The organism is Flavobacterium fontis (assembly GCF_900129405.1).
Lineage (GTDB): Bacteria > Bacteroidota > Bacteroidia > Flavobacteriales > Flavobacteriaceae > Flavobacterium > Flavobacterium fontis.
Window position 1 is genome coordinate 403,701 of record NZ_FQVQ01000001.1, and the last position, 57,671, is coordinate 461,371.

Here is a 57,671-nt window from a genome sequence, read left to right on the forward strand (position 1 = left end):
TTTACCCAATGAGCAAATTTTTAATGTGGCCAATATGGGGGTAATATCTCCAGGTGTAAATGGATTTACTATCGCTGATTTTACAAAGTTTACCGATGCTTATACGGCGGGTTCTGATTTAAAGGCGGCTTATGTTATGTTTGATAATCGCTATAAGTTCATACGATTTGTGTGGGGGGTTCGATTTGAAGAGTATACACAGCGAGTTAATGCTCGTCTAACAGAGCTTGATTTTTTAGCCTTAGAAGATGTTCAAGATAATCTATTACCGTCAGCCAATTTGATTTTATCGTTAAGTTCTAAACAAAATTTGCGTTTTAGTTATTCTAAAACGTTGAACAGACCAGAGTTTAGGGAGTTGGCGCCGTTTGGTTTTTACGATTTTACCAATCAATTTTTTACCCAAGGAAATCCTTTATTAAAGACGGGAGAAATCACCAATTTTGATATACGATATGAGTTTTATCCAGGGAAGAACCAACTGTTATCGGTTTCTTACTTTAGAAAAAACTTCACCAATCCCATTGAAATTCAGCAGCAGGTAAATAACAAAACGATTACTTATGTTAATGCTAATGCTGCCGTGAATAGTGGAATTGAGTTGGAGTTTAGAGCGATGTTGAGCAGTTTATTGAATTTTCCCGGTCTGCCCTTTTTGGAAGATATTACAGTATTCTCCAATTTAGCGGTCATTAATTCAGAGGTGGATATTTCAAACTTAAATACCGCCAATATTGCTACCAAACGACCTTTGCAAGGGCAATCCCCTTATGTGGTCAATGCGGGTATTCAATATTTAAATAATGATAACGGATGGTCGGTTTCTGCCAATTTAAACAGAACTGGTAATCGTATTGCATTTACTGAAAGTGAAATTCGCCCTGCTATCTGGGAAAAAGGCCGAACCTTTATTGATATGCAGATTTCAAAAACCATCAAAAAGAAGATGGAAATTAAACTCAATATTCAAAATCTATTGGCCCAAGATTTGATTTTTTACCAAAATAATTATAAGAACTCTGTTCGTTATGGAACACTTGAAACCTTAGCCAATCAAATTTTTACAGGGGATTACCATTATCAAGACGGATTTAATGCCAAAGAGGATGATGTGATTTGGAGGACTCGATTTGGGCAAAGCTTCTCATTGACGTTTACCTACAACTTTTAGATAAAATACCACTTACTATAGTTAAGACGGCACTCTGTTAAGAATGCCGTTTTTTTTAACATTTATTTTAAGTTACATTAACTAATTAATGACAATATCGTAATGCTAAATTTTCAAGGGCTAACCCCTTTAAAATTAGTTTTGTATATCAAATAAACCTAAAATATAAATTATGAAAAAAAATTATTTTTTGCCTTTACTGTTGCTTTTTGTAAGCTTCATTAATGCGCAAATTGACCAAACCTCGTATCGAGGTGCATTTGCTCCGGCTCCAACACCAATGTGGACCGATTCTTGGACAAATTTTGATCCAAAAAATGAACCGTATCCTGACGGAACAGTTGTTAATGTAACAACCGACATTACTACCAACACAACTTGGTTAACAGGAAGAACGTATTATCTTACGGGATTGATTTATGTGCGTAACAATGCTACGCTTACTATTCAACCCGGTGTAGTAGTTAAAGGTAACTTCACTAACTCAGGGACGGCCTTAATTGTGACGCGTGGAGCGAAACTTAATGCTATTGGTACTCCTTCTCAGCCGATTGTTTTCACCTCTGCAAAAACTGTAGCGCAAGGGAGACAGCCTGGTGATTGGGGTGGAATTGTGTTGTTAGGACGTGCAAAATTTAACATCAACAATGGTGTAAACAACATTGAGGGAATTACAGCTTCAGTAAATACTGAATACGGTGGAGGAACAACTCCAATTGACAATGATAACTCGGGTACATTAAAATATGTACGAATCGAATTTGGAGGATACGTGTTTTCACCAAATAACGAAATCAACGGATTAACCATGGGAGCCGTTGGTAGTGGAACAACTATTGACTATGTTCAAGTTTCTTATGCCAATGACGATGCTTTTGAATGGTTTGGTGGATCGGTTAATTGTAAGCATTTGGTTGCATACAGAAATTTGGACGACGATATGGATGCTGATAACGGTTTCAAAGGTGCTGTTCAGTATGTGTTGTGTGTTAAAGATCCTTCATTAGCGGATAACCCAGCAGTTTCTACCTCTGAAGGTTTTGAGGTGGATAACAATGCTGCGGGTACCACTGTTACTGCGCCCAATGATAATACTTCGGCAATTTTCACCAACGTGACTATGATCGGACCTGCTGTACGTGCTACTTTATCACCTGTTACAGCTTTAGCCTCAGGTCATGAGCGCGCGCTTCGTTTGAGAAGAGCTTGTCAAATCAAAATTTACAATTCCATTTTTATGGATTTCAAAAACAATTTTGTATTTATCGATGGTTCAGCTACGGTTGCTAACGCTAACTCTGGGTTGTTGAAATTCAAAAATAACATTATCGCGGGTACTCCTAACCCTTCTTTTGCTGCAGGGGTTAACCCAACTTCGTTAAACTCTTGGTTTACTTCAAATGCGAATACATTCTTATCTTCAAGTAATGGTTTACTAGCTTTACCTTATAGCACAACCAATACGTATTTAGGATTGGATTACCGTCCAATAGGGGTTGCTGCTTCGGGTGCAGATTTTACAGATAGTTCTTTAGCTCCATTCGTTACCATCGTTACGGGTTCTACTCCAGTTGTAAATAACGTGTCTTATTGTAGAGGAGCTGTTGCAACTCCATTAACAGCTACTTTAACTACTACAGGTGTTTCGTTACGTTGGTATACCTTGGCTACTGGTGGTACAGCTTCTACTACTGCTCCTACTCCTTTAACTTCTGTGGTGGGTACACGAACTTTTTATGTATCGCAAGTAGATACAAACGGTGTTGAAAGTGCACGAGTTCCTTTGGTGGTGACTACTTTGGCCTTACCGACAGAAGTTGTTGGCACTATTTCAGGAGTTGCACCTGCTGGAGCTACTTCAGCTACAGCCGTTGGCCCTTATGTTGCTACAACAGCTGAGTTTACTTATTCTATCCCTCCTTTTGTTGATTCTTCTTTATCTTATTTATGGACTGTTCCCAACGGTGTTAATATTGTTTCTGGTCAAGGAACAAATTCAATTGTTGTAAATTATAACAATGTTCCTCCAGGACCAGGTAATATTGGTTCTATTCAAGTTCAAGCTGTAAATTCAAATGGCTGTAGAACTTTAGCTAAATCACTTTTAATTTCAAAAGCTTTACCTGCTGCACCAACACTAATAAATTTCTATGATAGAGCAAGTTCAACCCCAACTACAGCATTAACCTCTTATGCTCGTTATATGGGTTCAAATACACCAATCACAATTGTTGCTAGTTCAGTTCCTGCTGCTACAGGTTACGAATGGGAATTGCCTGCTGGTGTTAACTTATCATTGCCTGCAGGAACTCCTGCGCCTGTGGTTACTACAGTTACTTACACTGCAGAACCCTTCTTTGCTCCTTCATCAACTCCAACACAATCAGGAAATAAATATTGGGTAGTTACATTCAATACTTATACTGTCGATGTGAATGGAGAAACTACTCAAATTGTGGTGTCAACCTGTCAACAACGTATTTTCGGTACTACGGCTTATGGTGGAATTACATCACAAAATTATCCAAGATATGGAACTAAAATTGTTTCCAACAAGCCTTCAATTTTAGTAAACTTTGCAGGTGTAACCAATCCAGCTACAACAGCCTTATATTTTGGTGTGAAATCCGTGAATGGTGTTGGAAGTTCTTCTACTTCAAATACGCGTAATGCTGACGTTATTGCTGGTAATGACATTCCTGGGTTATATTACACAACCTATGATGAAGTATATACTCCGATTGTTCCTCCAAGTACAAATGCTACTTCTGTATTTAGTGTAGCAAGTACCCTTGTAATTAAAAATTCTAAATTAAAGAAATTAGTTGCTGCTATTCCTGCGGCTCCTACAACGGTTAAATTATTCAATGATGCCGTGAGTACAACAACTGCTGTTACTGTGGTGAGTCGTTTTATTGGGACTACTACTCCTTTGCGTTTGGTTGCTGCTCTTTCACCAACTGCTTCATCATACGATTGGGAATTGCCTGCTGGTGTTAACCAAATCAGCGGTGGTAACACTAACGAAATTGTAATTAATTTTGCAGGTGTTGCTCCTGGCACAACTTCACTTTACCTAGGTGTAAAAGCGGTAAATGGTATCGGTTCTTCAATAACGAATAATGCAGCTTTAGTTCCAGCTACTTCTTCAACAGCTAAATTATTGCGTGTAACTGCTACTGTGCCTGCTGCAGTGACTGCTATTACAGGTCAAATTGCTGGTATCTGTGCTGATCAAACGTATTCGTATACTTTCCCTGCTTCTCCATTGGCAAATTCGTATGTAATTACAGGTCCTGCAGGTTCTGTAGTAACCTCTCCAAGTAACCTGTCAAATTCGAGCAATGTATTATCAACTAGTGACTTGTCATTCTCCGTATTAATGCCTTCTAATTTTGCATCAGTTACTCCAAAAACTATTGTTATCAGTTCCGTAAATGGTGTAGGTTCAAGTACCACTACGCGTTCAGTAACGTTGTCAACGGCTGTTGCTGCTATTGGAACTCCAACAAGTCCAACTGGCGTAACATCATTCAACCGTTGTGATACTAAGACAATCACTGTTCCTGCTGTTGTAGGAGCTACTTCATACACTTGGACTACTGTAGCTGGTGCTGAAATTTTAAGTGGTCAAGGAACTAACACAGCGGTTATCAGTTTTGCTAATGTGGCTAGCACAGTAACCTCAAACTTAGTCACTGTTGTAGCTACAAATGCATGTGGTGTATCAAGTGCAGCTCGTAGAATTACATTAACAAGTACAGCTTGTGCTCGTGAAACAGAGTTTGTTGAAGAAACTCCTGTTCAAGAAGTAGCTATCGTTCGTTCTGAAATTTATCCTAATCCAACTTCTGGAGTAATTACAATTGCTGTTGAAAATGAATTGAAAGGTTCGGTTGAATTAGCGATTTACTCCATGGATGGATATTTAGTTGCTGCTTCAAAAACTATCCAATTAGAAGAAGGACTTAACTCTATCACTGAAGACTTAAGTCGTTTAGAAAAAGGAATTTACATTGTGAAATTAATTTCTACTTCCAACAAAGAAGTGGTGGTTAAAAAAGTAATCAAGCAATAAGTTCCCTATAGGTTAAATTAAGTTTAGGTCACCTGAAAAGGTGACCTTTCTTATTTATAGAGAGTGTTTAATCAATAAAAGTCTTACTTTTATACAAAGAAATAGGGATGAGTAAAAAGATTTTAGCATTAGGATTAGGACAAAATAATTTTTTATCCTATCTCTACGCTGTCTTAAAATTAAAGTATCCTGATTATCAGGTTGTTGCCCCTTTAATCAAAGATTTGAATGACGAAAAGAAGGATGAATCTTGGATGTATGATAATCAACAGGTACGTGTAGAGCCACTTTTTATTCATTATTTGTTTGCAAGCGGGGCTATTCTTTTTAATCGCTACTTATATCTTTTTTTTCATTACATCTTATTGGTAGAGCGAAAACCTTTTAAAGCGATTCATTTTGGGTTCTCATTTTTTAAAGAGTGTGCTTTTTTGATAGCCAATAAAAATTTCAAAATGGTTGATGTTTTTCATTTTCATTTTATGCAATACAGCTACCTAAGGTCACTTTTTTTGTTGCCCAAAGGAGCAAAAGTCATCTGTTCTTTTTGGGGTTCTGATTTGTTACGAACTGCCGATTCTTTTAATCATTTTGTTGTTTATAAAGCCTTACGAAAAGCTTCTATTGTTACCTGTCAGACACCTGAAATGAAAGAGATTATTTTGGCCAAATTTGGGAGAGACTTGGAGCCTAAAATTAGAATTTGTTTGTTCCCTCTTGACCGTATAACGTATGAACATATTGACCACTTTAGAAATGATGTAGATGAAATAAAACGGTTTAAGGAAAATTTTGGCTTTCATTCGACAAAAAAAAATGTATTGATAGGACATAATGGAAACGCTGCCAATCAGCAAATAAAAACACTTCAATGCCTGGCAACATTTGAACAATATGAAGAATATCATTTTGTTATCAATTTGAATTACGGTTGTCCTCCGAATGAATTGGTGGCATTTAAGCAGGAATTAATTCAACATTTAGATCGCTTAAAGGCTAGTTACTTTATAAACGAAATTTATTATTCCAAAAAAGAATTAGCGCTATCGCGTTTAGCAACCGATATTTTTATTCATGTCCCCATCTCAGATGCGTTAAGCGGAAGTGTATTAGAAATGCTTTATGCAGAGACAACGGTAATTACAGGGTCATGGTTGAATTATAAAACATTTAAAAAAGCGGGCCTACAGTATTTTGAAGTAGAAACCCTTGATGATATCCCCATTCTTTTGAAGGATTTAGATCAGAATAGTTCAAAGACCCAAAACCAACAGGAAAATCGATTGCTAATCAATGACCATTTTAGTAACGATAAAATTATTGCTAATTGGCATGAAGCGTATCAAGCATTATGAGCCTAAAAAAGAAAGTTAAAAAAAGTTTATTTTGGACTTTTTCGGATCAAGTCGTCGTTCAATTTGCCAATTTATTTTTTGGTTTATTTATTGCGCGTTTATTAGGTCCTGAATCTTTTGGTATAATTGGTGTTGTGCTGATGTTTACCAATTTTGCCCAGTTATTTGTAGATATGGGTTTTGGAGCCGCAATTGTTCAAAATCAACAGCTTACATCACGACAGTATGCTTCTGTTTTTTGGTTAAATTGTGTTATAGCCAGTTTTATTTATTTACTATTGTATTTTTTGTCCGACTTTGTGGCTCTTTTTTTTAATCAACCTATACTTTCCTCAGTCATCAAGGTGAGTAGTCTTTCTATCATTCTTAATGCCACCTCCATAGTACAATTTAATGTATTGATTAAATCATTGAATTTTAAAAAGAAAGTAATTATCAATTGGGTATCTTTATTTTTTGGGTATGCTACTGCTATTGTAATGGCGTTGAATAATTATGGTGTGTGGGCTATTGTAGCCATGTATTTAGTAAACAGTATTGTGCAAATGTTTATGGTATGGGTAGGTTCAAAATGGTATCCAACCTTACATTTTGAAATGGCTGTTATTCGTTCTATTTGGCAATTTGGATTGCCTGCTTTTGGAGACAATGTGTTAAATTATTGGTCAAGAAATTTTGATAATTTTATTATTGGTAAATGTCTTGGCACATCGCAATTAGGAATTTATAGCCGCGCCTATTCTTTGATGTTGTTGCCTGTAAAGAATTTGTCATCGGTAGTTTCAAAAGTTTTTTTTCCCGCTTTTTCCCAACGACAAGAGGATGTAACATTGCTTGCCGATAATTATTTAAAGTTGATCAAATATATTGCTGTACTCACTTTTCCATTGCTTATAGGTTTGTCATTGGTATCCAATGAATTTGTCCTTTTGTTTTTAGGTGAACAATGGAAGGCGATGATTCCCGTATTATCGCTATTGTCCATTGTAGGTGCGCTACAGTCCATAGTCACTTTGAATGGTGTAATTTATTATTCTTTGGGGAAAACAAAAATTGCCTTTCGAATATCCCTACTCGTTAATGTTGTTCTCATAGTTAGTTTTTTTGTGGGTGTTCAGTTTGGAATCAAAGGCGTAGCTTGGAGTTATTTATTAGCCAATATTTTACTTTTTTATCCAGTTTACACTACCGCCATTGGTTTGTTAAATTTGAAAATTTCAAGGATATTCACCACCTTAAAGTCGGTTGTTGTAGCTACTCTTGCTATGGTTTTTGGGGTTTGTGTTTTGGGACTTTTCTTAGAAGTAAAGCTTTTTTATGCTTTCATTTTAAAAGTTAGTATTGGATTGTTAATTTACATGTGGGTGTTTTATCAATTAGAAACTCAGTTTGTTCAAATTATTCTGGGGCAAATTCGAAAGCAAATAAAAAGGGTTAGAAATGAAAATCATTAGATTGACAACACTTTTAGATTTTGGGGGGCAAGAACGCAAGTATTTGTCCTTTACGCTGCATAAGGAATGGTTACAGCACGACTATATTTTTGCTGCCATTGGCACGGGTGGTTATACTTCCAATGAGTTAATCCGTCGAGGATTTTCGGTGAAAGTTTTTGATTTAAATTTTCATTTAATTCATTTAAAGACCTTATGGGAGCTATATAAATGGATAAAGAAAGAAAAACCCGATGTAGTTCATACCGCTGCTGTTGAGGCTAACGTTTATGGAGTATTGGCAGCCAAGCTCGCAGGAGTTCCAATAATTATAGCCGAAGAAATAGGTATTCCCAAACATTCTCGAAAGACACAGTGGTTGATGCGCGTTATTTACCGGTTTACAAAAACAGTAATTTGTGTATCAAAAGCCGTTCACGAATATTTGGTACAAATACAAGAAATTCCTTATGCTAAAGGTACAGTACTGTATAATCCAGTTGATGAAAAACCACTGCTAAAATCTTCAAATGCTAGAAAAACATTGGTGTGTGTAGGTCGGTTGGAATCGGTAAAAAATCAAAAGCTTTTAATTGAAGTATTACCCCAGTTGAAAGACCCTACTATTCATTTAGTTTTAGTGGGTGAGGGTAGAGAACGTCATAATTTAGAGCAGTTAATCGCTTTGTTAAAAATTGAAAATCGTGTGACTATTACGGGCTTTGTCTCAAATCCTGAACACTATTTAGCCGAAGCTAGTTTATTTGTTCTTCCTTCTTTGTCGGAGGGCTTTGGTATTGCTGTACTTGAGGCCATGCAGCAAGGAGTTCCGTGTTTGTGTACACGGGTAGGAGGAATCCCCGAGTTTATTTTTGAAAATGAGAATGGATGGTTATTCGATCCAACGAATCCATCGGAGTTAATACAAAAGATCAACTCATTTTTCGATTTACCATTAGAAGAGCAAGAACGTATGGGTGAACGCGGGAGAACATCCGTTTTGAACCGTTTTTCAGTAGAGGAGTACGTGACGCAATTACAAAATCTTTACACCCAATGGCAATGATTCGAATCCTTCATATAGTTGAAACCATTGGTTCTGGTGGGGTTGAACGAAGACGTTTGTTGCTTTGTAAAAATTTGGACCCTCAAAAGTATTCACAGTTGGTGGTTTGCACACAGGCCTATGGTACATTTAAAGAGGAGTTTTTGAAATATGGTGTTGAAGTCATTGAAGTCGGCGTACTAAAGTCACCGTTGGATTTTAAAATTCACAAAAAAGTACAACGAATCATTAGGGAGTTTCAACCCGATATTATTCATGGAGCTGTTTTTGAAGGAGTAACGTTGGCAGCCATTAATGGATTTATGTGTAGGGTACCGTATCGAATTATTGAGGAGACTTCCGCGCCATCAAATCGCAGTAAAAAAGCCAATCTGTTAATGCAGTTATTTGCTTTTCTCTCGCATCGAATTGTAGCCGTATCACCAGCCACATATATGTATCTTACAAAGCAACTTCACTTGCCACAACGCAAGTGTGTGTTAATTAATAATGGTGTAGCGATGCCAACTTTTTTATCAAATGAGGAAAAGTTACGAGTAAGGCATCAGTTAAATCTGACATCAGAAGATTTTGTCATCGGAAGCGTGGGGCGAATGCACGATGATGCTGTCAAACGATTTTCTGATTGTATACGTGTCACTGCTCTTTTAAAAGCACAGGGTATTCCCGTAAAGTTATTGTTAGTGGGCGGTGGTCGAGAGAAAAAAGGGTATGAAGCTTTAGTGCACGATTTAAATTTAGTCCATGAGGTGATTTTTACCGATTATCAAAATGATGTGCAGCCTTATTATGAGATTATGGATTTATTTCTATTGCTGTCTTCGACGGAGTCATTTGGTTTGGTATTAGCGGAAGCCATGCTTCATAAATTGCCTGTAGTTGCCACCAATGTTGGTGGAATTCCTTACTTGGTAGATGATAATCACACGGGAATATTAATTAAACACTATTCCCTTGAAGCGATAGCTGAGCAAATTATTACCTTACAAAGCAATTTGCTTATAAGGAAAGAAATGGGTGAAAATGGGTTTCAAAAAGCGATGTCAAATTTTACCGAAACTGCTTATTGTCAGTCTGTTGAGTTATTGTATTTAAGCTTAATGGAAACTTTGAGTTAATAAATTATTATTATTTAAATACCGAGAATTTACCTATTAATTTCATTTTATTTTTGAGAAAAAAATGAATTTTCTCATCTATAAAGCACTAGGTAAATTTTTTAATTTCAGAAATGAAGAAATACCTTCTTTTCTGTTGCATGAATTGGTGCATCAAGGAGAAAATTATCTGCCTTTTACAACATCTAGCCTAAAATTTCGTGCACTGGCTTGTATTTGTAACGATTTAGTAGTTAATCAACGAAAAAAATACCTAGAGTTTGGCGCTGGATTGTCTACGGTAATCGTGGCTCGTTTAATTCAAAAGAACGGCCTAAAAGCACATATATATTCGGTTGAAGAAGATAAAGGTTGGATTGATTACATACAACACATTATCGATAAAGAGGGACTAACGCCTTATGTTACTCTTTTTCATCTTCCCACAAAACCATCTACATCACTTTCTCAAGCCTACACCTATGATTTTGAAACGCTTCGATCGCAACTTGATCCATCGCTACAATTTGATATTATCCTTGTTGATGGTCCAGCGGCATGGGAAAAGCACAAATTAAATAGTCGGTTAGGGAATGCACCCTTTATTGAAGCTTCGATTGCTTCTGAGGCTACCGTTTTTATTGATAATGCCAATCGCGCGGGAGAGAAAAAATTGGTTACAAGACTATCCCAAGATTTTCAGGTAAAACCAATTTACATCGACCCTACTTTTGCCGTCTTGGTCAAAGGAAAACAGTACAATTTTATTCTTTAATCCATGGATAAGGCAATTTATTTTTCTGGATTAAATGGAATACGAACTATTGCTGCTTTAGCGGTTGTATTTAGTCATATCAATAATCGACTGCATTATTATGGCGTCCCTAATTTACCCTTACTGGACATCGCCAATTTTGGGGTTACCATTTTTTTTACCTTAAGCGGATTTTTAATCACCTATTTATTATTAGAAGAAAAAGAGAAAACTGGCACCATTGCACTGAAAAAATTTTACTGGCGAAGAGTATTACGTATTTGGCCGCTTTACTTTTTTTATCTCATTGTGGTTATCCTTTTCAATGACCCCAGCACCTTACAATGGGCGATTCTTTTTTTTGTTTTTATGGTTCCAAACTTTAGAAACTCATTCAAAGAAACAATAAATACTGTTCCCGGAAGTCATCATTTGACCTATATGATTGGTCATTATTGGTCCTTGGGTGTCGAAGAACAGTTTTATCTCTTTTGGCCATTGCTAGTTAAAAAGCTTAAAAGTATTTTGATTTTTGCCTGCGTTTTTCCTCTTATTTTTATTGTTTTTAAACTCATTTTAAAAGTAGCACAAGCTCCCGAAGGATGGCTTACCTTTTTCCATTACACTCGATTTGGATGTCTAGTCATTGGAGCGTTGGGAGCTTATTGGGTAAAGTATCAATACCAATCAATACTCACATTTTTTACGAAGCCTATAGTCGACTTGTGTTGCTGGTTTTTTTTATTGATTTTATCGTTCAATCAATTTCATATCGCCTCGATTATAGATCATGAAATTGTTGCTCTCGTAACTCTTGGAATCATTTTTAATCAAGTGGTCAACCCACGTCCGTTGATAAATTTGGAACAGCCTTGGTTGGATTTTTTAGGTAAGATTTCCTTCGGCTTATATGTATATAATCCTTTGGTGATTTATCTCGTCGCTTTAGGACTTAAAGATTTTGATTTTGGGTCAATCTACCTTCGTTATGTATTGATTTATGGAACTACCATTGCAGTGCTAATTGTCGTGTCTTTTCTTTCGTATCAATTTCTTGAAAAAAGGTTTTTAAAACTCAAATCAAAATTTACAGTTGTTCCTAGTTTCTCTAGCAAATTACAATAATTAGAATGAAAAAAATATTATTTATAAGTTGGGATGGTGCGGAAACCAATTACATGGAAGGCTTGTTTTTGCCTATTTTTAATGCTATTCAAGCTAAAAGTGATTATCAATTTCACGTTATTCAATTTTCATGGAGCGATCCTTATAAAATAAGTAAGATTAAGGAAACAGCTTCAGCATATCAGATTTCCTACCAACATTTACCTGTTTATAAAAAACCAACCAACTTAATAGGAAGCATTTATTCATTGTTTAAGGGGCGAAAATTTGTCGAATCCTATATCATTAATAACGCTATAGATATAGTTATGCCAAGAAGTGTAATGCCTGCTTTTTTGGTTAATAAGCTACGAATTAGTGGATTTAAATTGGTTTTTGATGCGGATGGTTTGCCTTTAGAGGAACGAATTGATTTTGGGGGGTTAAAAATGAACAGCCGCCATTATCGTTTTTTAAAGAAACAAGAAGATAAAATTTTAAGCCATTCCGATTTGGTAATTACACGATCAAAAAAGTCAATCAATATACATGCGGAGACCATCGGCGGAAAATCGCTGGAGAAGTTTTCTAGAGTAATCAATGGTAGAGATGTTGATTTTTTTAAACCCAATAAAGAGGCCAGAAAAAAGATACGCGAAGAGTTGGGTGTTTCCGCAAAAGATAAATTGTTTGTTTATTGTGGATCGCTTGGACCCCAATATTGCGTGGAGGAAATGATCGAAATTTTTCGCCAATATTATGATAAAACAAAGTCAGGTTATTTTTTGGTATTAACTCCTAACGTTAATTTTATGCAAGAACGGATTCCTCAGGAATTAAAAAAAGTAATTCTTGTAAAGCGAATTAACTACCAAGATGTACCCGCCTTTCTTTCGGCTGCAGATATTGCTTTTTCCTTACGTATTCCACGGTATAGCATGCGAGGAGTGTTTCCAATAAAGTTAGCAGAGTATTTGTTAATGGGATTGCCTACCATCACTTCCAAAGGCATTGGCGATACCGAAGACTTGCTGAAAGACGCCCCAGGCTGTTTTATATTCAATCATTTTTCACGGAAGTCGATGATTTTAGTGGCAGATTTTGTAGAGAAATCGGAAACATTTGATAAAAAGAAGATTAGAGATTTTGCAGAGAAAAATTTTTCAATTGAAAAAAGTGCAAAACAGTATATAAAAACCTTAGATAAACTGGTATGAACATCATTTATTTGACTAAATATTCCCGTTTGGGAGCGAGTAGTAGATTGCGAAGTTATCAGTTTGAAGATTTGTTTACGGATTGCAATATCGAGGCAAGCTATGCCCCTTTTTTTGATGATGCCTATTTAAATTCGCTTTATTTTAAAAAACGAGTTGGCTTTCCTAAATTGTTGTTTTATTACCTACGACGTTTTTTGTTGTTATTCAAACTCTTTCAGTACGATAAAGTAGTTGTTGAAAAAGAGTTGTTTCCCTATTTTCCTCCGGTTTTTGAAAGGCTAATCCGGTTTTTGGGTATAAATTATGTTGTCGATTATGACGATGCCATTTTTCATAATTACGATTTACATCCCAACAAATTAGTGCGATTTTTGCTTAAAAATAAAATAGCAACGGTGATGCGAAATAGTAGTTTGGTTATGGTAGGAAATGACTATCTCAAACAATATGCACTGCAAAGTGGTGCCAAAAACGTGATCACATTGCCAACAGTAATAGATCTGGATCGCTATACAAAGCCGAATTTAAAGGATGAACAGTCTAAAGTTGTAATCGGTTGGATGGGAAGTCCCACAACCTTCAAGTATTTCAAATCGCTGGAAAATATCATTATCAAGCTCAATCAGAAATATACGCATCTTGAGTGGCATGTTGTTGGTGCCCAATGGGATGATATGCCTAGTAATTTGAAGTCTATTTATTGCTATGATTGGTCTGAAGAGCTGGAAGTAGCACAATTGAATCAAATGGATATTGGCGTGATGCCATTATTTGAAACGCCATGGGAAAAAGGAAAATGTGCTTATAAATTGATTCAATATATGGGCGCAGGTTTGCCTGTAATTGCTTCCCCTGTAGGTAAAAATAACGAAGTGGTGTATGAAGGCGTTAATGGATTTTTGGCCGAAACGGAAACGGATTGGTTAAACTACTTGGAAGTTTTAATTCTCAACCAAAAGCTAAGAAAGGAACTTGGGACAAAAGGAAGAGGTCTCGTTGAACAAAAATATTCCAAGGAAATAAACTTCAGGACACTTTTTGAAATTGTTACCTTACACAAAAATGTTCCCATACATTGTGTTAAATTTCAATAAGTCATGGCCAGTGATAAACTTCATGTTTTACAAAGCTTTAGGGGAATAGCTGCTTCAATGGTTGTGGTTCACCATGCTTTAAATACCCTGTTGTATTATCATCCAATTCGTTCTAGTTTTTTACTTTTTTTATGTCATTTGGGGAAATATGGCGTTGACTTTTTCTTCGTTTTATCAGGATTTATTTTAACCTATGCCTTTGCCCAAAAAAAGCAAAATCCAGTGCCATGGCATCGTTTTCTCTTGGCTCGATTTATTCGTGTATATGTTCCTTTTTTACCCATTAGTATAGCACTTTACTTCTTCTACACCTATTATCCCCACTTCTCCAACGGTTCCAGGGATCTGAGTTTGTGGACCTCTTTAACTTTATCTCCTTCCGGAAAGCCAGCATTATCAGTGGCATGGACCTTAAGTCATGAAATACTTTTTTACCTTTTGTTTAGTGTTATGTACATTGGCGAAAAGTATTGGAAAATTCTATGTACTCTATGGATCATCGGAATAGGGATGGTGTATGTGGTATTTCATCACAGTACCAAAAACACGTTCTTTGGTTTTGTTTTTTCGCCCTATAATGTTGAATTTCTGGTTGGTTATGGTACCGCCAAATTTTATCTTCAAGGGAAATCAATTGCCAAAGAAATTTATTTGGCACTACTCGTATTGATTTTTTCTTTGATTGTTTTTTTGCTATGGAATCAATGGTATCCGGTTCGGTTTTTTACCAATTTTCTGGTTGCAATAATGAGTGCACTGTTAATTTTAAAGTTTATAAATAGTACGTGGACTCCGCCTCGGATATTGCTGTTTTCGGGTATGATTTCTTATTCTATTTATTTGATTCATAACCCTGTGCAGATATTTATTGTCCGTTTATTACCTGAGATTCATTCCTTGATTTTGGTTTTTATAGTGTTGTTGCTAATTCTATTCGTCGTACATTTGATGGCTTGGATTTACTATCAAATTTTTGAGAATAGCGTCACAAACCAGATTAAAAAGCGGGTGTAAATGGATATACTTTTTTTAGTACTACTTGCAGTAGCGAGTTATATTTATCTCTATAAAGTACAAAAAAGTTTGAGTAAGACTAATTTTACCAACTTAGTCTACCTCTATTTCTATCATTTACTTTTTGGTCTGTATTACTATTTTTTTGTTTTTGGCGACTCCATCGGTTTTTGGAATCAATCCTCAATCTTAAGTTTTGAAACCTTTCTGTATTGTCTCACCGAACAAAAAGGAACTTTATTCATATATGCCTTAAATTACATTCCCGCCAATGTCTTGGGCTTAAGTTACTTTACGGGAACCATGATATACACCTTTATTGGATTTTTAGGCGTTAGTTATTTCTATAGATTGAGTATTCTATTGATACCCGAAAACCCCAAAATCAATACGTTTTCTTTATTTCCGTTTCTTTTTTTCTTACCCAATCTTCATTTCTGGAGTTGTGCTGTAGGCAAGGATACATTGTTGTTTTTTGCTATTGGAATTGCATCTTTAGCTTTAACAGATTTGAAAAAAAAGTGGATTTTTTTCCTTTTTGCTTTGTTTCTTTCCTATTTAGTTCGGCCTCATATTACGTTATTCATACTCGTGGCTTTGGCGATGAGTATATTATTTGGTCAAAGTACGGCTTTGTATAAAAAAGTTTTTCTTTCTGGGATTATGGTGGGACTTTTACTCTATATACTTCCCAATGTAATGGAATTTGCACGTTTGGAAGAAGCTACTCTTGACAGTTTCAATAGTTTTGCAGAAACAAAGGCATCAAAGTTAGGTAGTGTAAACAATTCTACCGCCATTGATATAAGTAGTTACCCTTTTGTATTTAAGGTGTTTACGTTTTTATTTCGGCCATTGCCTTTTGATATCAATAGTATACCCACACTTTTAGCCGCCCTTGAAAATCTTCTATTAGTTTTCTTATTTGTCATTGGTTTTAAATTTGCCTATTTCAAAAGCATTAAATCGGCTCCTTTTGTGATTCGATTTATGGTATACTTTTTAATCATTGGCACGGTAGCATTTTCACAAACACTTGGTAATTTGGGGATCATGTTGCGAATGCGGAATATGTTTTTACCCGCAATACTCTTTATTTTTTATTGGCACTTTTATTATAGTACAATTCCTTACAGAAGTTTAAACAAGGGTAGTCACAAAAATATCTAAGGAAAAATTTGTATGATCAGCGCTTAGAGCTATAATAAAAATACAAAAAGGTTAAATAGGAAATGTTTTCTGTATTATTTTCTCCTAAACCAACGCGCTACACGGTATTTCAATGTTAATTTACGGGAGTAGTTTTTTTCATAACCATATCCATAGCCGTAATTATACCCATAACTGTAATTACTTCCATAAATTCTATTTTGGCCCACGTTATTGATGATAAGACCAAAACTAATTTTAGGATTAATTTTTTGAAAATCAAGGATGTGTTTAAACAATTTCTTTTCGGTAAAATTAGCCCGAGTGACAAAAAGTATTGCATCTGCTAAACCTGAAATGACGGTTGTATCCGTCACCAAAAGGGTAGGAGCTGTATCTATGACAATGTAGTCATACGTTTCCTTTAGAATATTTAATAAGGCACTAAAACGATCATTGGCCAGTAGTTCTGCCGGATTAGGGGGTATTGTTCCCGAAAAAATAACATCAAACTCGTGTTTGGATAGCATTTCTTTACCATGTACAAGAATATCCTCAAGGGTAAGTTTTTCATCAAAAATAAAATTTGAAATTCCTTTCAATCCTTTTCTTTCATAGTTTAACATACTATGCAGTTGTGGATTTCTGAGGTCAGCTCCTAATAACACTACTTTTTTGTTAGTAGACGATAATGTTATTGCAAGGTTCATCGAAACAAAGGTTTTCCCTTCTCCTTTGATAGATGACGTAACAAATACAACTTGGTTACGCTTCTTTTGTGAGGAAAGTAAAAAGGATAGATTCGTTCGAAGAATACGAAACGATTCAGAAAGTATGGAACGGTCAAGTAAGCGAATTAATTTATTTTCATTCGTATCAACAAAAGGTATTTCGGCTATAACGGGCAATTTAAGATGTTGTTCCAAATCAGATTTGGTTTGAATTTTATCATTGGAAACAAAGTAGATATAAATGATTAGCAGCGGGATTAATAAGCCAATTACAAAGGCAATCCCATAAATTAATGCCCGATCAGGATATATGGGGCTACCGGTAAAGTTAGGGTATTCAATGAGTTTAATGGTAGGGTTAGTTATCGCAAGATTAACGGCAGCTTCTTCTCTTTTTTGGAGTAATAAAATATACAACGTTTCTTTAATATTTTGTTGTCTTTCAATGGAACGCAGAGATTTTTCATTGTCAGGAATACGGTTATAATTTTTGGCACTCAAGCCTTGTATTTTTGACAATTCTTTCTTCTGGTAGGCTAATGTATTTTTATAACTAATGATGGTCGATCTAAGATTCCCTTTGACTGCATTTACTTGTTGCGTAAGTGAAGCTACAATGGGGTTCGTTTTTCCACCACCGTCACTAATATACTTGTTGCGATTCAGAATGACTTCATTAAGTTTATTGCTCAAACCATTTATTTCATCATTGGTAATGCCAATATTGACAGGTACTAAGTCCAACTCTTTACTCGTATTAATGGTGTTTAGCATAATGTCGGCTAATACGAGTTGAGTATCGATTCTTTCAATATTATTTTCTGAGTCGTAACTTTTTTGCATAATTACCCCAGCATCGGCTTCAATAAAAGATATTTTTTGAGACTTTTTGTAAGCAGCTTTTTGTTTTTCAATAGAGTCGAGTTCGGTAAAAAGATATTGGAAACGATCATCCACAAATTCAATTGTTTTTTCAAAAACGAGTTGCCGATCTTTAACCCCATCGTTGTCAAAAATTGTAATGAGTGCCCCCAATACGGCATTTATTTTTCCTGTATTTCCTCCTTTTAAAACAAGCTTAAGAATGTTACTTTGTGTTCCTTGTTTTGTGATGGTTAAATTATTGGATAATTCTTGCAACAGGGTGTTTTTAGGTTTTAACCGTATTTGATATTCGCCCAATTTTTGTTTTTTACGTTCATTTTTTGGCAAAACAACAAAGGGAATTTCTTGTGTTAAATTCGTTTTGTTGTAAGGATAAAGCGTGGGCTTATCATCAAGTAAGTAACCATTCTCTTTGAGTGTAATGGTAAAAAGAGCACTTTTATTGTAGAGTTCTTGCGTAGGAATTCCCCATATAATCTTAAAAGGAGCGGTATCCCATAATTCTATCGATTTTATCTTTCCTTTCGTATAAACTTCCGTATGCAATTCAAGGCTGTCGATAACGCGATTTAGAATACGTGTTGATTTAATTAGTTCAATTTCATTTTCTAAATCTTTATCATTATCACCAAAAATATTGAAGGAATTGGTGGGTAACTTAAACGTATTATTTGTTTGATCTAGAATTTGAATTTTTGCTTGAGTTGCATAGATATCACTTACATAGCGAAGGTATAGATAAGCAATTAAAACTGAAACAACACTAGAAAGGACTATCCATTTCCAAAAGATTAGATATTTGAATGCTTCCTCTTTGAACTTAAACTGAATTTCGTTTCCTTCCATTTTACTTCGTTAATAGGATGATGGCAAGAATTGTTGAAATACTTACAGAAGTTATCGTCAATAAATTTCCTAAACTCTTCACGTAACCTCCTGATTTTACTTTGGCATCATTCGGTAATACATAAATTACATCATTCGGTTTTAAATAATAATAGGGACTTGAAAACCAATCTTTTGAGGTTAAATCAATTTTAGTATAATTCAAAACGTTGCCTTCTTCACGTATTAAATATATATTATTTCGCACACCATTTATCGTTAAATCACCCGCATATCCCAAGGCTTGAAGTAAGGAAATATTTTCCTCCTGATAATTGTATGTTCCCGGTTTGTTGACTTCGCCTAAAACAGTAAATTTTGAATTGATAACCCTAACATTAACAACAGGATTAGACAAATGTCCTCCAGATATCAGTAAATTAGCTATGATTTGTTCCAATTCCATACAACTTATACCGTTGGCATTTATTTTTCCTAATACAGGAAGTGTAATAAAACCTTCACTGCTCACTAAATAACCATTGCTGCTTTGGGTGACTTCCATGTTGTAGGCTTTAACAATTTCAGCTGAAGATGAGGTAATCACAATACTTAAGATGTCATTTTTTGTGATAGTAGATTTTATGAGCTGCGTTTTATCAGTAGTCTCTGTATTTAAATTATTGAAATAAATAATATCTTTTTTTGAGGTGCAAGCAGAGTTGATAATGAGAAATAGTAAAAAGAAAATAGTGTTTTTCATAAATTGTAATTTACAACTCCAGAAATTAGAGATTCAATTAATGTATAATTTACAATACAAATTCGCATTAATTTGTTTGCTACAAAACTACATAAATAAGGAGTTAATTTGTTCTATACGTTTGAAACAGAAGTAATTTAACAATTAGATAATATAGAGGAAGCAATGTTAAATTACCATTAAATTACACCCCCGAATATCCGAATGGTCAAAACGGCCTAATACTTCAAACGCATTGTTAGAATGTTTTTTGCCCAAATCTTGGGTGGCTAAGAAGGAACAAGCATTGTAATTGGCCAAGTCGATGACATTGATGCCGCCATTTTTTCCATCGGCAACATACCGTAAGGGGTCTTCAGGGTCTCGCATAAGTACATGCATCCAAGGGGGACATTCAAAGATGCCTTCCCCAAACGAATAGGCCTGTGATAAAAGTTCGGTCATCCCATATTCAGAATGGATCGTCGGCACTCCAAAACCAGCGCATAATAATTGGTGAAGTTCTTCACGAATCATTTCCTTTCGGCGCCCTTTCATGCCGCCAGTTTCCATAATGATGGTGTTTTTGAGTTGGAATGTTTCTTTTTCAATAAGGTCAAGCAAGGCGTAGGTCACACCAATTAATAGCGTATTTTGTCCTGAGGCATCCAACGCTTTAAGTTTTTGAGTGAGTTCGTCGTAATTATGCAAATAGAAGCCACTTTGTTCGTTTTGCGATCCTTCAATCAAATCGGCCACCATATAAATAAGTGATGATCCTTCGCGTTCTAAATAGGAGGGAAGTAGGGCAAGTATTGCATAGTCTTCTATATTTCCGTAAAAAGTGGCAAAGGCCGATCGAAAACTTTGTATATACAATTGGAGGTCGGTTACTACATGTTTACTGGTTTGCATTCCAGTCGTACCGCTGCTTGTAAAGGTTATTTCGGGGGGTTGGGAATTGGAAACGATGGTGCGACTTTTGAAAAACTGAATCGGTAAAAATGGGATGGCTTCCAACGATTTGACGGCTGTTTTATCGACGCCTAATAAGTCACAAAATTCACGGTATACGATTGTATTTTCGTATTGGTGCCGAAAAACTTTCAGCGCCATTTTTTCAAATTGCTTAGCGTTGGCAATACTAAAAATATCGTACGGATCCATGGGACAAAAGTAGCGAAATAAAAAAGCCCCGACAACTGCCGGGGCTTGGTTTATGGTGTGTCGAACGCTTATTCGATGATTAATTTCTTCACTGCAGTTGCGCCATTTTCTGTAATTTGTACAAAGTATACTCCTTTGTTCAATCCACTTACGTTCACTGCATCTTGTGTTGTTGTAGTGATTACTTCTTTTCCAACAAGGTCAAATATACGAACAGATTTGCTGTCGTTTGCCGCAGTGTTGATATAGAACATACCGTTTTTCACAGGGTTTGGATAAACCGCTAAACCTTCAATTGCATTGTTGTTTACACTTAACAAGTTTGGTGTAACAGAAACGCGTAATTCATCCACAGTGATTACTGGAGTCAATGCATCCGAGTCTTGACGGAATAAGAATCCTCCTAATGTGGTATTCGCAGTAGCAGGGGTATCTGTTAAGGCAGGAGCCTGTGTGCCGTCAAATCCAGCAACCGTTGGGTTAACCCATAATTTCCATGAATTCCCTACAAAGTCATACGCTACCACTACAAACAATACATCGTTAAGGTTGTAGGTAGCTGTAGTATAGTTGGTGGTTGACGTTCCTGAAGTAAGGCCTAATTGGTAAGTAGTTCCCGTTCTTTTGATAAAAATACGACCTCTAAAGTTTGTGGCACTGCCGTCAGTGATGATAGCAAAAGCGGTTTCAGAAGGATCTGTAGTCGCTGCAAAATCCGTTACTTTCATGATAAAAGAAGCATACAACGCCCCTTCAGTAACTGTAGTGGCAGTAAATCTTTTGTGCAATTCTTTACCAGCGCCGTTTAAACCAGCAGCATTACCATTGGAAGTAAGTCCAGCGTATGTTAAGTTATCAGCGATAGCCAATACATCGTCTCCGGTGTTGGCGTTTGCCCAAAATTGTGTTGCACCTAATGAACTTCCTACTGGATAATCCATGCTGTCATATAAAGGCAATCCACTTACGGGTTTACAATCAGGTGCCGTTATAGTTACCGTGTACGAACAGTTGTTACGAACCAATGTGACGATAGCTCCAGTTCCTTCAGGAATGCCTGTAACGGTAATATTTCCATCAGCAATACTTCCTGGGTTGTCTCCTCCAACAGTTCCTACCGTTGAAGTAACGGTATAAGCGCCACCACCACCGCCAGAGAACGGGATGGTTGCTGTATACGTGTCGATGGCAAATGTAGTGGCGTCACAAGCCGTAGTGGGTGTGCCGGGTACAACCGTACATGAAGGGTCAAAACTAAATACACGCACATCATCCAAACGGAATTGAGCCGTTGTAGTAGTTTGCGTGAAACGGATACGAAGGTTAGTTGCACTTGGGATACCCGTAGTAATCGTCACCAAAGCCCAGTTTGACGTTCCAGCTCCTGTAGGACGTGTATAGGTTAACGGTGTAAACGTAGTCCCATCCGTACTTACTTCAACGGTTAACTCGTTATTGGCTCCCGTAGTACTTTTGTATTGACCGAAACTTAATTGTAATGTTGAGGTATTGAAAGCAGAGGTATTAATTCCTTCAATTAAGAAGTCTCTACCCACTACATTAGTGAAAAATACATTTCCACTTCCCGAGGCTCCAGTATAACCTGAAGATACTGTAGTTGCACGCACATCAGCGGTACCCGAGTACACGATTGGGGCAGCATTTTGAAATACGTTAGAAGCAATTGGGGTTGTCGCTGAAGGAGTTCCCATGTTTTCACTGTAGATGGTTTGCGCCATCATAGTTACTCCTGTCAGCATGTAGAGCATGAAGTAAATTTTTTTCATATTGAAATTATTAAATTAAGCACACAAAGATAGGGACTATTTTCAGAACTTAATAAAGCCTAAGTTAAAAAATGGTAAAGTCGAAAAGTTTAACTATCTGACAATAAGTTTTCTAGTTGCAGAGGCCTCGCCTTCTTCAATTTTGATGAAGTACACGCCGGGTTGCAGTGTCGATAAGTTTAATTCGCGAGAAGATAAAACGGTTTGAAAGACTTTTTTACCCAAAACATCATAAATAGTGATGTTCTTTTCTTCATTAGCGCGTGTGGTAATGTAGAGTTTACCCCCAGTGACTGGGTTAGGATAAAAGCTAAGCCCCTCGATAGAATTGCTTTCTTTCAAGGTGCTTCTAGTATCTTGAGCCGCTACGAAAGCTGTGCCCAACACTAGAAAAAAGAGTATACTATACAAGTAATTTTTGCTCATGCGTAATTATCCTAGACACAAATATAGGATTTTAATTTCAAAATCAATGCCAAACTTCGTTAAAAAAGATTACGAAACCTATTTTGTCTCCCATTTACGGGTTTGGATATTGTAAAAAGTGTGGTCATCGGGAAATTCTATATAAAAATCTTCTCCAGCATTTTTGGTGTAATACGGCGACAAATCTTCCCCTTGAATAAAGTCCATAAAAAGCACTTCTGTTTTTTTGTGAAGTTCGGGCTCGACCATTTTCCATGTTCGAGCGGCTTCCTCATAATAGGTGATCTTGCCTTTGTTGTCTTTTTTTAACTTGCCCAACGTGGCAACTCTTTTGATGGTAAGACTAGGAGCCAGTTTGGTAATCGCAAAATATTCGGTAGAATCGGGAGCTTTGTAATAAAATAACAGACGGGCCTCCTTCGCTTTTTGTTGATAATACGCATTGTAAAGCGTGTCAAATTTGTTTTCATGACGCACTTTTTCAGAGGGTAATTTTTCAAAATAGCGCACGATTTCATATTTGAATTGTGCTTGCTCTTCTTTAGAAAGTTGGCCATTAGGGTCAATGGTATAGGAGGTGTCTGAGCAACTCCCCAAGAAAAGGATACCAAAAAGTCCGGCTAGAATTTTTTTCATAACATTTGGGAATAAGAAAGAGCTTAACATCACTGCTAAGCTCTTTACAAAAATAAACTATATCTCTTAGTATGTTTTGCTGTTTGGTAAAAACTCAGCCCAACCGTCTGTCCAATCGGTAGCACCGAAAGCACCACGATAGGTAGTAGCCGTAAACCAAGTGTTTAGCGTAGCATCGGTAAATTCAGCTCCAGAAGTCAATAACCCTGAAGTTACTGCAAAGTTTGGATTGGCCGCATAGTTTGATGTTACATTGTTTCCAAAAGCCAAATTCGTGTTCAACCCTAATACCGCAAATTGGTCTTCGATAGCCGCAGTAATAGTAGTATTGGTTGCTTCAAACCACGATTGAATATTCGCTACGGTAGCTGTCATTCCTGTACCTACAGAGTATGTTGTATTAGGAGCCACAAGAATATTTTTGATTAATTTCCCTGTACCCGCCGCATAATTGTCATATACCGATTGTTGGTTCATACGTAATCCACGAGGATAGCCGATAAATACCGAGTTGGCGATAGTAGCCGCAGTTCTTCTACGTAAGTCAATGGAGTGTTGGAAGTTGGCATTGATCGATTGCGCATTCGTTGCTCTTGGTCCGATACAAGTGAAGTTAGAGAAAACTCCCGTAGTCAATAAAGTTGTTACGTTATCATTTGGTCCGTTGTCACATTCAAAGGAGTTAGAACCCGATTGGTCGGCAAAACTTGGGTAACGAACTTCCAAACCAAATTGATTTTTACCTGAAAATCCGAAATCCACGTCAAAACTATCATCCCAGTTGGCAAAAGAGATCAAGTATTTTCCGTTTACCGTTCCACCAAACCACTCAAAACCGTCATCCCCACCAAAGGAAGTTTGACAATATTCGATTTGAGTTCCTGTTCCAACGGCTCCTAAAGTGATGGAGTTGGTTTCATTGTTTGGGGTTAATTCAATACCTGCATATTCCACACGAACGTGAACTAATGCTCCAGAATCGTCGGCAGCATTGGTTCCGCCATAAGTTACTGCTGGATTAATCCCTTCAATTTCAGGGTTCACTTGGTTTACAGGAGCATTTCCTAAAATGATCAAACCACCCCAGTCCCCACGGTCTCTAGAACCTGCAGGTAAGTTAGAAGTCATCACAATAGGCTCAGAGGCAGTTCCTACAGCTTCAATACGTCCCCCTTTATCAATGATCAAAGTTCCTTTTGTCGCTTTATCCCCTTTGATAATCGTACCAGGCTCAATAGTTAATACATTTCCGCTGCGTACAAACGTTTGACCTTTGATCAAATACTTTGTGTTTTTTGTCAAAGTGCGGGATTCAAGATTTCCTTCCAAAATAACCACAGAGTCTCCTCCGCCGTTATTGTTGTTGTCGTCATCACCACCACAACTCGTCAAAGTCACGGCTGCCAGTAAAAGACCTTGTAATAGAATTTTGTTGATTTTCATAAAAGTTAAATTAAGTTATGTTGTTAAAATTTATACGTTACATTAAAGGTGTAAAGAACGCCTGTACGGTGCACAAACACAGGGTCGTCACTGTTGTTGATTTTGTTGTCTACGTTTGAATCTTGGAAAAACTGAAACTTCTCATTCAAGATATTGGATAAGCCCAATTTGTAGGTTGTCTTCTTGAAGGTTTTAGCAATGGTGAAATCCATTTGGTTACGGGCGATTTCGTAAATCGTTGGGAAAATTTCACCTCCAACGGCATAAATACGATCTCCGAAACGGTTGTAAATTAAATTACCACTCCAGCCGTTTTCTTTATTGTCATATCCAAGCGCTGCGTTGATCACATAAGGCGATTGACCTTGTAAGGCTCTTTTGCGGTCTTGTGCTAAAGCTCTGTTTCCTAAGTCAACTTCCGAGAAAATGTAGGAAGCATTTAAGTTGATGGATAAATCTGAGAAAAATCCGTTTTTGAATACTTCTTTGAAGGATTTTCTCACTTCCAACTCAGCCCCATAAAGCATTGCTGAATCCGAATTGCTGTAGCGCATTCTTCGTTGCTGACTCACTACAGGAAGAATAAATTCGATCGGGTTGTCAAATCGTTTGTAGAAAACACCCAAACTTGCGGTTTCTCCTTTGGTGGGATAAAACTCATAACGCAAATCAAAGTTGTCTATCGTTGCGGTAGTTAAACTGCTGTTTCCATCTACCTCTGTATCTTCTTGGAAGTCGTAGAATAAGAAGGGAGCAATTTCACGGAATTCAGGACGGTTAACGGTTCTGCTGTAAGCCACACGCATCAGGTTTTTGTCATTAAAGGTATAGCTCACGTTGAAAGAAGGTAAAACGGAGGTAATGGGCTGTTGTACCAATAAAGGATTAATGCCTTGGAAACCATCAACTTCCAAACGGTTGTGCTCCAAACGAACACCTCCCGTAATTAAGAATTTTTGAATCGGTAACTCCCCATACACATATCCTGCGGCCAATAAATTGTTGGCTTTGTACGAGTCGCTCTGGTTGGAACCTTCACGCAATACCCACCCGTTGGAAGCGGATACATTGGCAGGACTAAAAATTTCGGTTAACGGTAAATTGATTAATTCTTCTTTACGCTCTTGCCCCACGTTACCCGGAATCAAATACGAGAAATAACGTGCGCTAAAATCACGCGTTTTGTAATCCCCGAAGAAACCCGCTTTTAATAGGATGGTAGAGGCTTCCGACTTACTTGATTTATTTTCAATTTTCAAATCATAGTCAACACCAGCGTTTACGGAAGTTTCGTTCAATTCCGAATAAAATCGGCCCGTATCAAAAGGGTTTGAACTTGGCGGGTCAATCATTGTAAAGTTTTCCGTAGTGCTATTTAAATTGCGGAACGTACGGAAGCGTCGTAAATCGGGTAAAATGTCTTTGATTAAATTTCCACCCAACACCCATTGCACGGTATTTCGGTCGTTGATTTTATGCTCTCCGTTGAATTGTGAGGTCAAAATACGACGTCCTGAATATCCAAATTCGTAGTTGTTTAACAACTGTCCGGGACGTTGGTCAAAGTCAAAACCACTTCGCAACGTTGTAAAGTTTTCACCGATTTGGTTGAAAAGGTTTTTGAAGGTGATTTTGTTTTTTGCATTGTAACGGTAAAACCAGTTGGAAAGGACTGACAAGCGCACTTCGTTGGAGTAGTAACGGTCATCAAAATCACGTTGCTGTTGCGGCGTATTGGTTTGTCCCGTAAAATCGTTGATAAAGGTGTTTACCGACTTATTGTAGTTTTGAAAGCTATTGGAGTACGAAATCATATTGATCGTTCTCAAATTTTTACTTTCGTCTTTTAACTTAATTTTTCGTCCCAAACTGAAGCTAATACCTGTATTGAAAAAGGCAGTACCGCGTTCAGGGTTGAAGTTGTTTGGCAATTGATTGGCGTAGCGAACACTTTCGCTGTTGATATTCAAAACATCACGGTTGGTGGGGAAGCCACTGGGCAACTGACGGAATCCATCATCCATCCCCAAAATATCGGTTGCCGAACCTTCCGTTTGCCAATAATCTTCCAAGGTGGTGTTGCCACGGAAACCTAAGCTCGATGAAACTTGTGTAAAATCGGAGAAGTTTTCTGTAGTAGTCACACTAATCAACCCCCCAGAGAAGTCTCCCGGTAAATAAGCCGCTCCCGATTTCCCGATGGTCATTTTTTCTAAAGTGCTTACGGGCAATAAATCGAAAGAAAACGTTCGACGATCAACCTCCGTACTTGGCGCCAAAGCACCGTTAATCAAGACATTGTTGTAACGCTCACTCAATCCGCGAACCATGACAAATTTTCCGTCATTGATAGTTACTCCCGGCACCCGTTGAATGGCTTGCGCCGCATTTCCATCGGTACCTTTACTCATTTGTTCAGCCGAAATCGCACTGATAACTTGTTTTGCTTTTTTTGTTTCAAGTAGTACAGCCGATTCGGTGTTTTTTCGTCGGCTCGTAGTGATTACTACGTCTTCCAATTTATAGCTTCCTGACCCTAAGGTTTTGTTGATGGTAATGGTTTCCCCCGCTTTAAGTGTTACTTTCTCTTCGATCGTTTCATATCCCACAAAACTGAAAACTAAAGAGTAGGTTCCGGGTTCAACTTTTAATTGGTATTTCCCTTTTTCATCGGTGGTCACGCTGTTGGTTGTGCCTTTAACGACTACATTGGCAAAAGGTAGTGGTGCATTTTTTGCATCTTTGTCTAAAATTGTTCCATTAATAGTCCCTTTTTGTGCAAAAGTTGTCAAACCAATTAGACAAAAGATGATCTTAAATATTTTCATTTTTAACAATTTGTAAAATTTTTTGCAAAGGAATGTTAGCTAAGTGAAGTGTAGGTTAAGAACGAGTTATATAAATATTGATTTATTGTTAACGCAATGTTAATCGATTAAATAATGGTTAACTCAAATTAGCATCCGTACAAAACCTAGGTAAAACACTATCTTTACCTCAAAATTTGCATAGCTTTACGTTATGAAGAAAAAAGACATTAAAATTCTATTGGTTGATGATGAACCCGATATCCTAGAGATTGTGGGGTACAACCTATCGCAAGAAGGCTACAAAATTGTAACGGCTACCAACGGTAAAGAAGCGGTTGCCGCGGCCAAAAAAGAGCGTCCACATCTAATCATCATGGATGTCATGATGCCCGAAATGGACGGTATGGAGGCTTGTGAAAACATTCGTAAAATCCCAGAGCTTTCCAATACTATTATTACCTTTTTAACAGCACGCAGTGAAGATTATTCGCAAGTGGCAGGTTTTGATGCGGGCGCCGATGATTACATTGCCAAGCCCATCAAACCCAAATTGTTAGTCAGTAAAGTAAAAGCCCTCCTTCGACGCTTGAAAGACGATGCGGTTTCTAATGAAAACATCACCGTCGGCGGTATCGAAATCAACCGAGAAGAATATAAAATTATTCGGGATGGGGAAGAAATTATTTTACCGCGCAAGGAGTTTGAATTATTTTATCTTTTAGCCTCCAAACCCGGGAAGGTTTTCAAACGCGAAGAAATTTTAGATAAAGTATGGGGCAATGAAGTAATTGTGGGCGGACGAACTATTGATGTACACATTCGAAAATTACGAGAAAAAATTGGCGAGGATCTTTTCAAAACGATTAAAGGGGTAGGGTATAAATTTGAATTGTAATTTGTAAATTTACCTTTTTAAGAATGAGATTCATGGGTTTAAAAGTTAAAAAAACCTACCGATTTGCAATTGTAACTTCGTTGTATATCACCCTGTTTTTTACCTCTTTGTTGGTATTGTATTTCTTGCTGAATGCTGATTTTTCATGGTTATTGATTCTTTTAGCCTCTGTTAGCGTTTTCCTTTTTTCGGTTTTTATAATTCAATACCGATCGGAAATGTTTATTTATCAAAGAGTTAAGAAAATATACGATGATGTCTCGTTACTCGATTCAGCAGTTTTAAGAAGTCAATTTATTACTACCGACATGGCAACACTAGAAAAAGAAGTTAAAAAGTATGCCATTAGTAAAAAAATTGAATTAGAAAACCTCAAAGTGCGCGAGGAATATAGACGTGAATTTATGGGTAATGTGTCGCATGAACTGAAAACTCCTTTATTTACCGTCCAAGGATATATTGACACATTAATGGATGGCGTCAAAGATAAATCGTTACGAGACAAGTATTTAGAAAGAGCCCAAAAAGGAGTAGAGCGGTTAGTGTACATCGTTCAAGATTTAGATATGATTTCTAAATTGGAAATGGGCGATGTCAAACTACAGTATACTGACTTTAACGTAGTCACGCTCGTTCAGAATGTATTTGATATGTTGGAAATGCAGGCGGATAAAAAAAATATTATCCTAATGTTTGATTCAAAATATAGCAAACCTATTCGTGTTCGTGCAGACCAAGAAAAAGTACAACAGGTTTTGATCAATCTCGTAATGAATTCCATTAAGTATGGAAAAGAGAATGGAACTACTGAAGTTGCGATTGAAGATTTCATTAACAATAAAGTAATTATCAGGGTTACCGATAATGGTGAAGGTATTGACGCGAGTAATCTATCACGCATTTTTGAGCGGTTTTACAGAGTTGATAAAAGTGGGTCTAGAAATGAAGGGGGCTCTGGGTTAGGACTTTCTATTGTGAAACATATTATTGAACATCACAACGAGAAAATATATGTTGAAAGTAAACCAGGAAAGGGTTCCGTTTTCTCGTTTACATTAGAAAAGGCTAAATAAATCACTTGGGAGTTCTTCTTCTCCTACCTTTGGTAATCCTTTGTAAAAAGGAATGGTGTCTAATTTTTCGTGTCTAAAATCTTTTTGACTGCACTGTGGTATTTTACCGTCTCTATGCAATCGTTTAGCTAAATATTCTTGTTCAAATTGCCCAGGTGTAGGGATAAAAAAGGCTTTCTTATCCAATTTCGCCAAATCCATAATCGTGGTATAGCCAGAGCGACAAATTACAATCTTAGCCGAATTTAATATGTCTGATAATCCTTCGGAAGTGAGGTAATTGTAAATTGTAAATGGGGGTTCAACTGTTTTTTTTATCGAGGATTCAACTACACCACGTATAAGTACAATTTCACCTTTAATTTGTTGCATTTCATGTCTAAGTTTTTCCTCCAATAAACTCCGCTGTGGCTCGGGACCCGACAGTAAAATGACATAATCAATAGTTTCCGGCACTTCTTTTTTAACTAAACGGCTCAACACACCAATGTAACGTGTTGTAATGGGTAACTTTTCAGGATGCCCCAATTTTCCTGATAGATTGATCGCACCGCCCCAATCGGGCACCCAACATTCTTGAAATTTTTGAATAAAAAAACGATGCAATCCGCTGGAAATCCAAGTGGTTTTTCCCGATAGTACGGTAAGTTGGTGCGTGATGATAACCGACGGAATCTTTTTGCTGTATACGCCCAATCGGTTGTCTGAAATAATGCCAGCCAGTTGATACTCGGCGATCCATTGGCGAACCAATTTCTTTTCTTCAAAAATGGCCGCAATTGTCTTGGGACTGTTTTTGAGTAATTTCCATTTGAAGTTTTTCGGATTCTTGGCGTAGGCAATATGATACGAAGGTAATTCCAAATGCACCAGCGCGGGAAACTCCCGTTGCAACAACGCCAAGGCCGCACCATCACTCGCAATAATAGGCTGAAAGCCTTCTGCGAGCAACTGTCGAATAATCGGGATGCAACGCGTAGCATGGCCCAATCCCCAGTTCAACGGCGCCACCAATATGTTCTTTCGGGTTTCCACAGCAGCAAAAATAAAATAATTTGTCATGCGGTGGATTTCCTTAATTTTGCCAAAACATTAAGAAATCACGTGGGCAGTAAAAATAAATTAAAACGATTCAGCGAAAACGCCAATTTTACCAATGTGATCCAACCCACCCGGGAGGAGGTTGTGGAAGGACGATTTCCCCAGCGCGGGATGTGGCGATCCTTTTTTAATAACGACAATCCTGTTGTGGTCGAATTGGGTTGTGGTAAAGGCGAATATACCGTAGGCTTGGCCCAACGCAATCCCAATAGGAATTATATCGGAATCGATATCAAAGGCGCTCGTTTTTGGCGCGGTGCGAAGACAGCTGCCGAACAAGGGTTGACTAACGTAGCTTTTGTACGCACCCAAATCGAATTGGTAGATTTTATTTTTGCCGAAAATGAGGTCGATGAAATTTGGATTACCTTCCCCGACCCGCAAATCAAATACAAGCGTACCAAACACCGCATGACCAATGCCGATTTTTTAAACCGGTACCAAAAAATCCTGAAGCCCGATGGATTGATGCATTTAAAAACCGATAGTGAATTTATGCACGGGTATACTTTGGGTCTTCTACACGGACTGGGTCATGAAGTAGTATATGCCAACCATAACATTTACCACAACTTAGGCGCTCCCGAAGAAGTTACTGAAATAAAAACATTTTACGAGCAACAATATTTGGAAATCAACAAAGCGATTACGTATATTCGTTTCAAAATCAAGTAGTTTTCCGTTAACCACGGTTTTATGACAGTATTCATCCCTTTTTTCACGGGATTGATTGCGGCTATCGTAGGGGTACTTCCCCCAGGGCTCATCAATATGACCGTTGCCAAAGTTCGTTTAACCGATGGAATCAAGCGTGCGTTGATTTTTGTTTCAGGCGCTTTGTTGGTTATAGCGGTTCAAACCTATGTTTCGGTTGTTTTTGCGCGCTACATCAGTCAGCACGACGAAGTGGTAGCCACCTTGCGTACGATTGGATTGGTCGTTTTTGGCGTACTTACCTTATATTTTTTCTTTTGGGCCAAAAAACCCACCTTGGAGGGCAGTGACCGCATTCAGTTGAAAAGCAAACGCAGTCGTTTTTTTATGGGAATGCTTATCTCCGCCTTAAATCTTTTGCCGATTCCCTACTATGTAGTCATCAGTGTTACCCTTGCTTCCTATGGTTATTTTGATTTTTCACTAGCACAAGAACTCAGCTTGGTCGCCGGTGTAACTTCAGGCTCTTTTTTGGTGTTTTATCTTTACATCGTGTTTATTAGCCATTTAAAGTCCAAAACCGATTGGGTGCTGCGCTATATGAACCGTATAATTGGTGCCATAACTGGGTTGGTGGCTTTATTGACGTTGTGGAATTTATTGCGTTAGTATGAAATCGTCTCCTGAAACAGCTTCTTTTTTTGAACGGGTGTATGCCGTGGTGCGTCAAATTCCCGAAGGACGCGTTACTTCGTATGGAGCTATCGCCAAAGCTTTGGGTGCCGCGCGTTCGGCACGAATGGTGGGTTGGGCTATGAATGCCAGTCACGGATTGGACGATGTTCCCGCCCATCGCGTTGTCAATCGCAGTGGGTTACTCACCGGGAAGCATCATTTTGCGGGAAGCCACTTGATGCAACAACTGTTGGAGCAAGAAGGGATTCGTGTGGAAAACGATCAAATTGTCGATTTTAAAGTCCACTTCTGGAATCCCGAAATCAATTCCGAATCAATTCCATAAACTGCTCGATAAGCTGGTTTTCGTAGTCAAAATTAACCTCCTCTTCCCAAGTCATTTGCGAAGGATAGTCGGTTTTATGGTGGTAAATTTTCCAGCGTTTGTTATGGTATTCTAGGGCGGTTAAGTTTTCAATCCAATCGCCCGAGTTGAGGTACAATGTGGTTCCTTTTTTGGTAGTTATCGATTCGATTTTGGGCTCATGGATATGCCCACAAACCACATAGTCGTAGCCGTTTTCAATGGCAATTTCGGCGCAGAGGGTTTCAAAATTGGAGATAAATTTTACCGCCGATTTCACACTGGCTTTGATTTTTTTGGAGAGCGAATAGGGTTCTTTTCCCATTTTTTGCAATCCCCAATTGATCATACGGTTGAGTAAAATCATGATGTCATAGCCCCAACCGCCGAGTTTGGCCAACCATTTGGCGTGGGTGATCGAAGCGTCAAACACGTCGCCATGAAAGAGCCATGCTTTTTTCCCGTCCAAGGTGAGCGTTAGTTTGTTGAGCAACGAAAAATTGCCCAAATGCACGTCGGTAAATTTTCGTAAGAGTTCGTCGTGATTGCCCGTCAAATAATACACTCGGGTTCCTTTGGCGCTGAGGCCAATGATTTTTTTGAGTACTTTTTGGTGGGCGGGCGGAAAATACGATTTTCGAAATTGCCAAATATCGATAATGTCACCATTCAAAATTAAGGTTTTGGGTTTGATGGAATTGAGGTATTCCAAGATTTCATTGGCGTGGCAGCCATAGGTTCCCAAATGCAGGTCGGAGATCACGACCAATTCTACTTTACGCTTTTTCATGGGATAATGTTTTCACAAAGGAATAGCATAGGTGTTGTGTGAGCGTAAGCTTGACTTTATGAAAAGGTAAAGGTATTGCTCTCTAAAAAGATTTTCTATAAGGATTTCTTAACCTCCTCGCTAGGCCTGACCGTCGTGGATATCCTGCCGGCGGGAGGGCGCTTTATCCGACGGCCGGCCGATAGCAACAAAGGGCAGGAGCAGGGTGGTAAAAACCGTGGGGGTGCTTCCTTCTCATCCAACTAAAAACAAGGATGTAAGCGCAAATTTGTCGTTTTTTTCCGCAAAACATTTTGAAAGCTTTAACGGTCGTTTCTTTGTATTTCCTTGTATCTTTGCAATCTAAAATCAGTCTTAATAAAAATGAAGTTAGAACGCAAAGCAATTCTTCAAGCGCTTGAAACCATTACGGTGGCGGGTGAAGGAAAAAATATGGTAGAGAGCGGCGCTGTTAAAAATGTGGTTACGTTTGGCAACGAAGTTGTGGTCGATTTGGTGTTGAAAACGCCGGCCATGCACATTAAAAAACGCGCAGAAGACGATATTCGCAAATTGATTCACGAGCAGTTTTCTCCCGAGGCTGAAGTGAAAGTTAATATCAAAGTAGAAGTCCCCGAGAAAAATGAAATCAAAGGGCAACCCATACCGGGCATCAGTAATATTATTGCCGTAGCTTCTGGAAAAGGAGGCGTTGGGAAGTCAACCACTACAGCCAATTTAGCGGTAACCTTGGCCAAAATGGGCTTTAAAGTTGGTGTTTTGGATGCCGATATTTATGGTCCTTCGATGCCGATTATGTTTGACGTAGAAACCGAAAAACCGTTGTCGATTGAAGTCGATGGCAAGTCGAAAATGAAACCGATTGAGAGTTACGAAATCAAGTTGCTTTCCATCGGATTCTTCACGGCGCCTGGTCAAGCGGTGATTTGGCGTGGCCCGATGGCAGCCAAAGCGTTGAATCAAATGATTTTTGATGCGGCGTGGGGGGATTTGGACTTTATGCTGATCGATTTGCCGCCGGGTACAGGTGACATTCATTTGTCGATTATGCAGTCGTTGCCCGTCACAGGAGCCGTGGTGGTGAGTACGCCGCAACCTGTAGCCTTGGCCGATGCGCGCAAAGGGGTAGCCATGTTCCAATCGGAAGCCATCAATGTGCCGGTACTCGGAATCATCGAAAACATGGCGTATTTCACGCCCGAAGAATTGCCCAACAACAAATACTATATTTTTGGAAAAGAAGGCGCGAAGCATTTGGCCGAAGACCTTCAGGTGCCGTTTTTGGGCGAAGTGCCTTTGGTACAAAGTATCCGTGAGGCAGGCGATTTCGGTCGACCAGCGGCTTTACAAACGGCTTCTCCACTAGAACAAGTATACGAAGCCATTGCGCGTAACGTAGTGTCCGAAGTGGTGCAGCGCAACGAACATTTGCCTCCTACCGAAGCGATCAAAATTACTACGATGGCAGGCTGTTCGGCGGTAAAGAAATAAATTAATTCATCATGCCTAGCGCGGTGCCTGCCGCACTGGGATTTTATACTTTTTGAGAACATGAGTCAGGATCAATTAATTGAAAATATTGAGAAAGCCCTCGAGGAAATTCGTCCGTTTTTGAATTCCGATGGCGGCGATATTACCTTGGTTTCGGTGGAAGACGACAAACACGTGAAAGTTCGCTTTGAAGGCGCTTGCACCGGTTGTAGTGTCAATCAAATGACGCTCAAAGCAGGGGTCGAAACGACCATCAAACGCTATGCTCCTCAAATTGAAACTGTAGAAAACGTTTCCTAAAGAGTAGGTTGGGGCGCGTCCCTCGAGGCCCACATGGGGTGTATTTATCACGTGTGTCCATCCTCGGGGTCGGGCTTTTGGCACTCGCGTCCTTACGGCGCGCTCAAACAAAGCCGCAATCCCTCGCGCAACCCCTGCTGCCGATGACATTTATCATAGATTAGAAAAATACGGTTCGCGATTTTTGTGCCGTATTTCAAACCCAAAACACGATGATTACAACCGATATTCTAATTATAGGCGCGGGCCCCACCGGATTATTTGCGGTGTTTGAAGCGGGTTTGCTTCAAATGAAATGCCACTTAATCGATGCCTTACCCCAACCGGGCGGGCAGTTGGCCGAACTCTATCCAAAGAAGCCCATTTTTGACATTCCCGGATTTCCCGAAGTGATGGCTGGCGATTTGGTCAACAACCTGATGGAGCAAATCAAACAGTTTCAACCCGGATTTACCCTAGGCGAAACGGCCGAAACCATTGATAAACTCGAGGATGGAACGTTTGTCGTGACCACCAATAAAGGAACCAAGCACCACGCCAAAGCCGTAGCGATTGCCGGTGGCTTGGGTACGTTTGAACCCCGAAAACCCTTGATCGACAACATCGCTGCCTATGAAGAAAAAGGGGTGGAATACTTTGTAAAAGATCCCGAATTGTTTCGCGACAAGCGTATCGTGATTGCGGGCGGTGGCGATTCGGCACTGGATTGGAGTATCTTCTTGTCGAATGTAGCGCGTGAAGTGACTTTGGTTCACCGTCGTAACGAATTCCGTGGCGCTTTGGATTCGGTGGAAAAAGTACAAGAACTCAAAAAATTAGGCAAAATCACCTTAATCACTCCCGCCGAAATAACCGCCATCGAAGGCGAAGGGCATGTAGAGCGTTTGACGTTGGATTGTAACGGCGCACAGCAAATTCTCGAGACGGATTATTTTATCCCGTTGTTTGGGTTAACTCCCAAATTGGGTGCTATCGCCAATTGGGGCTTGGAAATCGAGAAAAATGCGATTAAAGTCAACAATGCCTTAGACTACCAAACCAATATTGAAGGAATTTATGCCATTGGCGATGTCAATACCTATCCTGGCAAGTTGAAACTCATTTTGTGCGGTTTCCATGAAGCGACGTTAATGTGTCAAAGTGTGTACAATCGTTTGAACCCCGGCAAACGTTATGTATTGAAATACACTACGGTTTCAGGAGTAGACGGTTTTGACGGTACCCGAAAAGAAGCGGAGAAAGCGGTGGTGAAATCTATTGAATAACGTATGGCAACCGATATCACAATTTCCATTACCGATCGTGACGGGGTAACCCACGAAGTACAAGCCCCTACAGACATGAACATGAACCTCATGGAGTTGGTGCGGGCGTATGAATTGGCCCCCGAGGGAACGATAGGCGTTTGCGGCGGGATGGCCATGTGTGCTTCCTGTCAGTGTTATGTCTTGAACGACATTGCATTACCCGAAAAAAATCCCGATGAAGAGGCCATGTTGTGGGAAGCTTACAACGTTAAAGACAACAGCCGATTGGGTTGTCAAATTCACCTCACGCCCGAAATTGATGGTTTGGCTATTGAATTGGCCCCTTATGCTTAGTTACAAGCCAAGTTTAGGCATAACGACGGGTAACAATCGCTCTACAAATCGCGTATAGGCTAAGGTGGAAGGATGAAGGCCGTCTTGCGCGACCAATGCCGGTTGCTGTAACCCGAGCTGGGTGATATCGGTAATGTATACAAAACTTATTTGTTGGCTCGCACAATAATCGGAAGCAAACTGGTTGTAGGTTTGCAGTGCCGCCGAAATCGAGGTATTCCCGTTGCCAAATGGGGTAAACGCATAATCGGGAATCGAGAGAACCACTACCTTATTTCGATTACCTCCTGCTTTTTCAATCGCTTTTTGAACCAGTTCCGGGAAATCATTTTCATAAAAACTAAACGGCATGTTTTGGTATTGATTGTTCACCCCAATTAAAAGGGTAACCAAGTCAAATGTATTCGGCGGATTGGTTTGATTGATGGCATTTTTGAGTTGCGGAGTGGTCCAACCTGTTTGGGCAATGATTTGCACCTCAGAAAGTCCGTTGCCGCGACGGGCATTGATACTGTCGCGAAGTTGTGTCGGGAAATTGCAGGTACTACAAACCGATTCGCCTTTGGTGTAACTATCGCCCAACGCCAGAATTTTGAGCACACGGGTATCGGGCGGAGCGGTAGTATCGTCCTTGTCTTTTGAACAATTCACAAGGGAAAGCACGAGAAATATGAGAAGTAATCGCTTCACTACATTGAAATATTTCAGCAAGTTAGCGTACTTTATTCCAAAAAAAAAGGCACAATTGTTAAACTGTGCCTTTTCGAATGTTTCCACATCAATTATTTTTTCAACAATTGAAGAGTTTTGCTACTGTTTTGTTTGATTATTTTGACAAAATACACGCCGCTTTCCCATTCGGAAGTGGGGATTGTTAAATCGGTTGAATTGTAGACCGTTTTTTCAACAACCAGTTGCCCCAAGGCATTACATACTTGATAGGCATCGGGCAAGTCGGTTCCTGAGGAAATATTTATTATGGCATATTCTTGCGCGGGATTGGGATAGATTTTTAGGTTATCAAACAATTCAAATTCAGAACGACTTAAAGGTGCTAGGCAAGCTTGGGAGCTGGGTAACGTGTTTCGGCGGGGTGAATTTTGAATCACCGCTAAAATACGTGCCTTTTGATTTAGCGTAAAGATATTCATACAACTATCGTTGGTATAATCCATGTAGTTTTCGATCATATCATTGCCAGTGGCAGCGGGACAAGAATCGTAAGTGTCGGCACAATCATAGTTTTCATTGGCTGCTGCGGGAGTGTCGGGGCAATAATCTTTGGCGCTATCGGCCGTATTTACGGTGCAACTTGAATTATCTCCCCAAATATGTCGTAGTCCAAAGCAGTGACCAATTTCATGCGTTGCCGTTCGACCCAAATCATAATCTGTAAAATAACTCCCCGGTGCAATTTGACTGGATCCAAAGCAGCGGTAATCAATAATCACACCGTCGGTAGTTGCGGTATTGGTCACTCCTGACAACCCTGAAAGTCCAGAGCCATAGGGAAATTGTGCATATCCCAAAACGCCATACAATTCGGCTGAAGTACTGGTGCTAAAGGCGCAAACCCAAATGTTAAAATATTGGGTGGGATCCCAAATGGTATTGGGTTTTAGCGTGCCCTCGACACTGCTTTCTGTGGCCCAACTCGCCGTGCCTAGATTGACGCGGTCAATTCCATTGGTAGCGGTGCCATCGGGTTTGCGTTGCGCCATACAAAATTCAACTTCAATATCAGCGCCTACAGCATTGGTATTGTACCCGTTGGTGTTTACCATTCGACGAAAGTCTTGATTTAATACCGTGATTTGCGATAACACCCGCGCATCAGAAATATTTTCATTCGTTCCAACCGCATCTCCATTGTGGATTACATGCACCACGACTGGAATAGTTACTACTGTCGCTGCTGATTTACCGCTGAGGAGTTGGGTTTTAATGGCTTCAACTTTTGGAGCAATCCATTGTTCAAAGGCGGCGGTATTTCGTGAGGCATCTTCGTTTTGGAGATACGTTTCATATTCTGTTGTTGCACAGCGAATTTTTCCATGGGTAGGATTGATTTTTTCAACGGGGGTGCCAAAAAGCAAGCGTTGGGTTTGACTAAAGGAATGAATTCCAACAAGTACAGTCAGTAGGGTGATTAGTTTTTTAGTCATATTACAATCTTATTTAGGGGCTAAAAGTATTTCTATTGCGCCTTTACGTCTAATTTTTGAGGTAAACCCATTTTTTTCAACGGTCAAACTACAGAAAGAACAAAGGAGTTCACAAACGAACTCCTTTATCATGAAAAAAATATATCACATTACGGAATTCACGGAAATTATAAAATAGCAAATCCAAAAGCGCTGTTAACCCAGTGGGTTGCTAATTTTTACAATCAGGATTATGAAAACAAGCGTATGATGTGAATCCGTAATGTTTTGGGGTAAACTAAGTTTTACTTAATTTTTTACTTTGTTCAAATTTTCCTGTGGCTGTTTCCACCATTACCTTGTAGATGTAAATCCCTTTGGATAATCCACTCACATTAAGCTCTATTTCCTGAATGCCTCCGTCAATGGAGGTGCGGAGTGGCTGTTGTACCCGCCGTCCAGAAAGGTCATAGACGGTCACTTCAACAGTTCCCGCTGCCTTGGATACAATTGGAATTTTGGTTATTTCTTCCACAGGGTTGGGATAATTTTGCCCTAAATAGAAGGTATTGGATTCAAAGGTTTGGGTATTCAATACGGGTCCAGCAACATAAATGGTATGGGTTAGATCAAAACCATTGGCAATCGAACCGGTTATCGTAGACATTTCACTTGTCACGCCATCAGAAAAAACATTGTCGTTGGCATTATAGGTATACCCCGTCATCCCTTTGGTGTATCCATAACTTGTAGCACTATTCACTTGCACTACAGCGCTATTCGATCCCTCAGGAAAGGCGATTTGAGTGACCAATAGTGAAGTTCCCGAGGCACTGTAAATATGAACGTGAATATGGGTTGACCTTCCGGTGTACCATCCTGGAAAAATAGAAGTAAAGGCCACTTGTCCATTGGTGTCGGTTGTTTGTCTGCCTCGAAGAAATGTGTTGTTTGTATAGTTTACCGTTTGCATACCCGTTCCGCCGTATTGCGAATAGTATCCATCTTTATCACAATGCCAAATATCAACGAGGGCGCCTTGAAGGGCCGTACAATTGGCATTCACGTTGATGATTGTGATGGTAATATCCATAGGAATACCCGTGCGGTCTCCCGTGATATTTGTTCGAACCAAGCTAGAAGGTGTTAGCGTTGGAAATGGACCGGCCGTTTCACTGTTGGTTACAGTACACGTGGTGGTTTCAGACTCCGATTGATTGGCACGTAAAAGGCTAGGTACAACGATGGCCGCTCCAAGAAGGCTGAATCCTTTTCGTAAAAAATCCTTTCTTTCCATAATTTTCTGTTTTAGTGATATAAAGAAATAGCAAAGGAAATGGACAGCCTAATTATTGAGGTAAACAGAAAAGAAATAGCGGTTAACTCGTTTTTTATAACTGAATTAAGCCTAAAATGGACCCTTCACATAAGGATTCCATTTCACATAAATGGGGCGATATAAGTTGTAATCCATCGCGGTCTTCAAGCAATCGATTTTCAAATTCAAAAGCCCCCGCCAAGCAAATAGCCCACAGCGGATGGTTGGGTTTTTGCGGCATAAATTCAAATTCTTCCCGATTGCTAAACTGCCGAAGGGTCAAATGCATTGGATTATTTTGCCACTGAAAAAAAGGCAATTCCAGGGTTTGAAGTTGCGATTGACCTGGCGCGGAATTATAGTGAATTAGGATACAGTTCACAGTTTCCGAAGCGAACGGATTGGTGATGGCAACATGATTTTCTGCCGTGGGATACAATTCAAGAAAATTACCCACAGGAATCGCGTGCATTTTTTCGGGTTTTTGAACTTGGATACCACCCGCCAATGGAATCGCAAGTATTGTATTGAATTTGGGCATAAAGTGCCAACTTCCTTTGGGCGAGAGTGTCAGGTCAACAATACAAATTTCATCCTGTATTTCGGCAATAGTTCTCTTTTGATAGGTTGCGGTTGACTCCGTTTTTTGGAGAAAACGTTTATAAATAATGGAAGGTTGCTGTTTCATTCGTTTTAGGTTAAAAGGACATCGCGGAAGGTATCGCCAATGGGTAATACAAATTCACCGAGCGATACCGTTTTATTTTGAATCGACTTGATGTGTTGAGTACCTACAATGTAAGAACGATGAATTCGTTTGAATTTTTGATTGGGAAGTTTATCCAAAATACTTTTCATGGCATGGCGGGCTACAATTTTTGTTCCGTTGGTGAGATGAATTTGTACATAGTCATCCATACCTTCAATAAAAATAATGGTATCAAATTCAAGCCGGTACAATTTGTAATCCGCGCGTACCATTAAGTGCGTTTGGATTTGAAGATTTTTTCGGAATTCAAACTCATTACGTGCTTTTAACGCTGCTTGTTTAAAACGTTCTTCCGAAAAGGGTTTCAACAAATAGTCGGTGGCATTGACATTAAATCCATCGACAGCATATTCACTAAAAGCGGTCGTGAAAATCACAATCACATCATGATCCAACAATTTGTAAAAATCAATGCCATTTTTATTGGGCATTTGGATGTCCAAGAAAAGCAAGTCTACAGGAAACTTACGAATGTGTTTAAGGGCTTCACTTTGAGCGGTAAAGGTTTTTTCAAGGGTAATAAAGTCAATTTGGGCGCAATAATGGGTAATCACTTGCAACGCCAAAGGTTCGTCATCAATAGCTATAGCGCGAATCATTGTAAATCTATTATTAGGGTCACTTCATATACTTTTTCATCTTCAAAAACCGATAGGTTATACCGTCCCGTATACATCAAATCCAATCGTTTTTGGGTGTTTTTTAGGCCCTCTGCTGTCCGCAGTTCTTCGTCTATAGAATGGGCAGCTTTGGGATTCTTAACCGACATCGTTAAGGTCTGGTTTTCAATTAAGATATGAATCAAAATATACGATTCTGCATCGGGATTGATGCCGTATTTAAAGGCATTTTCAATGAAAGGAATCAATATAAGTGGTGCAATGGCTTTTCCAAAAGGTTCGCCTTCAATCTTAAAATCCAAAATAACGTTTTGGTCAAGCCGCAATTTTTGTAGCGCTATATAGTCCTTGATATAATTGAGTTCTTTGTCTAAAGTAACGTATTCCTGATTACTTTCGGTGACGACATACCGCATAATCCCCGAAAGTTTCAAGACAGCATTGGGGGCTTCATCCGATTTTTGCAAGGTTAGCGCATATAAGCTGTTTAAGGTGTTGAATAAAAAATGCGGATTAATTTGCGCTTTTAGATAGGAAACTTCGGCAATTTTTTTCTCAGTATTAATTTCGTTCAAACGGTTTGACATTTTAATAAGAAAGGCAAAGGCAATGACTAACAAATAGGGAATTAAGATTTGGGCATCAAAAATCTCTGAAGGCTCTCTGGGTTCAGGGAAGTTTGGGAATCCCTTTGATCTAGGCATAAATCGTTGACTACCGAAAATAGCATTGGTGATACCAATAATCCCGAGATAAGCAAAAACGACAAAGGCAAAAAAGAGTAGTTTTTTTTTGGCCAAAAACAGTTTGGGTATTACAACGTAATAATAGGTGTAGAATAGGAGAAGGAGAAATACAAAACGGACAAATGATTTTTGAAACGGACTGATGTAAATCAATTGCCAACCTTCACCAAAATCAGGAGATGATAAGATGGGAATGCTTAGAAAGGCAAAGATGCCTAGGATATTAATAAGGTAAAAGCGGGTTGAATTTTTCATAAATATTCTAACACTATCAAAGATAGCGAGAAATATTTCAAGCTTGCGGATTATGCGACGAATGAAGTGTTTTTGTAGGTGAAATAATTTAACTTTATCTAGAATTGAACGTTTTTATCCTTGCTATTTCGTTTCATTTATCTCAACGCTAAATTAAAAAGTGTAACATTTTTTGAAACTTGCCGTATAAAAATATATTTTGCATAAATGTCATCACCTGAATATCAGCCTGGCTTACATGCCTTGTTAACCTTGCATGTAACGCGAACAGAATTTTTAATGAATGCAGCGCTATTCGTTCAATTTACAGACCTAATGTTGGCTCAATTTGAATTGGAAAAAGTTGGTTTTTCACAACATGTTTTTGAGAACGCGAGTTATACAATAGCATATTGTTTGAAAGAATCTCATATTTGTATTCATACTTGGCCAGAACATCAACAACTTACGCTGGATATCTATTTGTGTAATTACCAACAAGACAACAGCGAAAAGGTGAGAGCTTTGGCTCAAGCGTATATTGACTTTTTTGAAGCAACTATTCTCAAACAATTTGAAATTCAACGCTAAATGACTTTATCTTGTTTTCATTGCGACACTGATACTACTGTGGATCTAACTTTTGAGCCTACTTTTTTTGTGTGTCCAAATTGCCAAAGTGTTTATGGAAAAGATTCCGATGCAGAATGGCGTGTAAAACATAAATTAAAGGGGGAAATAACGCAAGAACTCCCACTTCAATTAGGACAAAAGGGAACAATTTATGGGGTAACATATACCATTACGGGAATCCTTGTCAAGTCTTCTTACAGTTATTATCATTGGGTTGAATATGTTTTAGTTGATGATGCAGCCAATTTTAGATACCTTTCGGAATCGCAGGGGCATTGGATTTGGATGCAAAAAATACCAGAGTCTGACCAGGTAAATTTTGAAATTTATACTGCCGAATGTAATGGTGAAACTTTCGATTTATACGATAATTCAACGCCCAAACTATTAATGGCTCATGGATATTTTGATTATGACATCCAAAAAAAATATTCTTTACGCGAATATATTAATCCACCGCATTTATTGTCTAAAGAGGAGTACAATAACTATGAAGTGCATTTCAAAGGTGAGCACATTAGTCGAAGAAACATAAAAAAAGCATTTAATTGTTCGGTGATGCCTCCAAAGATTGGTGTTGGAATCGTTCAACCTCCCGTGTTTTCATTTCAAAAAGCAATTATTGTTTTTGCAAGTGTTGGGATACTAATGTTATTCACCTTATTTTTTCGTAATCTTGGTCGAAATGAAGCGCAAGTAGTTAGCATCGATTTGCCCATGGATAAAGCGCAAGGGAGTACATTGAACACTCCTTCATTTACACTTGAAGGTATGGCTGCTTCCTTGAAAATTGATGTTTCAACCAATGTAGATAATTCATGGGCAAGTTTGGAAGTTGCGCTCATTAACGAGATTACCCAAGACGAAGTGTATGCCAATAAAGATGTTGAATATTACCACGGTTACGAAGGTGGAGAGAATTGGACAGAAGGAAGTACCAGTGAAAGTTTTACCATCTGTGGTGTAGGTCCGGGAAAATATCATCTCGCATTGACCCCTTCCAAGGAAAGCGATATGAGTAATGGCGATAAAATGTATGTCACAGCGCAGTGGGAGGTGCCTACCCTACGTAATTTTTTAATGACCTTACTTTTTATGGGAATTGCTCTTGTGGGAGGGTATTATTTAAATTTAATGTTTTTGGAGAAGCCACGATGGCAAGACAGTGACTACTCACCTTACGAAGAATAAATATGGAAAAATTGACACATTTCATTCGTGAAAATAAATTAGCTTTGATACTTGGAGCTCTATTTTATGCTTATTTTTTATACAGTTCTGTAGCCGGTAATCGAATTTGTGATTGTGAATCCACACAAGAATACCGCTCCTCCAATGTAGTGACAACCCGCAATCATTTTTATCACAAATAAAACAATACCTTATGACACTTACTCCTATTTTAAATTCAATTGTTTTTTCAATTATTGGTATAGTTATCCTATTTATTGGATACTGGATATTGGAAAAAATGACGCCTGAAAATACGTGGAAAGAAATTGTTCACAATAAAAATACGGCCTTGGCAATAGTTATGGGGGCATTAATTATTGGAATCTCTTTGATTGTTAGTGCCGCTATTCATGGGTAAAAAATTTCGATTCGAACTCTTATTACTTTTTGCAGTTTTTGTCATTGCTACTTGCGGATTAATCTATGAATTAGTCGCAGGGACATTGGCTAGTTACCTATTAGGGGATTCGGTAAAACAATTCTCTTTTATCATTGGTGTCTATTTGTTTTCAATGGGAGTGGGCTCGTATTTTGCCAAATTTATCCAAAAAAATTTACTGAAGACTTTTGTTGAGATTGAAATTTTAGTGGGTTTAGTTGGTGGATTGAGCTCAGTAGTATTGTATTTTTTATTTGAAAATGCCGCTTCTTTTCAGTTCGTGCTTTATTTCTTGGTTTTTGTAACGGGTTGTTTAGTTGGACTCGAAATCCCGCTTTTGATGAATATTTTAAAAGATCGAGTGGCCTTTCGTGATTTAGTATCTAATGTTTTTGCGTTTGATTACATAGGAGCGCTTTTAGCGTCTATATTATTTCCACTTTTTCTGATGCCCCATTTCGGGATTATGGGGACCTCGCTTTTTTTCGGAATGATCAATGTTTCCATAGCTATTGTCTTGAGTTTTGTATTGCAAAATGAGGTAAAACGCCCCCGAATACTTCAATCGAAAGCCTTAATTTCTTTTACAATATTGGCTGTTTCTTTCTTATTTTCCGACCGATTGCTCGGCCTTTCAGAGGAAAAGTTTTATGGAGAGAATATCATTTACACTCAAGCAACACCCTATCAGCGTATCGTTCTCACACATCAAAAAAGTGATTATCGATTGTACTTAAACAATAACCTTCAGTTCAGTTCACAAGATGAATACCGATACCATGAAGCCTTGGTACACCCTGCGATGTCTATGGCACCCAAAATTGATCACGTATTAGTGCTTGGAGGTGGTGACGGGCTTGCTGTGCGCGAGGTGCTCAAGTATCGTGATGTAAAGTCCATAACGCTAGTCGATTTGGATGCAGGGATGACAAAATTGTTTCAAACGAATGCTATCCTGAAAGGGTTTAATAAAAACAGCTTAAACCATCCCAAAGTAACCGTATTGAATCAAGATGCCTACATTTGGTCAAAAGCCAATACGAAACGTTTTGATGTAGTAATTATTGATTTTCCCGACCCTTCCAATTATAGTTTGGGTAAATTATATGCTCTAAATTTTTATCAAACCCTTCAAAAGAATCTTACAGAAAATGCTGTCGTGGTAGTACAAACCACCTCTCCTTATTTTGCGCCAAAATCGTTTTGGTGTATTCAAAAAACGATACAACATGTTTTTCCACAGGTTGACGCCTACCATGCCTATGTCCCTTCTTTTGGGGAATGGGGCTTTTCAATTGCAATCAACGGATTTGGGACAACTTTCAACACGGTCTATCGAACCGTTCAAGGGCTTCGTTTTTATACCTATCAATTTGACACGATGAATCAGTTTCCGTCCGATATGATGCAAAAGGATGTCGAAATTAATCGATTGGATAACCAAATTTTAGTTCGCTATTTTGATGAAGAGTGGGGCCGAATTCAATAAATCCAGACGGAATTTCTTTAAAAGTATCGCAACAGCATTAGTTGTTTTGCCGATGTTGCAGGCGTGCAAACAAAAGGCAAAACAATGGGTGGTTAAACTTACCGGAACAAGGCATGTGCTCGGACATCGTTTGTGGAGCAAAGATTTTCCTGCCCCCACAGCACACTTGTCGGTACCGATTGTTATTGTAGGTGGAGGTGTTACAGGACTCAGTGCTGCACGGCAATTGCACCGTAAAGGGCACGATGATTTTTTACTCCTAGAAATGGAAGATCATGTGGGGGGAAATGCTTCAAATGGTGAAAATACCTATACAAAATATCCCCTCGGGGCGCACTATCTACCGTTACCTAATCGGGAAGACCACGAATTGATTGCGTTTTTAAAAGAGTCAAAAATTTTAAAAGAAGAGGACCAAACTGGGCTATTGAATTTTGATGAAACGCAAATTGTTTTTGCGCCCAACGAACGCATTTATTACCGGAATGCCTGGCACGAAGGATTGATTCCTAAATCGGAGTTGAGCGCTAATGATGAAGCACAATTTGCTGCTTTTTTTCAACAAATGGAGTACTACCGCTCTCAAAAAACAGCGGGGAAATATTGGTTTGATATTCCGCTAAAAAATGTCATTTGGGTAAATGAAAATCGCGCACTCGATCAGATGACAATGCGGGAGTGGATGGAGAAACAATGGAGTTCTTCTAAATTATTTGCCTATGTAGATTACTGTTGTCGTGATGATTTTGGGTTGGGAATTGACTATGTATCTGCCTATGCAGGCATTCACTATTTTGCTGCTCGGAAAAAAAATGCCCAACCTGAATATGAAGATGGGGTACTCACATGGCCAGAGGGAAATGCTCGTTTAGTACGTCATTTTCATAGTTATGTTAAAGATAAAACGAAAGTCAATCACATAGTGTATGAGGTGAAAATCAAAGTGGGAGGAGTTGAATTATGGGTTTTTGATGCTCAGAAGAATCAATCTTTGATCATCCATGCCCAAAAAGTCATTATGACAACTCCACAGTTTGTGAATGCCTATTTGTTTGATTCGCACAAAAAATATGCCCGCTCTTTTCATTACGCGCCTTGGTTATTAGCCACATTAGTCGTCTCTGAATTAAAGGATAATGAAACTTATCCGCTGTGTTGGGATAATGTTTTGTATGAATCCGATGGTCTAGGCTATATTTACGATCAACATCAGCATTTGAATCAAGTTTCAACTCCCAAAGTCATTACCTATTATCACAGTTTTTCTTCCGATAACTGCAAAAGAGACCGTAGATTACTTTATCAAAAACCGGCAGAGTATTGGCAACAAAAAGTCTTTAACGAGCTCAAGAAAGCGCATCCGACAATTGAACAAGTAACAGAATCTATGACCATTCATCGGTTGGGACACGGAATGATAAGTCCGAAGCCCGGGTTTATCACAGGGCAAGCCCGACGTAATGCGGCACAAACCATGGAAAATCGTATTTATTTTGCGCACACTGATTTGTCGGGTATTTCTATTTTTGAAGAGGCTTTTCATCAAGGTATTGATGTTGTAAATCAACTTTTGTCATGAGTACACCTTGGATCTATAATCAAAAAAAGGATACATTGTTTATTCTTTTACCTCCGTTCCTTATTGTAGGGGTAGTCTTGTTATGTCAACCTTTTTTTAGCCATTTAGAGGATAAATATGAGTTTGTGAACTGGTTGGTATTCATTGTTTTTATTGATGTTGCACATGTTTATGCCACCTTGTTCAAAACGTATTGGGTCTCTGGAGAAGTTGGTAAACATCGACTCCGCTATTGGGGTATACCCTTAGGTTGTTTTGTCTTGGGCGCTGTATTGTATGCTTTGGGGAGCAAAACTTTTTGGTCGGTTCTAGCTTATTTGGCGGTTTTTCATTTTATAAGACAACAATATGGATTTATGCGGCTGTATAGTAGAACAGAGCATACGAGTTTGCTTAAACGCCGTTGGGATACCGTGATGATTTATGCTGTAACAGGATTACCAATGCTCTATTGGTTTATCACCCCCGACCGAAATTATACTTGGTTTACTCCAGATGATTTTTGGCGACTTTCTTTACCAAACGCAAAACCGTATTGGTATGTTTTGTATATACTTTTTTGGCTAGTCCACATTACAATCACGTTTAAAGAATATCAAAAATTTAACCAAATCAATTGGCCAAAGCAAATGATCATAGTGGGAACAGCCATTTCGTGGTTTACTGGGATTGTTTACTTAAATAGCGACTGGGCCTTTACTGCGATTAATGTTGTGTCGCATGGAGTTCCTTATATGGCCTTGGTTTACTTTAATGAAATCAAGAGCAAGCCCAACGAATTGATTATCGGACAGATACCAAAACAAGCTATTGGCGTTATCACTTTTGTAATTATTGTATGTGGTTTCGCTTTTTGCGAGGAATGGCTTTGGGAAGTTATGGTATGGAAAGAACATTTTACATTTTCAGATTTAGCGACTTTAAACTGGACTGCCCTATGGGTACCTTTGTTAACAGTACCTCAATTCACACATTACATTTTGGACGGAATCATCTGGAAACAAAAAAAGCGAGCAGAAAATTCGGCTCGCTCAACATAACTAAGTTGTATTTTTACACCAATTCCTCGCGAGTGACAACCATCTCTTCAATCGCATCCCATAAACCAAGGCGTTTTTCCAAAGCTTGTTGGGAAACTTCGAGCACTTCATTCCATTTGGTTGCGCTGTCTCCACAAAGTTCTGTAATCATTTGCATCGCCATCGGACCGTGCTCATCGCCATCCAATTCGATATGACGTTCAAAGTAGTAAATTAGCTTTGACAAATCGGTTTGTGGGAAATTTTGCTGGAAGTTCTTTAAAATCTCAGTGAACATCGTCGGAATCAAATCTTCTCTCCCAAAAGTAAAAGCAGCTGCAATTTTATGCGCCTTCCCTTCTTCAATGACCCGAAAGGTGAAGTCTAAAAATGCGCGTACCTTCGGATGCACTTCCGCATGTTTGATGGAAACAAATATGTTTTGCGTTTTTTGAATATCCTCCAAAAAGCGTTGAACCGCCAGCGTATTGGCTCCGCATTGGTTCATGGCGTCCAAGTACATCTCAAAATGACTTTGGCGTTTTCCATCCATCGCAAGGTCTGTTTCTTCCGCCACAACAATTTCATTAATCAAATAGCGTACTTCAGGATTTCCAACCGGTAACCATGGCGTCGTGGTACAGGTGAGTTGCTGTTGTAACGCTTTTAACAACGACATAAAATCCCAAACCGCATAGACATGGTGTTCTAGGAAACAGTGTAAATCGTCAAGGGTTCGAATTTTATCGTAAAGCGGATGCTGTAGCAATTGGTCTTTCAACGGTTGAAGAGCGCCGTTTATGTCTGAAATTTGCATAGTATTTTTTTGTAAAAATAAAAATGCTTCTCAAATACAAGAAGTATTTTATATCAATTTTATTTATTGTTTGATTTTTTTTGAAAGGTTATTCCAACTCTACTGAGACTCTTTCTCAAGCGGGAGTGTAAATAAAGAATTTGCTCTAGACACCAGATGTTAATTTTGATATAAAACACGACATTGTTCGTTCTTAATTGTATTTTTAACCAACTAAACTTACGAATATGTATAACCAATCTTTAAAAGTTTTTGTACTGCTTTTACTTTTTTTAAGTACAGAGATTATCGCTCAGAAAAAAGATAAAAATACAGCGCCACCTGCACAAGAAGCCAAGAAACCCGAGGGTAAGAAAGAGCCAAAACCCTACAAAAAAGTAATCGATTCAACGGCCATCACTCAAAAAGGCTTGATCGATGTACACAAGGTTGCAGATAAATACTTGTTTGAAATTCCAAATTCCCTTATCGGAAAAGAAATTATGACCACCACACGGTATTCCAAAACACCCGCTGGAGGTGGAATTTTTGGTGGGGAAGAAGTAAATCGACAGGTCGTTCGTTTTGAAAAAGGGTTAAACAACACCATCATTTTGCGTTCCATCACCTATGTGATCATGGCCAAAGAGGAAGACAAACCCATCACCCAATCGGTGCGAAACTCCAGCGCCGATCCTATTATTGGGATTTATGACATTTTAGCCTACAAAAAAGACGAAGCCGGCAAAGAAAATGTGGCCAGTGTAATTGACATGACTCCCACTTTTGAAGCCGATGTGCAAACCTTTTCCTTGGACCCGATCAAAAAGCAATTGTTAAGCATCCAAGCGTTTCAAAAAGATAAATCGTTCATTCAATATGTAAAAAGTTTCCCTATTAATACAGAAATCAGAACGACGAAAACATTTACCACGGTAGCACCTCAAATCTCCAGAACACCCGCACCTAAAATTGGCGTTGATTTACCTGCAGGTTTAGATGCTGGGGTAGTAACTATGGAATTGAATACTTCTTTTATTTTATTGCCCGAAAAGCCCATGCGCAAGCGTACTTTTGATAAACGGGTAGGGTATTTTGCCAACCGATACAGTGTTTTTGAAGAAGAATCGCATAAAGCCGATACCGATATTTTTGCGGTTCGCTGGCGTTTGGAACCAAAAAATGAAGAAGACGCTCAAAAACAAAAACGAGGTGAGTTGATCGAACCCCTTAAGCCGATTGTTTATTATATCGACCCGGCAACACCTGATAAGTGGAAACCCTTCATTAAACAAGGAATTGACGATTGGCAAGTAGCCTTTGAAGGCGCAGGGTGGAAAAACGCTATTCGCGGCGAATATTGGCCTGAAAACGATCCGACCATGAGTTTGGAAGACGCCCGATTTTCGGTGTTGCGCTACTTTGCTGCCGATATCCAAAATGCCTACGGTCCGAACGTGCACGACCCGAGAACAGGGGAAATTATGGAAAGTCACATCGGTTGGTACCATAATATTATGAGTTTGTTGCGCGATTGGTATCTCATTCAAACCGCGGCAGTCGATCCCAAAGCAAGAAATAAAAAATTTGACGATCAGTTAATGGGTGAACTCATTCGTTTTGTAGCCGCTCACGAAGTAGGCCATACCCTTGGTTTACGACATAATATGGGAGCAAGTAATGCTACACCGGTGGAAATGTTGAGAAATCCCGAATACCAAAAGAAAAACGGTCACACCTCTTCCATTATGGATTATGCCCGATTTAATTATGTGGCGCAACCCGGCGATGGGGTCACCGATCTATTCCCGCGTATAGGCGATTATGATAAATGGGCCATCAAATGGGGATATTCCTATTTTGCAGATGCGAAATCGGAAGAGGAGGAGAAAGCCTTGCTCAACGAAATGACCAAAGAAGCCTACAAAAATCGCCGTCTTTGGTTTGGTACCGAAAGTAGTCCTTTTGATCCGCGTTATCAAACAGAAGATTTAGGCGATAATGCAATGAAAGCCTCCGAATATGGGATTAAAAATTTAAAATACATTTTACCCAACCTTATCGAATGGAGTAAAGAAAAGGGCGAAGATTATTCGGAACTAGAAGACATGTACACCGCTTTGGTGGGTCAGTTTAGACGCTATATGGGTCATGTGACGAAAAATGTGGGCGGAATTTATGAGACCCCAAAAACCTATGACATGCAAGGCAACGAATACGAAACGGTGCCGTCAAGCATTCAAAATGAAGCGGTAGACTTTTTGAATAAGCAATTGTTTAAAACACCTACTTGGTTGTTGGATCAAAATATCTTGGCAAAAATTTATCCCGATAAAGGAGTCGAACTCATGCGTGGAATACAAGAAGGTACGCTCTCCAGTTTAATGTCGTTGGATCGAATGGCCCGTTTGATGGAAACCGCTTCGTTAGGAAAAGATAATTACTCGGTAGACGAATTGATGAGCGATTTGAAAAACGGAATTTTCTCGGAACTTAAATCCAATACCCCGATTGATGTGTACCGAAGAAATTTGCAAAAAGCGTTTGTTTCAAAACTGATTGATGCGATCAAATTGGATAAAAGTGCGGTGGCCAATTTTAACGGAAGACGCATCGTTATGGTCGACACCGATTTGCCCTCGATTGCACGCGGTCATTTAATAGAACTGAAAAATCAATTGAAAGTGGCCAATACTACGACAACCGATCGTTTAAGCAAATTTCATATCGCTGATTTAATCGCCAGAATTGATCAAGCGCTGAATCCAAAGTAAAATCTCATGTAATGCCAAAAAAAATGCTTCACAACTCGTGAAGCATTTTTTGTATAAAAGGAAGTTATTTTATTTGAATGCTGGGATTCCCGTAATATCAGCCCCTGTGATTAACAAGTGGATATCATGCGTTCCCTCATAGGTAATCACCGATTCCAAGTTCATGCTGTGACGCATAATCGAGTATTCTCCCGTGATTCCCATACCGCCTAATATCTGACGGGCCTCACGCGCAATGTTGATCGCCATATCCACGTTGTTGCGTTTTGCCATCGAAATTTGAGCAGTAGTCGCTTTTCCTTCGTTTCTCAAAACACCCAAACGCCAGGTCAATAATTGGGCTTTGGTGATTTCGGTAATCATTTCGGCCAATTTTTTCTGTTGCAATTGATAGGCTGCAATCGGTTTGTCAAATTGGATGCGCTCTTTCGCATAACGTAAAGCGGTGTCATAACAGTCCATCGCAGCGCCAATCGCTCCCCAAGCAATTCCATAACGTGCCGAATCCAAGCAGCCTAGCGGCGCACCCAATCCGGATTTGTTGGGTAATAAATTTTCTTTAGGAACCTTTACATTGTCGAAAATCAATTCTCCCGTAGCCGAAGCGCGTAACGACCATTTGTTGTGCGTTTCGGGCGTAGAAAACCCTTCCATGCCGCGTTCTACGATTAATCCGTGAATACGACCTTCTTCGTTTTTGGCCCAAACCACAGCGATATCCGCAAACGGAGCATTTGAAATCCACATTTTGGCACCGTTCAACAAATAATGGTCGCCCATGTCTTTAAAGTTGGTAACCATACCCCCGGGATTCGACCCAAAGTCGGGTTCGGTCAAGCCAAAACAACCCATCATTTCACCCGTTGCCAATTTGGGAAGGTACTTCATGCGCTGTGCTTCGTTACCATATTTCCAAATCGGATACATCACCAAAGACGATTGCACCGATGAGGTTGAACGCACCCCAGAGTCGCCGCGCTCAATCTCTTGCATGATCAAGCCGTATGAAATTTGATCCAATCCTGCACCACCATATTCGACAGGAATATAAGGGCCAAAACCACCAATTTCTCCCAAACCTTTGATAATTTGTGTTGGGAATTCAGCACGCTGGGCATAATCCTCAATGATCGGAGAAACTTCGCGTTTCACCCAAGCACGAGCCGCTTCACGTACCAATTTATGTTCGTCTGTCAATAAATCATCCAACAAATAATAGTCGGGAGCTTGAAATAAGTCTGGTTTCATGTGTTTGTTTGTTGTTAACGGATTTACCGTCGGATTGTTACTTTACGAAAACGTTTGCAAATTTAACAAAACCCCTTTCAGAATAAAACGAACAGTTGTTATTTTTTGAAGCTTTTTCCTGCTATCCGCTGTACTTGCCTTCCGGTGAAGGGAGGTCTCCCACCTTGCGTCGGGAGGATGCCGCTCCTACCAGCCTGCCGGCAGGCAGGTCAGGATGCTAGGGCTTGGGTGCTACAAGGGTGGTTTGGACTTGAAACGCCTTCTTTTTTTGGAGAAAAAATTCCGTCAATTCTAAACCATTCTCCCGTGCCAACAGGGTTTGAAGCTGGGGATCTTCCATACAAAATTTTAAAAATGGCGCTTTTTCTTCGGGCTTTAAGCGTAAAGTTGTCGTCCAGTAATCTTCTGTAAAATGACGATCTATAAATTGGTCGAGGGTTTCGGCATTGGCTGTAGGTTCCTCTTTTTTCTTTTTAAAAAGTTTCCCAATTCCTTTAAACAAGGATACAAAATTTACTCCATAAGGCATGGATCCGTCATACACTCCCGTATACGAGCGTAATTCTTCTTTTTTTAGCTCCGCCAACCGTTGCTCGCCCGGGCTGACACTTACTTTAACATTGCTCAGATTGTCGACAGCTACCTCATCCAATTGAATCGCTTTGGGAGTAAGTTCAATATCGTAGAGCCAAACGGTTTCACTCACAATAGTGATTTTTTTTATTTCAAAATCAGGGTGTACAATGTAAAGTACATCATTTAAGGCCACGTCAATAGAAAAGGAACCATCGGGCGCTGACGTGACATGTTTTTGTGTTCGGGAATTGGCAATATCGGCTTTTGCAATCCACATTTCTTGCGAGCGCAAAGTGCCCTGTATGCGAAAACTCTGACCCACAGCATCGGTGAAAGCAAAGAGAAGGAAAAAGAAACCGAGAGCCGTTTTCATAGGAGAAAAGTTAGTGTAACGAAGGTACAAATTCCCAAAGCGCTCCTGTTCCAAAATTTTGTTAATTCTAGGGATTGTATGCGATCATCTTATTTTTTATCCAAATAAAAGTCGTTGGTAAGAGCGCGATAGGCTTCGGTATAGCAGTGGCGTTCAAGTTCGATAACCATCCTGTCGGTAGTCAGGGAGCGTTGTTCTCGTGAAAAGGCAAGAAGGCTGCGCTTTACGGGGCTAGTGGGCGTGCCTTGTACGTGGGTAATTTTAAAAGGATACAATTCGTTCTCACGAGCCAAATCAATAATTCGTTCCTCTTCTTTGGCGGGAATGATAAGCGCAAGCACTCCAATCTCCGAAAGCAGAATACCCGCAGCTTCCAGGATATCTTCAAAAGGCAACGATTGATTTTGACGGGCACGATCGCGGTGTTCACTGCCCGACGAAACGGTTTCTGTATAAAAAGGTGGATTGGAAACGATCAAATCATATACTTCGTCTTGCAATTCCTCCATAAAATCGTCCAGCGAGGCATGAAAGCAAAAGAGACGGTCGTTCCAAGGGGAGTTCTCAAAATTTTCAACGGCTTGTTCAAAAGCATCGGCATCGATTTCAAGCGCGTCAAGGTGTTCGGCTGCGCTTCGTTGGGCAAGCATCAAAGCGATGAGTCCGGTACCTGTTCCAATATCCAAAATCGAAAACGGATGATGGTCCAAAGGCGTCCAAGCACCCAAGAGCACCCCATCGGTACCTACTTTCATGGCACAACGGTCTTGCTCAATGGTGAATTGTTTAAATTGAAACATAGGGGTAAAATCTAAGTGGGGAAATTCCAATCTGTAAAATTCCAAATTCCAAAAAATCCCGAAATTCCAAAATTGGGGAAATTATGATGGGCAAAATTAGGAAGAACTTTTGGATATAATGGCTGAAAATATTTTTCTTAGTTCATCGGCTTCCTCAAATAATGAAATCGAGTTTTCTCTATAATCAGGATTTAATTCTTGCAATAATCGTATCCAATATTTCGATTCTTTTGCTTCTTTTCGGGATGTTTTTATTTTAAACAAAAAGTCTTTATCGCCAAGTTTTTCATTTGCTTCAATGTAATTCGCTCCAACCGAACCCGATGAACGAACGAGTTGTTTTCCGTCTTCTAGGGTTGAAATTGTTTTGGGAAGTTTTCGGACATATATCCGACAGTTTTTTGCAAATAAATAGGTTCTTTCTTCTAAGTCATAAGGCTTTTCCATAAAATCTTGATTTGGCGTTTAAAAAATTGGTCCCGATGCTTCGGGAGGTGTTTAAAGTATTGGAATTTAGGATTTTTTTATTGGAATTTCTTAAAGATATAAATCCACCAATCCTTCAGGCGTATTGAGTACAATTTTCTTTTGGACGCGATTCACTTCAATAATGAAATCGTCAATCATGGGAACAAGAATTTGGCGGGTATTCCATTCAATTTCAAATAGGGGCTGGGCTGTCGTATCGTTTACGCCTACAATTTCACCTATAGGGCCTAAGCGCTGATCTTCCACGGCAAACCCAATAATTTCGTGGAAATAAAACTGATTTCCCTCAAGAGGAGGGAGCGCCGAAAGGGGAAGGTAAACTTCACTGCCTAGAATTTCATCGGCCTCGGCTTCAGAATCGACGTCTTCAAACTTGACGCGGAGAAAATCTCCTTTGTGGAGTTGTGCTGTTTCAATAAAAAATGGAACCAGATTTTTGCCTAAATCGACAAAAACTGATTCCATATTTTCATATAATTCGGGTTGATCCGTATCTAAATAGAGTAGGACTTCTCCTTTGAAGCTAAATTTTTTCGCGATTTTGCCGAGATAGAAACAGTCTTTCTTTCGCATTACCGCTGGATAACGAATTAAGCTTCTTCGCTAGTTTCTTCAGCAGCAGGAGCTTCTGGAGCTTCCTCAACCGCAGGAGCTTCTTCTGTCGCCACTTCAGCCACTACTTCTTCAGTAGCTGCTTCAGCTGCTTCTTCCGCAACTTCCTCTGTTGCTGCTTCTGCTTCAGCAGCTTTCAAAGCTTCTTCAGCGGCTTTAGCACGTTTTTCGTTGATTTCTTTTTCAGCTTTCAATGCTTTTGCTTTAGCATCATCTTTCGCTTTAGACAAACCGTCTTTTTTAGCGTTTACTTTCGCTGCTTTTTCTTCCAACCAAGCCGCTAATTTAGCATCAGCTTGCTCTTGCGTCAAAGCGCCTTTGCGAACACCACCATCCAAGTGATGTTTCAACAAAGCTCCTTTGTACGATAAAATAGCACGTGCAGTGTCGGTAGGTTGTGCACCATTGTGTAACCACTGAACCGCTTTGTCTAAATGTAATTCTACCGTTGCAGGGTTGGTGTTCGGATTGTAGATTCCAATTTTTTCTAAGAATTTACCATCTCTTTTGGCACGCGCATCGGCGGCTACAATCCAGTAAAAAGGTTTCCCTTTTTTACCATGTCTTTGTAATCTAATTTTTACTGACATAATCGAATGATTTGTTTATGGGGTACTCGACCCCGGTTATTGAGGGCGCAAATATACAAAACATTTTAATTCAAATTACTCGAACTCAAAAAAATAGCGTTGCCCGATAAAAACCATAAAAAATAGGGTGTAATTCCTTAAAAAAACTATTTTTGTATTACAAATACCGAATAATTACGTACATGAAAAAATTAATTGCCCTATTTCTAGTTGTGTTGACTTTTTCTTCTTGTTCAGAAGAAATTAAATTTAACGATCCGGGTTTTCAAGCCTATCGCGACGGCATTTTATTTCGAGGAATTGATGTAAAAGCCTATAA

Annotated in this window: 52 protein-coding genes (2 of these 52 cut by a window edge); 29 read left to right on the top strand and 23 right to left on the bottom strand. The window is 39.0% G+C overall.

Annotated elements, in window-relative coordinates; translation table 11 throughout:
• From BUC17_RS01815 to BUC17_RS01870, 12 genes are all read left to right on the top strand, one after another.
• Nucleotides 1–1,171 carry the end of a TonB-dependent receptor gene (locus tag BUC17_RS01815; RefSeq protein WP_073360909.1) on the top strand. 1,730 nt of this gene lie to the left of the window's left edge, so the window shows 1,171 of its 2,901 coding nt (coding positions 1,731–2,901); its start codon lies off the left edge, out of view; the stop codon is at nt 1,169–1,171.
• Between the two features lie 172 nt (nt 1,172–1,343).
• A complete protein-coding gene (locus BUC17_RS01820) occupies nt 1,344–5,249 on the top strand; it encodes a T9SS type A sorting domain-containing protein (protein WP_073360913.1) in 3,906 nt (1,301 codons plus the stop codon).
• A 107-nt stretch (nt 5,250–5,356) separates the two neighbouring features.
• Nucleotides 5,357–6,604 carry a glycosyltransferase gene (locus BUC17_RS01825; protein ID WP_073360918.1) on the top strand — a complete coding sequence of 416 codons (1,248 nt, stop codon included), beginning with the start codon at nt 5,357–5,359 and terminating at the stop codon, nt 6,602–6,604.
• Complete coding sequence (locus tag BUC17_RS01830) at nt 6,601–8,058, top strand: MOP flippase family protein (RefSeq protein ID WP_073360921.1); 1,458 nt, start codon at nt 6,601–6,603, stop codon at nt 8,056–8,058. The genes BUC17_RS01825 and BUC17_RS01830 overlap by 4 nt, the downstream gene beginning before the upstream one ends.
• Complete coding sequence (locus tag BUC17_RS01835) at nt 8,045–9,103, top strand: glycosyltransferase (protein ID WP_073360924.1); 1,059 nt, start codon at nt 8,045–8,047, stop codon at nt 9,101–9,103. Before BUC17_RS01830 ends, BUC17_RS01835 begins: the two co-directional genes overlap by 14 nt.
• A complete protein-coding gene (locus BUC17_RS01840; protein ID WP_073360927.1) occupies nt 9,094–10,221 on the top strand; it encodes a glycosyltransferase in 1,128 nt (375 codons plus the stop codon). Before BUC17_RS01835 ends, BUC17_RS01840 begins: the two co-directional genes overlap by 10 nt.
• A gap of 64 nt (nt 10,222–10,285) precedes the next feature.
• Entirely contained in the window at nt 10,286–10,975 is a 690-nt protein-coding gene (locus BUC17_RS01845) for a class I SAM-dependent methyltransferase (protein WP_073360930.1), read from the top strand.
• A 3-nt stretch (nt 10,976–10,978) separates the two neighbouring features.
• On the top strand, nt 10,979–12,079 hold the full coding sequence (locus tag BUC17_RS01850) for an acyltransferase family protein (protein WP_073360933.1): 1,101 nt from the start codon (nt 10,979–10,981) through the stop codon (nt 12,077–12,079).
• Between the two features lie 5 nt (nt 12,080–12,084).
• Nucleotides 12,085–13,275 carry a glycosyltransferase family 4 protein gene (locus tag BUC17_RS01855; RefSeq protein ID WP_073360935.1) on the top strand — a complete coding sequence of 397 codons (1,191 nt, stop codon included), beginning with the start codon at nt 12,085–12,087 and terminating at the stop codon, nt 13,273–13,275.
• Nucleotides 13,272–14,372, top strand: a complete 1,101-nt coding sequence (locus BUC17_RS01860; protein ID WP_073360938.1) for a glycosyltransferase — start codon at nt 13,272–13,274, stop codon at nt 14,370–14,372. The genes BUC17_RS01855 and BUC17_RS01860 overlap by 4 nt, the downstream gene beginning before the upstream one ends.
• A 3-nt stretch (nt 14,373–14,375) precedes the next feature.
• Nucleotides 14,376–15,386 (top strand): acyltransferase family protein, encoded by a 1,011-nt coding sequence (locus tag BUC17_RS01865; RefSeq protein ID WP_083544700.1) that lies wholly within the window; start codon nt 14,376–14,378, stop codon nt 15,384–15,386.
• Nucleotides 15,387–16,556, top strand: a complete 1,170-nt coding sequence (locus BUC17_RS01870) for a hypothetical protein (protein ID WP_073360944.1) — start codon at nt 15,387–15,389, stop codon at nt 16,554–16,556.
• A 74-nt stretch (nt 16,557–16,630) separates the two neighbouring features.
• Here the strand turns inward: BUC17_RS01870 and BUC17_RS01875 are convergent, their stop codons facing one another.
• The 8 genes from BUC17_RS01875 to BUC17_RS01910 form a co-directional block, all read right to left on the bottom strand.
• Nucleotides 16,631–18,997: a polysaccharide biosynthesis tyrosine autokinase gene (locus BUC17_RS01875; protein WP_073360948.1), complete on the bottom strand. Its 2,367-nt coding sequence runs from the start codon at nt 18,995–18,997 to the stop codon at nt 16,631–16,633.
• A gap of 1 nt (nt 18,998) precedes the next feature.
• Nucleotides 18,999–19,739 carry a polysaccharide biosynthesis/export family protein gene (locus BUC17_RS01880; protein WP_073360951.1) on the bottom strand — a complete coding sequence of 247 codons (741 nt, stop codon included), beginning with the start codon at nt 19,737–19,739 and terminating at the stop codon, nt 18,999–19,001.
• Nucleotides 19,740–19,907: 168 nt separating this feature from the next.
• Entirely contained in the window at nt 19,908–20,885 is a 978-nt protein-coding gene (locus tag BUC17_RS01885) for a LuxE/PaaK family acyltransferase (protein ID WP_073360954.1), read from the bottom strand.
• Nucleotides 20,886–20,953: 68 nt separating this feature from the next.
• On the bottom strand, nt 20,954–22,672 hold the full coding sequence (locus BUC17_RS01890) for a T9SS type A sorting domain-containing protein (RefSeq protein ID WP_073360957.1): 1,719 nt from the start codon (nt 22,670–22,672) through the stop codon (nt 20,954–20,956).
• A 93-nt stretch (nt 22,673–22,765) separates the two neighbouring features.
• Nucleotides 22,766–23,098: a T9SS type A sorting domain-containing protein gene (locus BUC17_RS01895; RefSeq protein ID WP_073360961.1), complete on the bottom strand. Its 333-nt coding sequence runs from the start codon at nt 23,096–23,098 to the stop codon at nt 22,766–22,768.
• Between the two features lie 78 nt (nt 23,099–23,176).
• Nucleotides 23,177–23,734 carry a hypothetical protein gene (locus BUC17_RS01900; RefSeq protein WP_073361196.1) on the bottom strand — a complete coding sequence of 186 codons (558 nt, stop codon included), beginning with the start codon at nt 23,732–23,734 and terminating at the stop codon, nt 23,177–23,179.
• 66 nt (nt 23,735–23,800) lie between these two features.
• Nucleotides 23,801–25,177, bottom strand: coding sequence for a hypothetical protein (locus tag BUC17_RS01905; protein ID WP_073360965.1), 1,377 nt, complete (start codon nt 25,175–25,177; stop codon nt 23,801–23,803).
• A gap of 23 nt (nt 25,178–25,200) precedes the next feature.
• Nucleotides 25,201–28,005 carry a TonB-dependent receptor gene (locus BUC17_RS01910; protein ID WP_073360968.1) on the bottom strand — a complete coding sequence of 935 codons (2,805 nt, stop codon included), beginning with the start codon at nt 28,003–28,005 and terminating at the stop codon, nt 25,201–25,203.
• 193 nt (nt 28,006–28,198) lie between these two features.
• Here BUC17_RS01910 and BUC17_RS01915 point away from each other — a divergent pair, with 193 nt between their 5' ends.
• Together BUC17_RS01915 and BUC17_RS01920 are read left to right on the top strand one after the other, a co-directional pair.
• On the top strand, nt 28,199–28,882 hold the full coding sequence (locus tag BUC17_RS01915; protein ID WP_073360970.1) for a response regulator transcription factor: 684 nt from the start codon (nt 28,199–28,201) through the stop codon (nt 28,880–28,882).
• Between the two features lie 32 nt (nt 28,883–28,914).
• Complete coding sequence (locus BUC17_RS01920; RefSeq protein ID WP_073360973.1) at nt 28,915–29,955, top strand: sensor histidine kinase; 1,041 nt, start codon at nt 28,915–28,917, stop codon at nt 29,953–29,955.
• On the opposite strand, the gene BUC17_RS01925 is transcribed toward BUC17_RS01920, so the two are convergent.
• Nucleotides 29,938–31,017, bottom strand: coding sequence for a glycosyltransferase (locus BUC17_RS01925; protein WP_073360976.1), 1,080 nt, complete (start codon nt 31,015–31,017; stop codon nt 29,938–29,940). The two genes, BUC17_RS01920 and BUC17_RS01925, sit on opposite strands and share 18 nt — an antisense overlap.
• Nucleotides 31,018–31,059: 42 nt before the next feature.
• Here BUC17_RS01925 and trmB point away from each other — a divergent pair, with 42 nt between their 5' ends.
• Genes trmB through BUC17_RS01940 form a run of 3 tightly spaced genes read left to right on the top strand, consistent with a single transcriptional unit; the run spans nt 31,060 to nt 32,731 of the window.
• Nucleotides 31,060–31,731: a tRNA (guanosine(46)-N7)-methyltransferase TrmB gene (gene trmB / locus BUC17_RS01930; RefSeq protein ID WP_073361198.1), complete on the top strand. Its 672-nt coding sequence runs from the start codon at nt 31,060–31,062 to the stop codon at nt 31,729–31,731.
• Nucleotides 31,732–31,752: 21 nt separating this feature from the next.
• Entirely contained in the window at nt 31,753–32,379 is a 627-nt protein-coding gene (locus BUC17_RS01935) for a LysE family translocator (RefSeq protein ID WP_073360978.1), read from the top strand.
• A 1-nt stretch (nt 32,380) separates the two neighbouring features.
• On the top strand, nt 32,381–32,731 hold the full coding sequence (locus BUC17_RS01940; protein WP_073360981.1) for an MGMT family protein: 351 nt from the start codon (nt 32,381–32,383) through the stop codon (nt 32,729–32,731).
• On the opposite strand, the gene BUC17_RS01945 is transcribed toward BUC17_RS01940, so the two are convergent.
• On the bottom strand, nt 32,709–33,539 hold the full coding sequence (locus BUC17_RS01945) for a UDP-2,3-diacylglucosamine diphosphatase (protein WP_073360983.1): 831 nt from the start codon (nt 33,537–33,539) through the stop codon (nt 32,709–32,711). The two genes, BUC17_RS01940 and BUC17_RS01945, sit on opposite strands and share 23 nt — an antisense overlap.
• A 363-nt stretch (nt 33,540–33,902) precedes the next feature.
• On the opposite strand from BUC17_RS01945, the gene BUC17_RS01950 reads away from it, so the two are divergent.
• From BUC17_RS01950 to BUC17_RS01965, 4 genes are all read left to right on the top strand, one after another.
• Complete coding sequence (locus BUC17_RS01950; protein WP_073360986.1) at nt 33,903–35,030, top strand: Mrp/NBP35 family ATP-binding protein; 1,128 nt, start codon at nt 33,903–33,905, stop codon at nt 35,028–35,030.
• A gap of 60 nt (nt 35,031–35,090) precedes the next feature.
• On the top strand, nt 35,091–35,330 hold the full coding sequence (locus tag BUC17_RS01955) for a NifU family protein (RefSeq protein WP_073360989.1): 240 nt from the start codon (nt 35,091–35,093) through the stop codon (nt 35,328–35,330).
• A 212-nt stretch (nt 35,331–35,542) separates the two neighbouring features.
• Nucleotides 35,543–36,595: an NAD(P)/FAD-dependent oxidoreductase gene (locus tag BUC17_RS01960; RefSeq protein WP_073360993.1), complete on the top strand. Its 1,053-nt coding sequence runs from the start codon at nt 35,543–35,545 to the stop codon at nt 36,593–36,595.
• A gap of 3 nt (nt 36,596–36,598) precedes the next feature.
• The gene (locus tag BUC17_RS01965; RefSeq protein ID WP_073360996.1) at nt 36,599–36,931 is read left to right on the top strand and encodes a 2Fe-2S iron-sulfur cluster-binding family protein; all 333 of its coding nucleotides are present in this window, start codon (nt 36,599–36,601) and stop codon (nt 36,929–36,931) included.
• Here the strand turns inward: BUC17_RS01965 and BUC17_RS01970 are convergent, their stop codons facing one another.
• The 6 genes from BUC17_RS01970 to BUC17_RS01995 all read right to left on the bottom strand — a co-directional run bounded on the left by BUC17_RS01970 (nt 36,932) and on the right by BUC17_RS01995 (nt 42,783).
• Nucleotides 36,932–37,708, bottom strand: coding sequence for an SGNH/GDSL hydrolase family protein (locus BUC17_RS01970; RefSeq protein WP_234977668.1), 777 nt, complete (start codon nt 37,706–37,708; stop codon nt 36,932–36,934). It abuts the gene before it with no gap.
• A gap of 5 nt (nt 37,709–37,713) precedes the next feature.
• A complete protein-coding gene (locus tag BUC17_RS01975; RefSeq protein WP_073360999.1) occupies nt 37,714–39,096 on the bottom strand; it encodes a T9SS type A sorting domain-containing protein in 1,383 nt (460 codons plus the stop codon).
• A gap of 277 nt (nt 39,097–39,373) precedes the next feature.
• Nucleotides 39,374–40,372 carry a T9SS type A sorting domain-containing protein gene (locus BUC17_RS01980; RefSeq protein ID WP_073361002.1) on the bottom strand — a complete coding sequence of 333 codons (999 nt, stop codon included), beginning with the start codon at nt 40,370–40,372 and terminating at the stop codon, nt 39,374–39,376.
• Nucleotides 40,373–40,466: 94 nt separating this feature from the next.
• Nucleotides 40,467–41,081: a hypothetical protein gene (locus BUC17_RS01985; protein WP_073361005.1), complete on the bottom strand. Its 615-nt coding sequence runs from the start codon at nt 41,079–41,081 to the stop codon at nt 40,467–40,469.
• 5 nt (nt 41,082–41,086) lie between these two features.
• Nucleotides 41,087–41,761, bottom strand: a complete 675-nt coding sequence (locus BUC17_RS01990; protein ID WP_073361008.1) for a LytR/AlgR family response regulator transcription factor — start codon at nt 41,759–41,761, stop codon at nt 41,087–41,089.
• Nucleotides 41,758–42,783: a sensor histidine kinase gene (locus BUC17_RS01995; RefSeq protein ID WP_073361012.1), complete on the bottom strand. Its 1,026-nt coding sequence runs from the start codon at nt 42,781–42,783 to the stop codon at nt 41,758–41,760. Before BUC17_RS01995 ends, BUC17_RS01990 begins: the two co-directional genes overlap by 4 nt.
• Nucleotides 42,784–42,990: 207 nt before the next feature.
• Here BUC17_RS01995 and BUC17_RS02000 point away from each other — a divergent pair, with 207 nt between their 5' ends.
• From BUC17_RS02000 to BUC17_RS02030, 6 genes are all read left to right on the top strand, one after another.
• Nucleotides 42,991–43,353 carry an S-adenosylmethionine decarboxylase family protein gene (locus BUC17_RS02000; RefSeq protein ID WP_073361015.1) on the top strand — a complete coding sequence of 121 codons (363 nt, stop codon included), beginning with the start codon at nt 42,991–42,993 and terminating at the stop codon, nt 43,351–43,353.
• Complete coding sequence (locus tag BUC17_RS02005; protein WP_073361019.1) at nt 43,354–44,586, top strand: DUF4178 domain-containing protein; 1,233 nt, start codon at nt 43,354–43,356, stop codon at nt 44,584–44,586.
• Between the two features lie 193 nt (nt 44,587–44,779).
• Complete coding sequence (locus BUC17_RS02015; protein WP_073361025.1) at nt 44,780–44,986, top strand: DUF350 domain-containing protein; 207 nt, start codon at nt 44,780–44,782, stop codon at nt 44,984–44,986.
• Nucleotides 44,979–46,496 carry a polyamine aminopropyltransferase gene (locus BUC17_RS02020; RefSeq protein ID WP_073361028.1) on the top strand — a complete coding sequence of 506 codons (1,518 nt, stop codon included), beginning with the start codon at nt 44,979–44,981 and terminating at the stop codon, nt 46,494–46,496. The genes BUC17_RS02015 and BUC17_RS02020 overlap by 8 nt, the downstream gene beginning before the upstream one ends.
• Nucleotides 46,497–46,584: 88 nt before the next feature.
• Entirely contained in the window at nt 46,585–48,075 is a 1,491-nt protein-coding gene (locus BUC17_RS02025) for an FAD-dependent oxidoreductase (protein WP_234977669.1), read from the top strand.
• Nucleotides 48,072–49,115: a hypothetical protein gene (locus BUC17_RS02030; protein ID WP_073361033.1), complete on the top strand. Its 1,044-nt coding sequence runs from the start codon at nt 48,072–48,074 to the stop codon at nt 49,113–49,115. Before BUC17_RS02025 ends, BUC17_RS02030 begins: the two co-directional genes overlap by 4 nt.
• Before the next feature lie 13 nt (nt 49,116–49,128).
• On the opposite strand, the gene BUC17_RS02035 is transcribed toward BUC17_RS02030, so the two are convergent.
• Nucleotides 49,129–49,911 carry a DUF3050 domain-containing protein gene (locus BUC17_RS02035; protein ID WP_073361036.1) on the bottom strand — a complete coding sequence of 261 codons (783 nt, stop codon included), beginning with the start codon at nt 49,909–49,911 and terminating at the stop codon, nt 49,129–49,131.
• A gap of 227 nt (nt 49,912–50,138) precedes the next feature.
• Here BUC17_RS02035 and BUC17_RS02040 point away from each other — a divergent pair, with 227 nt between their 5' ends.
• Nucleotides 50,139–52,664: a zinc-dependent metalloprotease gene (locus tag BUC17_RS02040; RefSeq protein WP_073361040.1), complete on the top strand. Its 2,526-nt coding sequence runs from the start codon at nt 50,139–50,141 to the stop codon at nt 52,662–52,664.
• Between the two features lie 69 nt (nt 52,665–52,733).
• On the opposite strand, the gene BUC17_RS02045 is transcribed toward BUC17_RS02040, so the two are convergent.
• From BUC17_RS02045 to BUC17_RS02070, 6 genes are all read right to left on the bottom strand, one after another.
• Complete coding sequence (locus BUC17_RS02045; protein ID WP_073361043.1) at nt 52,734–53,912, bottom strand: acyl-CoA dehydrogenase family protein; 1,179 nt, start codon at nt 53,910–53,912, stop codon at nt 52,734–52,736.
• Nucleotides 53,913–54,129: 217 nt separating this feature from the next.
• Complete coding sequence (locus BUC17_RS02050) at nt 54,130–54,861, bottom strand: hypothetical protein (RefSeq protein WP_073361047.1); 732 nt, start codon at nt 54,859–54,861, stop codon at nt 54,130–54,132.
• A gap of 89 nt (nt 54,862–54,950) precedes the next feature.
• The gene (locus BUC17_RS02055) at nt 54,951–55,661 is read right to left on the bottom strand and encodes a tRNA1(Val) (adenine(37)-N6)-methyltransferase (RefSeq protein WP_073361201.1); all 711 of its coding nucleotides are present in this window, start codon (nt 55,659–55,661) and stop codon (nt 54,951–54,953) included.
• 96 nt (nt 55,662–55,757) lie between these two features.
• Entirely contained in the window at nt 55,758–56,108 is a 351-nt protein-coding gene (locus tag BUC17_RS02060; RefSeq protein WP_073361050.1) for a four helix bundle protein, read from the bottom strand.
• Between the two features lie 90 nt (nt 56,109–56,198).
• Nucleotides 56,199–56,723 (bottom strand): ribosome maturation factor RimM, encoded by a 525-nt coding sequence (gene rimM, locus BUC17_RS02065; RefSeq protein ID WP_073361054.1) that lies wholly within the window; start codon nt 56,721–56,723, stop codon nt 56,199–56,201.
• Between the two features lie 17 nt (nt 56,724–56,740).
• The gene (locus tag BUC17_RS02070) at nt 56,741–57,352 is read right to left on the bottom strand and encodes a 30S ribosomal protein S16 (protein ID WP_073361056.1); all 612 of its coding nucleotides are present in this window, start codon (nt 57,350–57,352) and stop codon (nt 56,741–56,743) included.
• A gap of 182 nt (nt 57,353–57,534) precedes the next feature.
• Between BUC17_RS02070 and BUC17_RS02075 the strand changes: the two genes are divergently transcribed.
• Nucleotides 57,535–57,671, top strand: the 5' portion of a protein-coding gene (locus BUC17_RS02075; protein WP_073361059.1) for a DUF6252 domain-containing protein. 616 nt of this gene lie beyond the right edge of the window; the window shows 137 of its 753 coding nt (coding positions 1–137); its start codon is at nt 57,535–57,537; its stop codon lies beyond the right edge, outside the window.

Excerpts from the sequence above, each read along its gene's own strand:
- BUC17_RS01820 (WP_073360913.1), top strand. The coding sequence starts at position 1,344 with ATGAAAAAAAATTATTTTTTGCCTTTACTGTTGCTTTTTGTAAGCTTC.
- BUC17_RS01825 (WP_073360918.1), top strand. The coding sequence starts at position 5,357 with ATGAGTAAAAAGATTTTAGCATTAGGATTAGGACAAAATAATTTTTTA.
- BUC17_RS01830 (WP_073360921.1), top strand. The coding sequence starts at position 6,601 with ATGAGCCTAAAAAAGAAAGTTAAAAAAAGTTTATTTTGGACTTTTTCG.
- BUC17_RS01835 (WP_073360924.1), top strand. The coding sequence starts at position 8,045 with ATGAAAATCATTAGATTGACAACACTTTTAGATTTTGGGGGGCAAGAA.
- BUC17_RS01840 (WP_073360927.1), top strand. The coding sequence starts at position 9,094 with ATGGCAATGATTCGAATCCTTCATATAGTTGAAACCATTGGTTCTGGT.
- BUC17_RS01845 (WP_073360930.1), top strand. The coding sequence starts at position 10,286 with ATGAATTTTCTCATCTATAAAGCACTAGGTAAATTTTTTAATTTCAGA.
- BUC17_RS01850 (WP_073360933.1), top strand. The coding sequence starts at position 10,979 with ATGGATAAGGCAATTTATTTTTCTGGATTAAATGGAATACGAACTATT.
- BUC17_RS01855 (WP_073360935.1), top strand. The coding sequence starts at position 12,085 with ATGAAAAAAATATTATTTATAAGTTGGGATGGTGCGGAAACCAATTAC.
- BUC17_RS01860 (WP_073360938.1), top strand. The coding sequence starts at position 13,272 with ATGAACATCATTTATTTGACTAAATATTCCCGTTTGGGAGCGAGTAGT.
- BUC17_RS01865 (WP_083544700.1), top strand. The coding sequence starts at position 14,376 with ATGGCCAGTGATAAACTTCATGTTTTACAAAGCTTTAGGGGAATAGCT.
- BUC17_RS01870 (WP_073360944.1), top strand. The coding sequence starts at position 15,387 with ATGGATATACTTTTTTTAGTACTACTTGCAGTAGCGAGTTATATTTAT.
- BUC17_RS01875 (WP_073360948.1), bottom strand. The coding sequence starts at position 18,997 with ATGGAAGGAAACGAAATTCAGTTTAAGTTCAAAGAGGAAGCATTCAAA.
- BUC17_RS01880 (WP_073360951.1), bottom strand. The coding sequence starts at position 19,739 with ATGAAAAACACTATTTTCTTTTTACTATTTCTCATTATCAACTCTGCT.
- BUC17_RS01885 (WP_073360954.1), bottom strand. The coding sequence starts at position 20,885 with ATGGATCCGTACGATATTTTTAGTATTGCCAACGCTAAGCAATTTGAA.
- BUC17_RS01890 (WP_073360957.1), bottom strand. The coding sequence starts at position 22,672 with ATGAAAAAAATTTACTTCATGCTCTACATGCTGACAGGAGTAACTATG.
- BUC17_RS01895 (WP_073360961.1), bottom strand. The coding sequence starts at position 23,098 with ATGAGCAAAAATTACTTGTATAGTATACTCTTTTTTCTAGTGTTGGGC.
- BUC17_RS01900 (WP_073361196.1), bottom strand. The coding sequence starts at position 23,734 with ATGAAAAAAATTCTAGCCGGACTTTTTGGTATCCTTTTCTTGGGGAGT.
- BUC17_RS01905 (WP_073360965.1), bottom strand. The coding sequence starts at position 25,177 with ATGAAAATCAACAAAATTCTATTACAAGGTCTTTTACTGGCAGCCGTG.
- BUC17_RS01910 (WP_073360968.1), bottom strand. The coding sequence starts at position 28,005 with ATGAAAATATTTAAGATCATCTTTTGTCTAATTGGTTTGACAACTTTT.
- BUC17_RS01915 (WP_073360970.1), top strand. The coding sequence starts at position 28,199 with ATGAAGAAAAAAGACATTAAAATTCTATTGGTTGATGATGAACCCGAT.
- BUC17_RS01920 (WP_073360973.1), top strand. The coding sequence starts at position 28,915 with ATGGGTTTAAAAGTTAAAAAAACCTACCGATTTGCAATTGTAACTTCG.
- BUC17_RS01925 (WP_073360976.1), bottom strand. The coding sequence starts at position 31,017 with ATGACAAATTATTTTATTTTTGCTGCTGTGGAAACCCGAAAGAACATA.
- BUC17_RS01935 (WP_073360978.1), top strand. The coding sequence starts at position 31,753 with ATGACAGTATTCATCCCTTTTTTCACGGGATTGATTGCGGCTATCGTA.
- BUC17_RS01940 (WP_073360981.1), top strand. The coding sequence starts at position 32,381 with ATGAAATCGTCTCCTGAAACAGCTTCTTTTTTTGAACGGGTGTATGCC.
- BUC17_RS01945 (WP_073360983.1), bottom strand. The coding sequence starts at position 33,539 with ATGAAAAAGCGTAAAGTAGAATTGGTCGTGATCTCCGACCTGCATTTG.
- BUC17_RS01950 (WP_073360986.1), top strand. The coding sequence starts at position 33,903 with ATGAAGTTAGAACGCAAAGCAATTCTTCAAGCGCTTGAAACCATTACG.
- BUC17_RS01955 (WP_073360989.1), top strand. The coding sequence starts at position 35,091 with ATGAGTCAGGATCAATTAATTGAAAATATTGAGAAAGCCCTCGAGGAA.
- BUC17_RS01960 (WP_073360993.1), top strand. The coding sequence starts at position 35,543 with ATGATTACAACCGATATTCTAATTATAGGCGCGGGCCCCACCGGATTA.
- BUC17_RS01965 (WP_073360996.1), top strand. The coding sequence starts at position 36,599 with ATGGCAACCGATATCACAATTTCCATTACCGATCGTGACGGGGTAACC.
- BUC17_RS01975 (WP_073360999.1), bottom strand. The coding sequence starts at position 39,096 with ATGACTAAAAAACTAATCACCCTACTGACTGTACTTGTTGGAATTCAT.
- BUC17_RS01980 (WP_073361002.1), bottom strand. The coding sequence starts at position 40,372 with ATGGAAAGAAAGGATTTTTTACGAAAAGGATTCAGCCTTCTTGGAGCG.
- BUC17_RS01985 (WP_073361005.1), bottom strand. The coding sequence starts at position 41,081 with ATGAAACAGCAACCTTCCATTATTTATAAACGTTTTCTCCAAAAAACG.
- BUC17_RS01990 (WP_073361008.1), bottom strand. The coding sequence starts at position 41,761 with ATGATTCGCGCTATAGCTATTGATGACGAACCTTTGGCGTTGCAAGTG.
- BUC17_RS01995 (WP_073361012.1), bottom strand. The coding sequence starts at position 42,783 with ATGAAAAATTCAACCCGCTTTTACCTTATTAATATCCTAGGCATCTTT.
- BUC17_RS02000 (WP_073361015.1), top strand. The coding sequence starts at position 42,991 with ATGTCATCACCTGAATATCAGCCTGGCTTACATGCCTTGTTAACCTTG.
- BUC17_RS02005 (WP_073361019.1), top strand. The coding sequence starts at position 43,354 with ATGACTTTATCTTGTTTTCATTGCGACACTGATACTACTGTGGATCTA.
- BUC17_RS02015 (WP_073361025.1), top strand. The coding sequence starts at position 44,780 with ATGACACTTACTCCTATTTTAAATTCAATTGTTTTTTCAATTATTGGT.
- BUC17_RS02020 (WP_073361028.1), top strand. The coding sequence starts at position 44,979 with ATGGGTAAAAAATTTCGATTCGAACTCTTATTACTTTTTGCAGTTTTT.
- BUC17_RS02030 (WP_073361033.1), top strand. The coding sequence starts at position 48,072 with ATGAGTACACCTTGGATCTATAATCAAAAAAAGGATACATTGTTTATT.
- BUC17_RS02035 (WP_073361036.1), bottom strand. The coding sequence starts at position 49,911 with ATGCAAATTTCAGACATAAACGGCGCTCTTCAACCGTTGAAAGACCAA.
- BUC17_RS02040 (WP_073361040.1), top strand. The coding sequence starts at position 50,139 with ATGTATAACCAATCTTTAAAAGTTTTTGTACTGCTTTTACTTTTTTTA.
- BUC17_RS02045 (WP_073361043.1), bottom strand. The coding sequence starts at position 53,912 with ATGAAACCAGACTTATTTCAAGCTCCCGACTATTATTTGTTGGATGAT.
- BUC17_RS02050 (WP_073361047.1), bottom strand. The coding sequence starts at position 54,861 with ATGAAAACGGCTCTCGGTTTCTTTTTCCTTCTCTTTGCTTTCACCGAT.
- BUC17_RS02055 (WP_073361201.1), bottom strand. The coding sequence starts at position 55,661 with ATGTTTCAATTTAAACAATTCACCATTGAGCAAGACCGTTGTGCCATG.
- BUC17_RS02060 (WP_073361050.1), bottom strand. The coding sequence starts at position 56,108 with ATGGAAAAGCCTTATGACTTAGAAGAAAGAACCTATTTATTTGCAAAA.
- rimM (WP_073361054.1), bottom strand. The coding sequence starts at position 56,723 with ATGCGAAAGAAAGACTGTTTCTATCTCGGCAAAATCGCGAAAAAATTT.
- BUC17_RS02070 (WP_073361056.1), bottom strand. The coding sequence starts at position 57,352 with ATGTCAGTAAAAATTAGATTACAAAGACATGGTAAAAAAGGGAAACCT.